This window comes from Arthrobacter sp. NPDC056493 (assembly GCF_042795115.1).
GTDB lineage: Bacteria > Actinomycetota > Actinomycetes > Actinomycetales > Micrococcaceae > Arthrobacter.
Window position 1 is genome coordinate 1 of the sequence record NZ_JBHTSL010000050.1, and the last position, 42,336, is coordinate 42,336.

General features: G+C 66.3%; 35 protein-coding genes and 1 tRNA gene. 24 read left to right on the forward strand and 12 right to left on the reverse strand.

Translation table 11 applies throughout. The annotated features are described in order from the left end of the window. Nucleotides 1-82: 82 nt before the first annotated feature. Nucleotides 83-1,180 carry a tartrate dehydrogenase gene (locus ACFQ50_RS17970; protein ID WP_377997005.1) on the reverse strand — a complete coding sequence of 366 codons (1,098 nt, stop codon included), beginning with the start codon at nt 1,178-1,180 and terminating at the stop codon, nt 83-85. A gap of 116 nt (nt 1,181-1,296) precedes the next feature. Continuing rightward, complete coding sequence (locus ACFQ50_RS17975; protein ID WP_377997006.1) at nt 1,297-2,208, reverse strand: LysR family transcriptional regulator; 912 nt, start codon at nt 2,206-2,208, stop codon at nt 1,297-1,299. A 175-nt stretch (nt 2,209-2,383) separates the two neighbouring features. Between ACFQ50_RS17975 and ACFQ50_RS17980 the strand changes: the two genes are divergently transcribed. Next, nucleotides 2,384-2,839 (forward strand): SRPBCC family protein, encoded by a 456-nt coding sequence (locus ACFQ50_RS17980; protein WP_377997007.1) that lies wholly within the window; start codon nt 2,384-2,386, stop codon nt 2,837-2,839. 49 nt (nt 2,840-2,888) lie between these two features. Here the strand turns inward: ACFQ50_RS17980 and ACFQ50_RS17985 are convergent, their stop codons facing one another. The 7 genes from ACFQ50_RS17985 to ACFQ50_RS18015 all read right to left on the reverse strand — a co-directional run bounded on the left by ACFQ50_RS17985 (nt 2,889) and on the right by ACFQ50_RS18015 (nt 13,603). After that, the gene (locus tag ACFQ50_RS17985; RefSeq protein ID WP_377997008.1) at nt 2,889-6,035 is read right to left on the reverse strand and encodes an efflux RND transporter permease subunit; all 3,147 of its coding nucleotides are present in this window, start codon (nt 6,033-6,035) and stop codon (nt 2,889-2,891) included. A gap of 1 nt (nt 6,036) precedes the next feature. After that, nucleotides 6,037-6,492: a hypothetical protein gene (locus tag ACFQ50_RS17990; RefSeq protein ID WP_377997009.1), complete on the reverse strand. Its 456-nt coding sequence runs from the start codon at nt 6,490-6,492 to the stop codon at nt 6,037-6,039. A 15-nt stretch (nt 6,493-6,507) separates the two neighbouring features. Next, on the reverse strand, nt 6,508-9,663 hold the full coding sequence (locus tag ACFQ50_RS17995; RefSeq protein WP_377997010.1) for an efflux RND transporter permease subunit: 3,156 nt from the start codon (nt 9,661-9,663) through the stop codon (nt 6,508-6,510). 327 nt (nt 9,664-9,990) lie between these two features. After that, entirely contained in the window at nt 9,991-11,121 is a 1,131-nt protein-coding gene (locus ACFQ50_RS18000) for an aminotransferase class V-fold PLP-dependent enzyme (RefSeq protein WP_377997011.1), read from the reverse strand. Between the two features lie 18 nt (nt 11,122-11,139). After that, the gene (gene mctP / locus ACFQ50_RS18005; RefSeq protein ID WP_377997012.1) at nt 11,140-12,816 is read right to left on the reverse strand and encodes a monocarboxylate uptake permease MctP; all 1,677 of its coding nucleotides are present in this window, start codon (nt 12,814-12,816) and stop codon (nt 11,140-11,142) included. Continuing rightward, complete coding sequence (locus ACFQ50_RS18010; protein ID WP_377997013.1) at nt 12,813-13,184, reverse strand: DUF3311 domain-containing protein; 372 nt, start codon at nt 13,182-13,184, stop codon at nt 12,813-12,815. The genes mctP and ACFQ50_RS18010 overlap by 4 nt, the downstream gene beginning before the upstream one ends. 336 nt (nt 13,185-13,520) lie before the next feature. Next, a tRNA-Leu gene (locus tag ACFQ50_RS18015) sits at nt 13,521-13,603 on the reverse strand. Nucleotides 13,604-13,795: 192 nt separating this feature from the next. On the opposite strand from ACFQ50_RS18015, the gene ACFQ50_RS18020 reads away from it, so the two are divergent. Together ACFQ50_RS18020 and ACFQ50_RS18025 are read left to right on the forward strand one after the other, a co-directional pair. Continuing rightward, nucleotides 13,796-15,100, forward strand: coding sequence for a M20/M25/M40 family metallo-hydrolase (locus ACFQ50_RS18020; protein WP_377997014.1), 1,305 nt, complete (start codon nt 13,796-13,798; stop codon nt 15,098-15,100). Between the two features lie 8 nt (nt 15,101-15,108). Beyond that, a complete protein-coding gene (locus ACFQ50_RS18025) occupies nt 15,109-16,269 on the forward strand; it encodes an acyl-CoA dehydrogenase family protein (RefSeq protein WP_377997015.1) in 1,161 nt (386 codons plus the stop codon). Between the two features lie 62 nt (nt 16,270-16,331). Here the strand turns inward: ACFQ50_RS18025 and ACFQ50_RS18030 are convergent, their stop codons facing one another. After that, nucleotides 16,332-16,565 (reverse strand): DUF5703 family protein, encoded by a 234-nt coding sequence (locus ACFQ50_RS18030; RefSeq protein ID WP_102973612.1) that lies wholly within the window; start codon nt 16,563-16,565, stop codon nt 16,332-16,334. A 39-nt stretch (nt 16,566-16,604) separates the two neighbouring features. On the opposite strand from ACFQ50_RS18030, the gene ACFQ50_RS18035 reads away from it, so the two are divergent. Then, nucleotides 16,605-16,868 carry a hypothetical protein gene (locus tag ACFQ50_RS18035; RefSeq protein WP_377997016.1) on the forward strand — a complete coding sequence of 88 codons (264 nt, stop codon included), beginning with the start codon at nt 16,605-16,607 and terminating at the stop codon, nt 16,866-16,868. 72 nt (nt 16,869-16,940) lie between these two features. On the opposite strand, the gene ACFQ50_RS18040 is transcribed toward ACFQ50_RS18035, so the two are convergent. Beyond that, complete coding sequence (locus ACFQ50_RS18040) at nt 16,941-17,879, reverse strand: aldo/keto reductase (protein ID WP_377997017.1); 939 nt, start codon at nt 17,877-17,879, stop codon at nt 16,941-16,943. Between the two features lie 50 nt (nt 17,880-17,929). Here ACFQ50_RS18040 and ACFQ50_RS18045 point away from each other — a divergent pair, with 50 nt between their 5' ends. Further along, the gene (locus ACFQ50_RS18045) at nt 17,930-18,760 is read left to right on the forward strand and encodes an undecaprenyl-diphosphate phosphatase (protein WP_377997018.1); all 831 of its coding nucleotides are present in this window, start codon (nt 17,930-17,932) and stop codon (nt 18,758-18,760) included. A gap of 15 nt (nt 18,761-18,775) precedes the next feature. Beyond that, entirely contained in the window at nt 18,776-20,083 is a 1,308-nt protein-coding gene (gene mshC, locus ACFQ50_RS18050) for a cysteine--1-D-myo-inosityl 2-amino-2-deoxy-alpha-D-glucopyranoside ligase (RefSeq protein WP_377997019.1), read from the forward strand. Between the two features lie 96 nt (nt 20,084-20,179). Here the strand turns inward: mshC and ACFQ50_RS18055 are convergent, their stop codons facing one another. Continuing rightward, the gene (locus ACFQ50_RS18055) at nt 20,180-21,085 is read right to left on the reverse strand and encodes a PAC2 family protein (RefSeq protein ID WP_377997020.1); all 906 of its coding nucleotides are present in this window, start codon (nt 21,083-21,085) and stop codon (nt 20,180-20,182) included. A 163-nt stretch (nt 21,086-21,248) separates the two neighbouring features. On the opposite strand from ACFQ50_RS18055, the gene ACFQ50_RS18060 reads away from it, so the two are divergent. The 18 genes from ACFQ50_RS18060 to ACFQ50_RS18145 all read left to right on the forward strand — a co-directional run bounded on the left by ACFQ50_RS18060 (nt 21,249) and on the right by ACFQ50_RS18145 (nt 42,275). Beyond that, the gene (locus tag ACFQ50_RS18060) at nt 21,249-21,977 is read left to right on the forward strand and encodes an HAD family hydrolase (protein ID WP_377997021.1); all 729 of its coding nucleotides are present in this window, start codon (nt 21,249-21,251) and stop codon (nt 21,975-21,977) included. A gap of 12 nt (nt 21,978-21,989) precedes the next feature. Beyond that, a complete protein-coding gene (locus tag ACFQ50_RS18065) occupies nt 21,990-23,156 on the forward strand; it encodes a site-2 protease family protein (RefSeq protein ID WP_377997022.1) in 1,167 nt (388 codons plus the stop codon). 130 nt (nt 23,157-23,286) lie between these two features. Beyond that, nucleotides 23,287-24,354, forward strand: a complete 1,068-nt coding sequence (locus ACFQ50_RS18070; protein WP_377997023.1) for a tRNA (adenine-N1)-methyltransferase — start codon at nt 23,287-23,289, stop codon at nt 24,352-24,354. Nucleotides 24,355-24,435: 81 nt separating this feature from the next. Next, nucleotides 24,436-26,181, forward strand: a complete 1,746-nt coding sequence (gene arc / locus ACFQ50_RS18075) for a proteasome ATPase (protein ID WP_377997024.1) — start codon at nt 24,436-24,438, stop codon at nt 26,179-26,181. A 50-nt stretch (nt 26,182-26,231) separates the two neighbouring features. Beyond that, entirely contained in the window at nt 26,232-27,851 is a 1,620-nt protein-coding gene (gene dop, locus ACFQ50_RS18080; protein ID WP_377997034.1) for a depupylase/deamidase Dop, read from the forward strand. A gap of 85 nt (nt 27,852-27,936) precedes the next feature. Continuing rightward, nucleotides 27,937-28,137: a ubiquitin-like protein Pup gene (locus tag ACFQ50_RS18085; protein WP_331568735.1), complete on the forward strand. Its 201-nt coding sequence runs from the start codon at nt 27,937-27,939 to the stop codon at nt 28,135-28,137. 84 nt (nt 28,138-28,221) lie between these two features. Further along, entirely contained in the window at nt 28,222-29,043 is an 822-nt protein-coding gene (gene prcB, locus ACFQ50_RS18090; RefSeq protein WP_377997025.1) for a proteasome subunit beta, read from the forward strand. A gap of 1 nt (nt 29,044) precedes the next feature. Continuing rightward, on the forward strand, nt 29,045-29,752 hold the full coding sequence (gene prcA / locus ACFQ50_RS18095) for a proteasome subunit alpha (RefSeq protein WP_377997026.1): 708 nt from the start codon (nt 29,045-29,047) through the stop codon (nt 29,750-29,752). A 1-nt stretch (nt 29,753) separates the two neighbouring features. Next, entirely contained in the window at nt 29,754-31,118 is a 1,365-nt protein-coding gene (gene pafA / locus ACFQ50_RS18100) for a Pup--protein ligase (RefSeq protein WP_377997027.1), read from the forward strand. Between the two features lie 113 nt (nt 31,119-31,231). Then, the gene (locus ACFQ50_RS18105; RefSeq protein WP_377997028.1) at nt 31,232-32,161 is read left to right on the forward strand and encodes an FKBP-type peptidyl-prolyl cis-trans isomerase; all 930 of its coding nucleotides are present in this window, start codon (nt 31,232-31,234) and stop codon (nt 32,159-32,161) included. A gap of 51 nt (nt 32,162-32,212) precedes the next feature. Then, a complete protein-coding gene (locus ACFQ50_RS18110) occupies nt 32,213-32,608 on the forward strand; it encodes an FKBP-type peptidyl-prolyl cis-trans isomerase (RefSeq protein ID WP_307102959.1) in 396 nt (131 codons plus the stop codon). 202 nt (nt 32,609-32,810) lie between these two features. Continuing rightward, nucleotides 32,811-34,844 (forward strand): helix-turn-helix transcriptional regulator, encoded by a 2,034-nt coding sequence (locus ACFQ50_RS18115; protein ID WP_377997029.1) that lies wholly within the window; start codon nt 32,811-32,813, stop codon nt 34,842-34,844. A gap of 26 nt (nt 34,845-34,870) precedes the next feature. Then, a complete protein-coding gene (locus ACFQ50_RS18120; protein ID WP_377997030.1) occupies nt 34,871-35,239 on the forward strand; it encodes a hypothetical protein in 369 nt (122 codons plus the stop codon). A gap of 35 nt (nt 35,240-35,274) precedes the next feature. Continuing rightward, complete coding sequence (tatA, locus tag ACFQ50_RS18125) at nt 35,275-35,544, forward strand: Sec-independent protein translocase subunit TatA (protein WP_377951068.1); 270 nt, start codon at nt 35,275-35,277, stop codon at nt 35,542-35,544. A 48-nt stretch (nt 35,545-35,592) separates the two neighbouring features. Next, on the forward strand, nt 35,593-36,387 hold the full coding sequence (gene tatC / locus ACFQ50_RS18130) for a twin-arginine translocase subunit TatC (RefSeq protein WP_377997035.1): 795 nt from the start codon (nt 35,593-35,595) through the stop codon (nt 36,385-36,387). A gap of 24 nt (nt 36,388-36,411) precedes the next feature. Next, a complete protein-coding gene (locus tag ACFQ50_RS18135) occupies nt 36,412-39,306 on the forward strand; it encodes a DEAD/DEAH box helicase (RefSeq protein WP_377997031.1) in 2,895 nt (964 codons plus the stop codon). A 78-nt stretch (nt 39,307-39,384) separates the two neighbouring features. Continuing rightward, a complete protein-coding gene (locus ACFQ50_RS18140; protein ID WP_377997032.1) occupies nt 39,385-41,046 on the forward strand; it encodes an amidohydrolase in 1,662 nt (553 codons plus the stop codon). A 491-nt stretch (nt 41,047-41,537) separates the two neighbouring features. Next, nucleotides 41,538-42,275, forward strand: a complete 738-nt coding sequence (locus tag ACFQ50_RS18145; RefSeq protein ID WP_377997033.1) for a polyprenol monophosphomannose synthase — start codon at nt 41,538-41,540, stop codon at nt 42,273-42,275. Nucleotides 42,276-42,336: the final 61 nt, after the last annotated feature.

Here is a 42,336-nt window from a genome sequence, read left to right on the forward strand (position 1 = left end):
GGGAAGGGACCTCCGCGACGACGGCGGCCGGCCGGCCGCCGTCGTACGTCAGCATTGGTGCGGGGTCTGGGACCTCCGCGTCTTAGACGGCGGCGGGCGCGAGGGTCAGCGCCTTGATGATCGCTTCGGTGACGTCCTCCGTGTTGGCTTCGCCGCCGACGTCCCGGGTCAGGTGGCCGGAGCCGGTGGCCGCTTCGATGGCGGCCTCAACGCGGCGGGCTTCCCCGTGCAGGCCGAAGTGGTCCAGCATCAGGGCGGCGCTGGCGATGGCGCCGATCGGGTTGCTGATGCCCTGGCCGGCGATATCCGGAGCGGAACCGTGGACCGGTTCGAACATGGACGGGAAGCGCCGTTCCGGGTTCAGGTTGGCGCTGGCGGCAAGGCCCAGGCTGCCGGCCAGTGCTGAGCCGAGGTCGGAGAGGATGTCGGCGTTCAGGTTGGACGCCACCACCACGGACAGGTCCTCGGGCTTGAGGATGAACTTGGCGCTCATGGCATCGACCAGGACGCTTTCGGTGGCCACGTCCGGGTAGTCCAGTGCCACGCGGTTGAAGACTTCGTCCCACAGGACCATGCCGTACTGCTGGGCGTTGGACTTGGTGACGGACGAGACCTTCTTCACGGTGCGGGTCCGGGCGAGATCGAAGGCGAAGCGCATGATGCGCTCGCAGCCCTTTTCGGTGAACAGCGCGGTCTGCAGGGCCACCTCGTTGCCGGGGCCGCGGCCGCTGAGGTTGCGGCCGCCCAGGCCGGCGTATTCGCCTTCGCTGTTCTCACGGACCACAACCCAGTCGAGTTCGGTGTTGTCTGCCTTGCGCAGCGGGGACTGGACGCCGGGCAGGAATTTCACGGGGCGAATGTTGGCCCACTGGTCGAAGTTCTGGGTGATGTTCAGGCGCAGGCCCCACAGGCTAATGTGGTCAGGGACGTTTTCCCAGCCGACGGCGCCGAAGTAGATGGCGTCGAAGTCCTTGAGGGCTTCCAGGCCCTTGGGGTCCATCATCTGGCCGGTCTTCTCGTAGTAGCCGCAGCCCCAGGGGAACTCGGTCCAGTCGAAGGCGAACTTGCCGCTGGAGTTTTCAGCCAGCGCGTCCAGGACGCGGCGGCCGGCCGAAACGACTTCCTTGCCGACGCCGTCTGCCGGGATCGAAGCGATGCTGAATGTCTGGGTGGCGCTCATTGCGTTCCTCCTCGTTGAGTGTGTTGGCAGGGTCACACTGCCTTTCCTCTTCAAGTAGAGGCCACGCGGGCTGTACGCGTCCAAGACCAAGATTCGATCCGGTAAATAGGTTCTGCCTATGAGTTGTTGGTGTCCACGTGCTCCCGGGCAACGTGGCGTTCCGCAACCTCCAGGAACGCGCAGGCAGCGGGCGTCAGGCCTTCCTTCCTGCTCAGGATGGCCACGTCCAGGTGGGAGACGGGTTCGATCTGCAGGGTCCGAAGCCCTGCCTTGTGCGCAGTGGGCGCCCACGACGATGGCATGACGGCGTGTCCGACGCCGGCCAGCACCAGGGGCAGGATGGAGGTGCGGTGCGCGACTTCGATGACGATTTCGGCTTTGACGCCGTGGGCCAGGGCGTCGTCCACGAGCCAGCGCATCAGTGATCCGCGCTGGCTGGCGATCAGCCGGTGGCCGCCCAGATCCTCCCGCTGGATGGTGCTCCCGGCGGGGAATGTGTCCGCCTGGGGGTTGACGATGAGGATCAGCGGCTGGCGTTCCAGGTCAAGGACATTGACTCCCGGGACCCTAATGGGGTTGGAGGAGCCGGCCAGGCCAATCTCGGTGCTCCCGCTGCGGACAGATTCGATGACCTCCTCCGGGGTGAAGGCGGCACTGACGTTGAGGCGGACCTCCGGATGCAGCCTGGTGAAGGCGGCGGTCATGGACGTCAGCGGCTCGATGCCGGGGGAGGGCATGGTGATGATGTCCAGGAGGCCGCTGCGCAGACCCCGGAGTGCCTGCACGGCGGACTGCGCGGCGTCCAGGTCGCGCATCACCAGCCGGGCAGGGCCCACGAGTTCCTTCCCGGCCTCGCTGAGGACTGCCCGGCGCCCGATCCGGTGGAACAGCGGCACGCCCAGTTCCTTCTCGAGGCTGGCAATGGTCTGGGACAGTGATGGCTGTGCGATCAGCAGGTGCTCGGCCGCCCGGTTGAACCCGTCGTGGTCAACCACCGCCAGGAAATACTTGAGCTTCCGGGTGTCCACGCTGGCTCCTTTCCCGGTCCGCTTTGCTGTCTGCCCCGGACCTGGCCCCTGCGATGGCCCCTGCCGTGAAGCGGCCTGCCGAGGCCCTGATAGCTTACGCCTATCAGCGCCGCGGAACATGGTCCTGGAACCTGGCACCAACACAGCCCGGTGAAACTGCTGGCATACTCTGAGCATGGCCGTCACCTTCGAAAGCACCACACGCACAACCGTCGGGATGACAGAGCTGTTTGACCTCTCCCGAAGCATCGACGCGCACAAGGACTCGATGGCCCGTTCCCGGGAGGAAGCTGTTGCAGGCATCACCTCCGGGTTGATCACCCTGGGGCAGGAGGTGACCTGGCGCGCCTGGCACTTCGGGCTGCCGATACAGATGACGAGCCGGATCACCGAGATGGACGCACCGCACTACTTCGTTGATGAACAAGTCCGGGGGCCGTTCCGCCGGTTCCGGCACGTCCATGAGTTCAGCGAGGACCCGGCCGGAACCATCATGGTGGACCGGATCGACTTCGCTGCGCCGTTCGGCCCCCTGGGACGGCTGGCGGAGAAGCTCTTCCTGGCGCGCTACCTCCGCCGGCTCATCGAGACGCGCAACCTGCACCTGACGGCAGCAGCACGGGCTGAGTGATCTTCCCGGCTGGCAGGCGCACGGCGTCTGCCCGCCGGGACGGGGTCTACTAAACGGCCACTTCCTGACCGGCGAGCGCCTGTTCTGCCGCCTTCCGGGACTTCCTCGACCGGGCGAACCGAAGGTAGAGCGACGGCACGATGAACAGGTTGAGCAGCGTGGACGTCAGGAGTCCGCCGAGGATGACGACGGCCATCGGGTATTCGATCTCATGGCCGGGCACGTCCCCCATGACGACCAGCGGCACCAGGGCGAGCCCGGTGGCGAGGGTGGTCATGAGGATTGGGGAGAGCCGTTCACCGGCGCCCCGCAGCACGAGCGAACCGCTGAACGGAACCCCCTCAGCCCTTTCCAGGTGCTGGCAGTGGCTGATGAGCAGGATGCCGTTCCGGGCCGCAATCCCCATGACCGTCAGGAACCCCACGAGCGAACCCAGCGACAGGACCCCGCCGGTGAAGTACGCGGCCAGGACTCCGCCCACGAGTGCGATGGGCAGGGTCAGGAGGGCCAGGATGGCCAGCCGCCAACTGCGGAAGGACGCCTGCAGGAGTACGAGGATCAGGACCAGCGCCGCAACAGCGAAGATGGTGAGGCGCTCCGTGGCTGCCTGCCGCTCTGTGTATTCGCCCAGGAGCTGGACGCTGTAGCCGGCGGGCAGCTTCAGGGACTCCAGCCGTTCCTGCACCTGTGAAACCACGCGGCCAAGGTCGGCCCCGCGATCGATGAAGGACCCGACCTCGACCCTGCGGGACCCGTTGGTCCGGTCGATGAGGTTCGGAGTGGGCTGGACACTGACTGAGGCGACGTCGGCAAGGCGCACCCGCTGCCCGCTGGGCGTGTCAATGGGCAGGTTCTGGACGGTAGTGACGCTGGTCCGCGTCTCCGGTGTGCTCCACACCTGGACGTCGTACGCCCGCCCGTCACGGAAGACGTCGCCCACCTCTTCGCCGGCCATCAGCGTCGCTGCGGCGCGCCGTACGTCCCCGGGCTTAAGGCCGTACTTCTCCGCCTCCGCAAGATTCACTTTGACGGTGATCTGCGGGACGTCGACTTCCAGGGAAATATGTGGCTCGTCGGTTCCATTGACATCGGTGAGGAGTTGTTTGACCCGCTGCGCCTGTTCGCGCAGCACATTCAGATCGTCGCCGTATATCCGCACAAGGATAGGTTCGCTGGCACCCGTCAGGACCTCTTCGATCCTCTCCTTCAGGTACGTCTGCACGTCGCGGTGCAGGCCCGGGTATCCGTCGACGACTTCCTGGACTGCTGCAACCGTCTGCTCATAGTTGGCATGGCGGTCAATGCTGATCCAGTGCTCACCGGCATTGACTCCGACTATTTCGTCCGCCTGGAAGGCCTGGCCAATGTGCGTTCCGCAATTGAGCACGCCGGGCACCTTGAGGAACGCGGCGCAGCCCCGTTGGGCGATGCGGTATTCCTCTGCCGCCGATGTGCCGGGTTCCGATACCCAGTGCATCAGGAAGTCGCGTTCCTTGAACGTGGGGAACAGGGACTGCCCCAGCAACGGGGCGATCGCCAGACCAACCAGCGCAAGGGCCCCGAAGCCGGCGTAGCCATAGCGCGGCCGGTTCATGATGCGGGACAGGACCGCGTGGTACCCGCGTTTAAGCACCCGGACCAGCGGCGGGTCCAGTTGCTCCAGCTTCGCCCGGGCCAACAGGATCAGGGCAAGGGCAGGCGTCACCGTCAGCGCCACGAGCATTGAGGCCAGCACCGCGAGCGTGTACGCCACAGCAAGCGGCCTGAAGAACACTCCCGTGAGCCCGTTGACGAAAAAGACGGGAAGGGCGGCCACCACGATGATGATCGTGGCGTAGACAATGGGGCTTCGCATTTCCAGCGAGGCCTTCAGGACGACGGACGCCGTCGATTCACCGCCGCCGCGGCTGCGGTGCTGCCGCAACCGGCGCATGATGTTTTCGACGTCGATGATCGCGTCGTCAACGACGACCCCCACCGCGATGACCAGCCCGGCCAGAATCATGGTGTTGACCGAACTGCCGGTGAGGTACAGCACCATGATGGCGGTGAGGAGGGAAAGCGGAATGGCGATCAGGCTGATGAGTGCTGTCCGCCACTGGAAGAGGAACGCGCTCAGGATCATGACCACCAGCAGGCAACCCAGCAGGAGGGCAAGGCTGAGGTTGGAAATGGCCTCCTCGATGAAGCTCGCCGGCCGGAAGATGGTGGTGTCGAAGGTGACGCCGCTCAGGCCCGGCTGGAGTTGGTGCAGGGCTTCCTCGACGCCCCGGGTCACCTCGAGCGTATTGCCCCACGGGAGCTTCTCGACAATGAGCATCAGTCCGTGGCCGTTGTTGATGACGGCGTCGCCGATCAGCGGCTGATGGTCCTCGACCACGCGCGCGACGTCGCCCAGGTGGAGGGCGGTGCCGTGGTCTTCACGGATTGTCACCTTGGCCAGATCTGCGGGGCTGGTGATCGGTTGGACGTGCCGGACGCTCATCCGCTGGTTCGGGCTGTCGATAAAGCCGCCCGTGCCAATGAATTTCCCGGGGGAGTACTGGAGCAGGCCGGCGTCAACAGCCCCGGCCGTCACCTCCATCACCTGGTTCAGCGAGACATTCTTGGCCTTGAGCTTCTCAGGCTGAACCTGGACCTGCAGCATCTGGAGCCTCTCGCCCCAGATCGCGACGTTGGCCACGCCTGGAACCCGGAGCAACCGGGCCCGAATAGTCCAGTAGGACAGCATGGACATCTCGATCATGGACCGATTCGCGGATGTCATGCCGATCTTCATGACGCGGCTGGTGGAGGACAGCGGCTGCAGCATTACCGGGGGCGCAGCCCAGGTGGGCAATGCCGCAGTCACGGCGGCCATCCGCTCCGATACCTGCTGACGCGCGTTGAGCAGGTCCGTGCCCTGTTTGAAGATCAGGATGATCGAGGACAGCTGGGGCACTGATTTTGACCTCAGCTCGTCCAGTCCGGGCATTCCGGACAGGGACGCCTCGATTGGCACGGAGACGAGTTCCTCCACTTCCTGGGCCGTTAAACCCAGGCACGCAGTCTGGATCTCGACCTGCGGGGGCGCGAATTCCGGAAAGACATCCAGGGATGCCTTGCTGAGCTGGACCGATCCCAGCAACATGACCACGCAGGCGAGGGCGACGACAATCGTCCTGAACCTGAGGCTGATTCCGACAATCCAGCGCATGTCAGCTCGCTACGTCCAGTTCAGCGCCGAAGAGCTCTTCGGCCCCTGTGGTGACCACGGTCGTGCCCGGCTTCGGACCGTTGGTCAGCGTAGCCGTGGTGTCGTCGATCCGCTCCACCGTGATGGGCTGGCGGACGTAGACGCGCGGGGCGGCAATAGTATAGACCCACGTCTTTCCTTCGCTGTCGTAGAGGATCGCCAGGTAGGGAACCACGAGTTTCCCGCTCTTGGGATCCCGGGACGTCGTCGAGGTCTGGAGGCCGATGTTCGCGGCGGCGTGTTCGTTCAGCGTGATGCGCTTCAGGTCGCTCCCTGGAACCTCTTCAAGGCTGGCTGCGACGTCGCCTGCTGCCACCGGCTCGGCTGCGAGCTGGCTGCAGGCTGGCAATGCCTGTGTCAGAAGACCCAGGACGGTAAGAACCATCAGGCCGCGCATCCGCGGCGAGGTCGTTGTCATGATGCATCCCGGCTTTCAGGCGCCCATCGGGGCTTCAGTAGCTTCGGCTTGTGTCGTTGCTGTTTGTGATCCTGCCTGGCCGCGTTCGAAGCGGATCAGGATTGCCGGGAGCACGAACAGGACGAAGAGGGTGGTTGTCAGCAGACCGCCCCAGACAATGACGGCGACCGGCTGAATGATCTCCGTGCCCGTCACTCCGCCGAGCAGAACCAGCGGAAGGAGGGCGATGGCGGTGATCACGGTGGACCCGAGGGCCGGCTTCAGCCTGTCGCGTGCGGCCCGGATCACGAGGGCGGGCCCCCCGGCTTCGCTTTCCCCGGCGCGCAGGTTCCTGACCTCGGCGGCGAGCAGCAGGCAGTTCCGGACCGCGATGCCCAAGACTGCCGAGAAGGCGACAAACGCCGCCAGATAATTAGCTCCTCCGTCTGCCAGGGCGGTGAGGACGCCGCCCGACAAAGAGGCGAGCAACCCGAGGAACACAGCGGCTGCGATCCGCCAACCGCCCAGTGCTGTTTGCAGGAGCACCAGGATGCCGAAGGCAGCTACCCCGGTCAGCAGCCACAGCCACTGGATGCTCGATTGCTGCTGCGCGTACTGGGTGAGGACCTCAGCGTGGTAAGCCACCGGGAACTGGATCTGCTGCAGGCCCTTTTCGATGTCCTGCTGCACCTCAGCCAATCCACGTCCCTGAATGTCAGCTTTCACATCCACGCGCCGCGAGGTGTCGTCGTGCAGAATGACGGCGTCGTTGGGAACGATGCTGACGTCGGCCACGTCGCCGAGGCGCACATGGCCGCCTTTGGGAGTGTCGATCAGGAGTTCACGGACACTGGTGAGGCTGTTCCTGGTGGACGGCTGTCCCTTGACGACCACGGAGAAGACCTTCTGCTGTTCGTAGACGTTGCCCACTTCGATGCCCTGCAGCAAAGCGGCCGCAGCACGACGGACTTCGCCCGGGATGACTCCGGCTTTCTGGGCTCTCTCCAGGTCAACCTTGACTTGGACGGTGGGCTGTTCGACGGGGGCATCCACACGGGGATTCACGATCCCGGCCGTGTGGGCCAGGACCTGACGCACTTCCTCGGCCTTCGCGCGGAGCGTGGCCGTGTCAATGCCGTAGACCCGCACGCCAAAGCCGGCATCGGCAGCAGCCCGGATCTGGTCGATCTTCTGCTGCGGGTAGGTCGAAACTGTTGCACGCAGCCCCGGGTATCCGGCCACGACTCTCTGCACATCATCCACGGTGCTGGCGTATGAGGTGTCCTTGGACACGCTCACCCACAGCTCGCCGGAACTTACGTCTCCCACCCGGTCGGAGGTAACCGCACGGCCAACCTCGGAGGCGACACTGGAAACGCCGGACACCGCGCGCAGTTCATCGGCAGCCGCATTGGTGATCCTGACCATTTCCTGGTCGGACGTGCCGGGTGCGGCGCTCCACTGGACCACCAGCGTGTCGTCCGCCAGAACGGGCACCACAGGGCTGCCAGGCACAAGCTGCGGAGCCAGCGCCAGTGCTGCGAGTGCCATGACTGCCGTCGCGGCGAAGACGGCTACCGGCCTGCCCCGGTTGCCGGAAAGGGCCCGGCCGTACCGGATCCGGAGGCGTTGCATTGCCTGGCCCTCACGCCCGCGGGACGTGGAAGCCGGAGGCAGGAAGTACACCAGGGCCGCGGTCGCTGTCAGCGCCACGACCATGGCAACCGCCAGCGCGAGCAGGTAGCTGAGCACCAGGGGTCCGAACATTGCACCGTTTTCGCCGGGCACAAAGAGCAAGGGGAGCACGCTCAGCGCCATGATCAGCAGGGAGTAGAAGAGGGACGTGCGGACTGGCCGCAGTGCCCCGGCAACAAGGGCGCTCCTGGCATCCCCTGCGCCTGTCTCCCGCGCAGTACGGTATGCCCGGACGGTGCAGTTCAGGTCTTCCATGACGTCGCCGATGATGACGGCGAGGGCAAGGACCATGCCGGTGAAGACCATGGTGTTCAGTCCGGCACCGAGCACCGAGAGCAACACGGCTGCCGCAATGAGCGACAGCGAAATGCTGATCAGGCTGATGAGGGCACTCCGCCAGGACCGGAAAACCACTCCGATCGCCGCTGCGACCAGCAGCAGCGTGACGAGCAAGGCCACGGCCAGGGTTCCCGTTTCCTGCTCTACAAACGACTCCTGCCGGTACACGGTGGTGTCAACAGCTACGCCGGGCAACCCTGCCTGAAGCTCGCGTATGGTTTCGTCGAGCCCACGCGTAACATCCGCGGTGTTTGTTTCCGGGAACTTCTCAATCACGACCAACAGCTCGGCGTCCTGGCCGGGCTGTGCGTCTCCGATCAACGGCTGATGATCCGTCTGGACCTGGGCGACATCCCCCAGGAGCAGTTTGCTGGACGTGCCCTGGAGGCTGACTTTGCCCAGGTCCTCGGGGGTGGTGATGGGAAGAACGTGCTGGACTCCAAGCCGCTGATGTCCCGTCTCCAGGAAGCCGCCCGTGCCCGGCGTTGAGGCCTCAAGGTAGCTCAGCGGCGACACCCAGACGGAGTTGCCGGTGGTCCTGATGACCTGGTCCAGCGTCACGCCCTTGGCTTCCAGCTGCTTGGGGTCCACGAGCACCTGCAGCTGCTGGTCGCGCTGGCCCCAGATGGAAATGTTCGCCACACCGGGAACCGCCAAAAGTGCTGGCTTCATGGTCCACCGCGCCAGCACGGACATGTCGATGGGGGACATGTCCTTCGACGTGAGCCTGACCATCATCACCCGGCTCGTGGAGGACAGCGGCTGCATGAGCACGGGCGCTGCGGACACGTTGGGCAGCGCCCTCGCCTGGGTCAGGCGCTCGGCGACGAGCTGGCGTGCCCGGAACATGTCCGTCCCCGGCTGGAAGACCAGCTGGATCGAGGACAGGCCGGGAAGCGACTTGGAACGGATCGCCTCCACCCACGCCACGCCGTTCAGCAGGTCTGCCTCCATGGGGGACGTGACGAGCTGTTCGACTTCGGCAGCGGAGAGCCCCAGGGCCTCGGTCTGTATTTCGACCTGCGGCGGCGCGAACTCGGGGAAGGCGTCAACCGGCATGCTGGGCAGTGCGGTGAAGCCGTACCCGAGGATGCCGGCAGCCACTACCAGGACAAGGATCCTGAACTGCAGAACCCAGCCCAAAACCGCGCGCATCATGGCCTGTTCACCGCCAAAGCCATCCCCGCTGATTTCACGGGCAACGGGAAGCTGAGGGTCAAACCCAGGCTGGCAGCGGGGCCAGGCCGACGGCGGTGTCGGTGTTTGCCGGGCAGTCCGGCGGTTTTTTGCCTTTCAGGAAGCCTTTGTTGGGGGTTCACGATCAGATCTACTCTGAGGTGACCGGGGACGGAAGTCTTTACTGCAGAATAAATGTTCACGGCGCGGCTCCATTGCTACTGCCTTCGCGCCCCCCAAACGTCTAGCAGAATGATGGTCCTCGCGAGGGGCCACGTCAATGGCATCGGAGCCGTTTTTCCGGCAGGCTCAGTGGCCGGCAATGAGCTCTGCGACCCGGACCAGCTCTTCCTGGAGATTGTAGAAATGGGTCGCCAGCCGGATCCTTCCGGCCCGGATGGACACAATCACGTTCGCATGGCGCAGGCGGGCCATGACGGCGTCCGGATCGTTCACCGGAACGGAGATGATGGTGGATCGGTGCGCTTCGGGGAAGGACCGGAAGCTGACGCCCTCCGCCTCCAGCGCGTTCCGCAGGTCAAGGGCAAGTTGTACGTTGCGTTCGAGGACAGCGCCAATCCCGAACTGGTGCAGGACAGCAAGCGCCGCCTGATCGGCCAGCGCCGGAAACCACGCCAGGGACGCGTCCAGCTTCGACGCCGTCGGCGACAGGTCCATGTCCGGGCCAAGGAAGCTTTCGAGCGGCAGCCGGGCAGCCTTCCAGCCCGGCACGATGGGGTGAAGGCGGTCAATCAGCCCGGGGCGGACGTACAGGTAGCCCATGCCCCGCGACCCGAGCAGAAACTTGTGGCTGGCAGTGGCCAGGAAGTCCACGCCGTCGCGCACCACGTCCAGGGGCACGGCACCAGCCGCCTGGCACGCATCAACGAAAAACCACGCGCCAGAGCGGGCTGCAGTGCGGCCGATTGAGGCCAGATCCGCCCGGAATCCGGTGACAGGATGCACGGCGCTGACGGCGATGAGGCGGGTTCCGCCGTCGGCCGCCTGGCTGAGGGCCCCGGCCGTCACCACATCCCCCTCCGCGGCGACGGCACGCACATCGTAGCCTCGTTCCCGGAGCAGGAGCCAGGCATAGTAGTTCGACGCGAATTCATTCTCGGCCACAACGATGTTCTCGCCGCTTCGGGCGGGTGGCAGATTTGCCGCCACAATCCCGGCGGCAGTGCTGACGGCGGGGACGATGGCGATGTCTGCCGCTGTGGCCCCGATGATCGCCGCGAACATGCCGCGGGCGTCCTCGCCGGCCTGCTCTGCTTCCATCCAGTCGAACCGCCCGGTGGACCAGCGCTCGAGGGCGAGTTCGTAGGCCTCCCTGGCGGGCGTGCAGCCGACGCACATGGTGGCAGTGTTGAGGTAGATGGTGTCTTTGAGCCCGGGGAAAAGCCCGCGGATGTCACTGACGTTCAATGCGTGGATCACCGTGCCACCTCGATTCAGCTACGCCACCGGCGACGCACCGCCGGGTTCCACGAAACGCTGGGTCCGTTCGATCTCGGCAACCTTGGGATCGGTTTCATCAGCGCCATAGTCCGACCGGCGCGTCTTGTCTTCTCCCTGGGGCACCTTCAGCGCGCGGAGCACCAGGGTAAGTACGACGGCGACAAGCAGGTTGAGCACGAACGCTGACACGGCGATGTACACGGTGAAGCCGGTCCCGGGGACCGGAGCAATGGAGCCGCCGAAGTGTGCGTGCGTGACGGGATTGATGACGTTGTACGCCGAGGCGGTGCCGAAGGCTATGCCCACAACCCACCCAGCCAGCAGCGCCCATCGGTCAAACCAACGCGTGTAGAGGCCCCCGACGACGGCGGGGAACGTTTGCAGAATCCAAATGCCGCCGAGCAGCTGCATGTTGATGGCCGCGGACTGGTCCATGGCGATGACGAAAACAAGCGCACCGACCTTCACCACAAGCGAGACAATCTTGGATACCTTCGCCTCAGTTTTGGGGTCGACCTCAGGCCGGAGGAAGTCCCGGTAGATGTTTCGGGTGAACATGTTCGCCGCGGCAATGGACATGATCGCGGCGGGTACCAGCGCCCCGATGGCGATAGCTGCCAGGGCCACCCCCGCGAACCACGCGGGGAAGTGGTCCAGGAACAGCTGCGGCACCACGAGCTGGGGATTAACCGACCCGTTCAGGTCGATCGGCCTGGTGCCGGCCTTGATGGCCACAAAACCCAGCAGCGCGAGGAAGCCGAGCATGAGGGAGTACAGCGGCAGAATAGCGGCGTTGCGCCGGATCGTGTTGCGGCCCTTGGACGCGAGTACGCCGGTGATGGAGTGCGGGTACATGAACAGCGCCATGGCCGACCCGAGCGCCAGTGTCCAGTACGCCGAGTAGTTCGCGCCGGACGGGATGAACACCCCGTTGGGTTTCCCCGTTGCTTCGTTCACGGTGTCCAGCTTCGTCTTCGCCGCCCCGAAGATCGCGTCCCACCCGCCAAACTTGATCGGCAGGTAGATGACAGCGACGATCACCGCCAGATAGATGAGCAGGTCCTTGACGACGGCGATCATCGCCGGCGCCCGCAGCCCCGACGTGTAGGTGTATGCGGCCAGCACGATGAACGCCAGAATGAGCGGCAGGTCCGTCAGCAGCACGTTCTCGGAGCTGCCCAGGCCGAGCACAGTGAGGACGGCCTTGATGCCCACGAGCTGGAGGGCGATGTAAGGCATGGTTGCCACAATGCCGGTGACCGCGACGGCGAGGGACAGCCAGCGGCTCCCGTATCGGCCGCCCACGAAGTCCGCGGACGTGACGTAGCCGTGCCGGTGGGACACCGACCAGAGCCGGCTCATGATGATGAAGATGATCGGGTAGAGGACGATCGTGTAGGGGACCGCGAAGAAACCGCTGACGGCGCCCGTGGCCCACATCGCGGCAGGAACCGCAACAAACGTGTACGCGGTGTAGAGGTCGCCGCCCAGCAGGAACCACGTGATCCATGTCCCGAAGCCGCGTCCGCCCAGACCCCATTCGTCGAGGCTGTGCAGTCCCTCAGTCTCTGCCGTCCGGCGCCACCGGGCGGCCAGGAAGCCCATGACGGCGACAACCACAAAAAGCAGCACCACGATGATGAGGGCGACCCAGTTGATCTCTCGCCCGTTCATGGCCGCTCATCCCCGTCCATTTCGTCGCCGTCGAGGTCGGTAACGCCCGCGCGGGCCGCTGCCCGCCGTCGTCGGTCCTCCGTGTTCACGAGCCAGTACGCCACACCGCTCAAGGCAGCGGAAATGGGAACCCAGAGCAGCTGGTACCAGTAAAAGAACGGCAGGCCCCCCAGTGCCGGCGCATTGAAGGAGTAGGTCTGCGGCATGAGCGGGAACAGGATCGCCGCCGAAAGCAATATGCCGGCGATAACGTACCGCCCGCGCCGCGCGGGGCCGCGGGTTGCAGTGTTGCGGGTTGGCAGTCCGGCGCCCGGGGGAGCTCCTTGGACGCGGCGCTGCTTCGGGTCAGGACGATCTTGATGGGACACCCGACGACCTCCTTGTCAGCCCGTCTCCCGGACTCCGGTTCCCCGGGGCGCGGTGAGGCGGAGGTTACAAATGTTGCCCTCCAGTTCCTTTGTACGCCGGTCAGCGGCGCTCGGGAAGAGCGCCGACGGTGCCGTAACAGTCAGTAACGCGGCTGTCTTTCTTGGTCATCATCAACGCGTTCCCCGGCCTGAGCTCCTTGCGCCTGCACAGGCGCCCTGCCGCAATCCGCGTCGCCGGACCCAAGTGCGGGGTTACCCTGGGGGCTACGTTTACGGGGTTTGCAGAGAAACGAAAAAACCCCGGGAATCCATTGGATTCCCGGGGTTTTCCGTTTGTGCGCGGAGGGGGACTTGAACCCCCACCCCCTTTCGAGGACTAGCACCTCAAGCTAGCGCGTCTGCCATTCCGCCACCCGCGCAGGTGGATTCCGGAGGACTCTCTCCGCCTTTCAGCGGTTCGCTTCTCTCCGAAGCAGCGAGAAAAACTCTAACACGAACTTTCCGGAAAGATGGAATCGAGTCGACTGGGTAGGCTGATCCCGGGTGTTCCGGCAGCCAAAAGCCGCCCAAAGCCGCATGTTTCCGCCTTTCCCCGCTACAAGGAGTGATCAATGACACACGTTCGGCCAGAGGATGAAGTCGTCACCATCTGCCAGGAGCTCATCCGCATCGACTCATCCAATTACGGGGACGGCTCCGGGCCCGGCGAACGCGCAGCGGCCGAATACACCGCGGGCCTGATCACCGAGGTGGGGATGGACGTGGAAATCTTCGAATCCGAGCCAGGCCGCGCCAGCGTGGTGACCCGCATGGCCGGGGAGGACCCCTCCGCAAGCGCCCTGGTGGTCCACGGCCACCTGGACGTGGTGCCCGCCCTCCGTGAGCAGTGGTCTGTGGACCCGTTCAGCGGTGAGCTCAAGGATGGATTGATCTGGGGGCGCGGCGCGGTGGACATGAAGGACATGGATGCGATGATCCTGTCCGTGCTGCGCAACTTCGCCCGCACCGGGCGCAAGCCGAAGCGGGACATAGTCTTCGCATTCTTCGCCGACGAGGAGGCCGGTGGCGTACACGGCGCCCAGTACGCGGTGAAGCACCGGCCTGAGCTGTTCGAGCGTGCAACCGAGGCCATCTCGGAAGTGGGCGGCTTCTCGACCACCATTGGCGGCCAGCGCGCCTACCTGCTGCAGACGGCGGAAAAGGGCATCTCCTGGCTGCGGCTCGTGGCGCATGGCCGCGCCGGCCACGGCTCTCAGATCAACACCGACAATGCCATCACCCGGCTCGCCGGCGCCGTGACCCGCATCGGCGAGTACCAGTGGCCCATCGAGCTGACCGCCACCACGCGCCAGTTCCTGGACGGCGTGACGGAACTGACCGGCGTCGAATTCGATCCCGACAACCCGGAGCTGCTGCTGAAGGAGCTGGGCACGGTGGCCCGCTTCGTAGGGGCGACGCTGCAGAACACGTCCAACCCGACGCTCCTGGGCGGCGGCTACAAGCACAACGTCATCCCCGAGTCCGCCGAGGCACTGGTGGACTGCCGTACCCTCCCGGGCCAGCAGGACCAGGTTCTGGAGATCGTCCGGGAGCTGGCTGGCAGCGGCGTTGACGTCAGCTACGTGCACAACGACGTCTCCCTCGAGGTGCCGTTCGCCGGCAACCTGGTCGACTCGATGATTGATGCCCTCCACTCTGAAGACCCGGGCGCGAAGGTTCTCCCGTACACCCTGTCCGGCGGCACCGACAACAAGTCGCTCTCCAAGCTCGGCATTACCGGCTACGGCTTCGCGCCCCTGCAGCTGCCGGACGACCTGGACTTCACCGGCATGTTCCACGGTGTTGACGAGCGGGTCCCGGCGGATTCGCTGAAGTTCGGCGCCCGCGTCCTGAACACGCTGCTCACCAACTACTGAGGATTGCGGTGGAACCGGAACAGCTGCTGCCTGACAGCCTGCTCGAACGGATCCGGGGACGGGCTGCGGAGTACGACAAACAGAACCGCTTTTTCACCGAGGATCTTGAGGAACTCGCCGCCGCCGGGTACCTCAAGCTCTTCGTGCCGGAGTCCGACGGCGGGGCGGGCCTTGGCCTGGAGGCTGCGGTCCGTTGCCAGCGGCGGCTGGCGACTGCGGCCCCCGCCACCGCGCTGGCCGTCAACATGCACCTCGTCTGGACAGGGGTGGCGCGGGTCCTCGCCGAGCGCGGCGACTCCTCCCTGGACTTCGTGCTGCAGGAGGCAGCGGCTGGGGAGCTCTTCGCCTTCGGCAATTCAGAGGCCGGCAACGACTCCGTTCTTTTCGATTCGCTGACCGAGGCCAGGCCGCTGACGGACGGCGGGTACTCATTCACGGGCACCAAGATCTTCACGAGCCTCTCGCCGGCCTGGACGCGCCTGGGCATCTTCGGCAAGGACCCTGCCGCACGGGACGGCGAAGGTGAGCTGGTACACGGGTTCATCGGCCGGGACACAGCCGGCTACCGGATCCTGGAGGACTGGAACACGCTGGGCATGCGCGCCAGCCAGTCCAACACCACCATCCTGGACGGTGCAGTTGTCCCGCCGGGCCGCATCTTCCGGAAGCTGCCGGTGGGTCCCAACGCGGATCCGCTGATCTTCGCGATCTTCGCGTGCTTCGAGACCCTGCTCGCGGGTGTCTATGCGGGCATCGGGGAGCGGGCCCTGGTGCTGTCAGTGGAAGCTGCCAGGCGCAGGACATCATTCAAGAACGGCGGCCGGAGCCTGGCCCAGGATCCCGATATCCGCTGGAAGGTGGCCGAGGCCGCCCTGGCCATGGACGCCCTGTACCCCCAGCTTTCGGTGGTGGCCGGGGACGTGGACCGGCTGGCGGACCACGGCAGCCAGTGGTTTCCCAAGCTCGTTGGCGTCAAGGTCCGGGCCACGGAAACTGCGCGGACAGTGGTGGACCTTGCCATCCGGGTCTCCGGCGGCTCCAGCTACTTCCGGGGTTCGGAACTGGAGCGGCTGTACCGTGATGTCCTGGCCGGCATGTTCCACCCGTCCGACGACGAATCGGCGCACAACACCGTGGCCAACGCCTGGCTGGGCCCGCTCGAAGACTAGCCGCGCAGCAGCACAAAGCGGGCGCACACCATCGCGGTGCGCGCCCCGAGGGCCGGAGCGGCCTAGACGGTTCGCTGCACCTGCGTGACCCGGCGGCGAAGCCAGAAACGCCTGCCGCCGCCCACGTACAGCCTGCTGCGCTCGAGTTCCCACTTGCCGTACTCGGAGTGTTCCACGAGCCGGCGCCGGGCTTCGGGCAGGGAATCCTCAGGACCGACGGTCAATACGAGGTACTCGTATTGACGGGCATAGTCCCGTTCCCGCAGGACCGAGCTGGTCAGAAAATGTTCCTTCATTGCTCTCCATTTTCGTCCTTTTCCCGCTAACGTGAAGGCATGAGCATCGATCCGCGTGTCGCGCTTCAGTCTTTGACTGCCGCTTTGGAAGAGCACCTTGCAGCCGCCTCGGCCCGGCGCGGGGATGGTGACCCCTCAGTGGAGGCGGCATTCTTTGCAGTTGCCGATGCTTTCGAAGTCTATGAGGATGCCCTCTACGAGGCCTACAACGAAGTGACGCCGCTCCAGGTGTTCGATGACGAGGAAGACGAAGACGAAGACAGCGAAGTCGACGACGAGGATCTCGAAATCGTCGAAGAGTAGCCCGACGCGATTAGACCCGACGCGATTAGACCCGGCCCGATAAGATCCGGCGCGGTCGGAGCGAGGGCCCGGCTAGGCCAGGCTGCTGGAGACGTCCTCGAGGGCTCGTGCTATTTCCGCCGGCAGCGGCGTGAGCTGGGCGTCCAGGATTTCCTTGAGCTGGACCGGCGTGCGTGCGCCCACGATGGCGGTGGCCACTCCGTGCCGGGACAGCAGCCAGCTGAGCGCAACATCCAGGGAAGATCGCCCCAGGCCGCGGGCCGCCATGGCAACAGCCTCGACCACCTGCGACGCGGGCTGCTCAAGGTAGGGCTCCACGTACGTGGCCAGCCGCGTGCCCGCCGCCCTGGAATCGGCGGGCACATGACCGCGGTACTTGCCGGTAAGGACGCCGCGGCCCAGCGGCGCCCACGCCATCAGCCCCAAGCCCGCATCTTCGATGGCCGGCACCAGCTCCGCTTCGGGCTTGCGCCGCAGCAGCGAATACTCGGACTGGTTGGCCACGAGCGGGAACCCGGCGATCGCGGCGGCCTTGGCGGTCTGCCAGCCGTTGAAGTTGGAGATGCCCGCGTAGCGTGCCCTTCCGCTGCGGACGGCGAAGTCAAGGGCGGACAACGTTTCCTCGAGCGGGACGTTGGGGTCCCACGCCTGGGCGAGCCAGAGGTCAACGTAGTCGGTGCCGAGCCGCGCCAGGCTTGCGTCGAGGCCGGACAGCATCGCGTTCCGCGACGCGTCCACCCGCTGCCGCCCGTCCGACGGCGACACGCCCGCTTTGGTGCAGATGACCACTTCCGTGCGGGAGACGACGTCACCCAGCATGGCCCCGAGCATGGCTTCGGCCTGGCCGTCCGCGTAGGAGGCCGCAGTGTCCACGAGGGTTCCGCCCGCGTCCACGAAGGTGCGCAGCAGTTCCGAGGCATCCTGCTCGTCCGTTTCACGGGACCAGGACATGGTGCCCAGGGACAGGGACGAGGCGCGGAGCCCGCTGTTGCCGATGTAACGCTGCTGCATAGCAGCTAGCTTACGGGGAAACCACCCGCATCATGACGTAGGGTCTTACCGTGAACTGGATTGAAGCGGCCCTGCTGGGTCTTGTGCAGGGCCTGACCGAATTCCTCCCTATTTCATCAAGCGCCCACCTCCGGATTGTGGGCTCGTTCCTGCCGACTGAGGACCCCGGGGCGGCCTTCACGGCCATCACCCAGCTGGGCACCGAGACGGCCGTGATCGTTTACTTCTGGCGTGACATCGTGCGGATCATGAAGGCCTGGTTCGGATCGCTGTCAGGCCGCGTCTCCCGCCAGGACCCCGACGCCCGGATGGGCTGGCTGGTGATCCTTGGCAGCCTGCCCATCATCGTCCTGGGCCTGCTGTTCCAGGACCAGATCGAGTCCGTCCTGCGGAGCCTCTGGATCGTGGCCACCATGCTCATCGTCTTCGGCCTCATCCTGGCGGTTGCCGACGCCGTCGCCAAGCAGGACCGCGACCTCTCCCGGCTCACCTACAAGCACGGCATCCTGTACGGCTTCGCCCAGGCCATGGCCCTGATTCCCGGGGTTTCGCGCTCCGGCGGCACCATCACCGCGGGTCTCCTCATGGGCTACACACGCGAAGCCGCAGCCCGGTACTCATTCCTCCTCGCCATCCCTGCGGTTTTCGGCAGCGGCCTGTACCAGCTGTTCAAGGTGGTCAGCAAGGAGGGTGTGACCGGCCCGTACGGCCTGGGGGAGACGGCCCTGGCAACGGTGATCGCATTCGTTGTGGGCTACTTCATCATCGGCTGGTTCCTGAAGTTCATCTCAACGCGCAGCTACCGGCTGTTTGTCTGGTACCGCATCTTCCTGGGCCTCGCCCTGTACCTGCTGCTCGGTTTCAATGTCATCAGCGCCTAGCACTAGGCTTGGTCTGTGAAGTCCTGGATCTCCCGCCCCGTGCCTGTCCTGCCGGGGGAAATGCCCGCGCTCCGCTTGTTTGACACAACCTCAGGCCGTGCCGTGACGCTTAACGCCGATGGCGAAAAGTCGATGTATGTCTGCGGGATCACCCCGTATGACGCGACCCACATGGGTCACGCCGCCAGCTACGTCGCGTTCGACCTTCTGAACCGCGCCTGGCGCGACGGCGGCCAGCAGGTTGCGTACGTCCAGAACGTCACCGACGTCGACGACCCGCTGCTGGAGCGCGCAGAGGCTACCGGCGTCGACTGGCGCGAGCTGGCTGAGAGCCAGATCGAGCTTTTCCGCACTGACATGGAAGCCCTCAACGTCATTGCCCCCGACCATTACGTGGGCGCCGTCGAAGCCATGCCGCTGATTGTCCCTGCGATTGAGCGGCTCCTGCACCAGGGACTGGCTTACCGCGTCAGCGGCACCCCGGGCGAGCCCGACGGCGACGTCTACTACGACGTCGAGGCTGCCAGCAAACACGCCGTCGGCGTGGACGCCTGGACGCTCGGCGCAGTCTCCGGACTGCCGGAAGCCGAGATGCTGGAACTGTTTGCCGAACGGGGCGGCGACCCCGGCCGGGCAGGAAAGCGCCAGGCCCTCGACCCGCTGCTGTGGCGCGTGGCCCGCGACGGCGAGCCCAGCTGGCCCGGCGGCGAGCTGGGGGAGGGCCGCCCCGGCTGGCACATCGAGTGCACCGTCATCGCGCAGAGGTATCTCCCCGCTCCCTTCACCGTGCAGGGCGGCGGCTCGGACCTGGTCTTCCCGCACCATGAGATGGGTGCCGGGCACGCCTACTCGCTGTCCGGTGTTCCGCTCGCCGAGCATTTCGCGCACGCCGGCATGGTGGGCCTCGACGGCGAAAAGATGTCCAAGTCCAAGGGCAACCTGGTCCTCGTCTCCAAGCTGCGCGCTGCTGGCGAAGAACCCGCGGCCATCCGGCTGGCCATCCTGGCGCACCACTACCGGTCCGACTGGTCCTGGACGGCGGACGGCTTCGAAGAGGCTAAGGCACGCCTGGAACGCTGGCGCTCAGCGCTGGCCGCCGCGCCGGCCGGGACCGCCTCGGAACTGGTCGGGCAGATCCGCGAGGCGCTGGCCAACGATCTGGACGCCCCGTCAGCCCTGACCGCCGTTGACCGGTGGGCAGACGCTGCCCTTAACAGGGAAGCCCTTAACAACGCCGCCGTTAACAACACAGGCAGCGCGTCTGAAGCAGACCGGGCTTTGGTGCGCGACGCCGTCAACGCACTTCTCGGCGTCGAACTTTAATAGTCCGTTTCGACGGTTCCCTGCCAGTTAGACGTTCCGCAACGTCTGGCGGGCAGGGAACCGTCGAAACGGCGGGAGCCGCGGGCGTACTAAGCCCTAGGGCTTGTCTTTGCCCCGCCGCTTCAGGTAGCGCTCAAACTCGCGCGCTATGGATTCGCCGCTGGCCTCGGGCAGGTCAGCGGTGTCCTTCGCCTCCTCCAGTTGCCGGACGTACGCGGCAATTTCGGGATCCTCGGTGGCCAGTTCGTTGACGCCGCGCTCCCACGCCTCGGCCTCCTCGGCCAGCTCATGGGTGTCCAGCGGAACCTGGACCAGCTCCTCGATGCGGTGCAGCAGCGCCAGCTGTGCCTTGGGGGACGGCGCCTGGGCCACGTAGTGCGGCACCGCCGCCCAGAGGGAGACGGTGGGGATGCCGGCGAGCAGGGACACCTCCGACAAAACACCGACGATGCCCACGGGGCCTTCATACTGCGAGGCTTCGAGGTTGAGCCGCTCCCGCAGCGCGCCATCGTCAGTGGAGGTGCTGACCGGAATGGGGCGGCTGTGCGGCACATCCGCCAGCAGCGCTCCCACCAGGACCACGTAGTCCACGTGAAGCGCCTCAGCGTGGACCAGCAGTTCCGCAGTGTACGCGCGCCACTTATAGGACGGTTCGGTGCCCTGGATGAAAATCACATCCACGTTGGTGCCGGGGGCACTGGCCTTGTAAATGCGCGTGGACGGCCACTTGATCTTGCGTTCACCGGAGGCAGTGCGGCGGACGGTGGGCCGGGTGAACTGGAAGTCGTAGTACTCGTCGGCGTCGATCGACGCGACCTTCTTTCCGCCCCAGAGCTTATTCAGGTAACGGAGCGCATCACTGGCGGCTTCCCCCGCGTCATTCCATCCCTCGAACGCAGCCAGCATCACAGTAATGCGCTGACCTTCGGGAACAGGCTGCAGCAGCTGCTCCGTCTCAGGCGCGGTGCCCGGTTCGTTGGTGTCTCCGTCGAAGCTGTTCATCCCTTCACCCTACGTCCACAAGCATTGCTGTTGCATAGAACGAACCGCCGCAGATACCGACAAACCCCTCACCCCCGCCGTGCGGGGTAGCGGATATTCGCCGACGGCGTACGCCCGGGGTCCGCGGCGGGGCGCCGCCGGGCGGCCCGGTACAGTGGAAAGCATGGAATCTGCCGCCGCTCACCCCTCGCTCAAAGCCGTTTTATGGGACATGGACGGCACCATCGTTGACACAGAACCGTATTGGATCGAGGCCGAACACAACCTTGTTGAAGCGCACGGGGGGACGTGGTCGCACGAGCAGGCCATGCAGCTCGTGGGGCAGTCCCTGGTTCACTCGGCAGGCATCCTCCAGCGGGCCGGCGTGCGCCTGGAGAAGCGGGAAATCATTGACACCCTGATGGGCCAGGTCATCGCGAGGGTCCGGGAGAGCGTGCCGTGGCGTCCGGGGGCCCGGGAGCTGCTGGACGAACTTTTCCACGCCGGTGTGCGTTGTGCCCTTGTGACCATGTCAGAGGCACCGCTGGCCCGCGAGATTGTGGCGAGCCTTCCCCGGCCCTACTTCGAGTTCGTCGTTACCGGCGACGCCGTAACCAACGGCAAGCCGCACCCTGAGGCCTACCTGAAGGCAATGGACCTGCTGCGACAGCAGGATCCGCAGCTCACCGCTGACCACTGCATAGCCCTTGAGGACTCAGCCCCCGGTGCTGCTGCGGCCGTGGCATCTGGCGCCGTGACGGTTGCCGTTCCGCACCTGGTGCCGCTGCCTGACGACGCCCGGAGGACCACCTGGGATACGCTCGCGGACCGCTCGGTGTCCGAACTCGAGGAGCTGGTCAGGCTCCGCCTTGGTTCGCGCGAACCCGCGGCAGCTTTCGAGAACGTCAACTAAGGAGACTGGAACGTGTCTGATCCCGCGGGATCCGGTCAGCAGCCCCCGAACGTACAGCCGCCCAGCCGCCGGGAGGGCATCCCGCTCGGCAGGATCGCCGGCATTCCCATCATCCTGGCCTACTCCTGGTTCATCATCGCCGGCTTCACGGTGATCGTGTACGGACCGGTGCTGCAGCATGGCACGCCCTCACTGGGCATCGGGGCGTACTGGGTGGCCTTCGCCTACGCGCTGCTGCTCCTGCTGTCGGTGCTCGTCCATGAGCTCGCGCACGCGCTGACGGCCAAGATCTATGGCTGGCCCAGCGAGAAAATTGTGCTCAACCTTTGGGGCGGCCACACCCAGTTCGAAAGCTTCACCGCCACCCCCGGACGGTCAGTGCTCGTGGCCATGGCCGGTCCCGCCGCCAACTTTGTGCTCGCCGGGGCGGCCTGGCTGGTGATCTCCTCGGGCGGAATGTCCGGCGTGGCGGACACCCTCCTGAACATCTTCTTCTGGGCCAACCTCGTGATCGGCATCTTCAACGTGCTGCCCGGGCTGCCGCTGGACGGCGGCCGCCTGGTGGAATCCGCGGTCTGGAAGGCCACCGGAAGCCACGCCAAGGGCACCGTCGCGGCGGGCTGGGGCGGCCGCATCATCGTCATCGCCCTCGGCCTCTGGTTCGTTGTCCGTCCACTGCTCGGCGGGGACGTCCCGGACACCAGCATGCTGCTCATCACCATCCTGGTCGGCGGTTTCCTATGGATGGGCGCGTCAGCGTCAATCCAGCAGGGCCGCCTGCGCAGCCGGCTCCACCTGGTGAGCGCCGCCGCCCTGGCCGAACCCGCCGTCGGCCTTCCCGAAACCGGGAGCGTCAGCGACGTCCTGCACGTGTCGGCAGGCGGGCGGACCGCCGTCGTGCTCTGCGCCCCGGATGGCAGGCCCCACAGCGTGGTGGACCCCGCGGCCCTGGCCGCGGTTCCCGCAGCGGTCGCCGGCACCACCCCCGCCGGTGCGGTGGCCCACGCGCTCGGCGCCGGCGCCTACGTGCCGGAATGGTCCAAGGGCCAGGAACTGCTGCAATACCTGGCGCAGCTCGAAGGACACGACTACGCGGTGGTTGACCACAACGGCCGGGTCACCGGACTGCTGCGCCAGTCCACCGTGGTGACGGCCATAACAGGCAAGGCCCCCCGCTAAAACACGCGCCGGCACGGCCGGAACCGGTAGAGTTACGTGCCGGTCGTGAAATCGGCAGCGGACGCACGGCGCCCCGCCGGGCCGTCACGGTGCACGCCAAGAAAGCTTTCACAGGAGCGAGGACACAGTCATGAGCAGCGAATCTGCCGCCAACGGAACCAGCACGGGCCTTTCCTCCGGCACTGCAGCCGGGACCGCGGACCAGCCGGTCGGTGCTGCCCGGCGGCGCGGCCCCTTCCGCGAGGGCGAACGGGTCCAGCTGACGGACGAGCGCGGGCGCATGAACACCATCAGCCTCGAGGCCGGCGGAGCCTTCCACACCCACCGCGGCTTCCTCAACCACGATGAAATCATCGGCAAGGTGGACGGCTCGGTGGTGGTCAACAACGTCGGCCAGCAGTACCAGACGCTCCGCCCCCTGCTCTCCGACTTCGTCCTGTCCATGCCCCGCGGCGCTGCCGTGGTCTACCCCAAGGACGCCGGCCAGATCATCACCATGGCTGACATCTTCCCGGGAGCGCGCGTGGTGGAAGCGGGCGTGGGCTCAGGCGCACTCTCCATCTCGCTGCTGCGTGCAGTAGGGGACCAGGGCTACCTTCACTCCTTCGAACGCCGCGAGGAATTCGCGGCCATCGCCCGCGGCAACGTGGAGACGATCTTCGGCGGCCCGCACCCGGCCTGGCAGATCTCCCTCGGGGACTTCCAGGAGGAAGTGGTCCGCGCCGAAGAGCCCGGCTCCGTGGACCGCGTGGTCCTGGACATGCTGGCACCCTGGGAATGCCTCGATGCCGTGGCCACCGTCCTGGCACCTGGCGGCGTATGGATCAACTACGTCGCCACCGTCACCCAGCTCTCACGCACTGCTGAGGCCATCCGCGCCGACGGCCGCTTCACCGAACCGGACGCCTGGGAATCCATGGTTCGCGGCTGGCACCTTGAAGGACTCGCCGTGCGCCCCGACCACAGGATGGTCGCCCACACCGGATTCCTGCTGGTCACGCGGCGGCTCGCTGACGGCGTCACCGGCATCTCCGTCAAGCGGCGCCCCTCCAAGACCGAATTCGCCGAAGAGGACGTCAACGCCTGGACGCCCGGCGCTGTGGGCGAACGCCTGGTCTCGGACAAGAAGCTCCGCCGGGCCGCGCGGGACGCGATAGCCGGCACCAATGTGAAGGACGACCCGGAGATCACAAACTAGTCCGTATTTCGGATGTCGTCGGCTCTACCAGCCAACTTGGGGCTATGGTCTTAAGAGAAGCGCAGGAAGGGGCTGATGATCATGGAGACGCCAAACAATGACTCCGTGCCAACGCCGGCTGAACAGGCCGGCGCCAACGAACTGTCTGTCGCGGACCGGCAGGTCAATATCCTCAGGGACAAACTGAGGCATATCGACCGCCAACTGGCAGCTGCCACGCAGAACAACACCAAACTCGTGGCGATGCTGGAAACAGCCAAGGCCGAAATACTCCGGCTGAAGAACGCCCTGGACCAGGAGGGGCAGCCTCCGTACAGCTTCGGCACCATCCTCCAGCTGAACCCGCGGCGCCAGGCCGCCGGCAGCGGCCAGGCAGCCACCGAGGAATCGGTGGACATCTTCAACGCCGGGCGCAAAATGCGGGTTGGCATCAGCCCCCTGGTCAACATCAACCAGCTGGCCGCCGGCCAGGAGGTCCTCCTTAACGAGGCTCTCCTGGTGGTGGCCGGGCTCGGCTACGAGCGCGCGGGCGAACTCGTCACGCTCAAGGAACTGCTCGGCCCGGACCGTGCCCTGGTGCTGGGACGTGCCGATGAGGAGCGCGTCATCCGGCTCGCCGGCCCGCTCCTAAGCGAGAAGCTGCGGGTGGGCGACGCCCTCTCCATCGATTCCCGCACCGGGTACGCCCTCGAAAAGGTGCCGCGGTCCGAGGTCGAGAACCTTGTCCTGGAGGAAGTCCCGGACATTACCTACGAGGACATCGGCGGCCTGGGCCCGCAGATCGAACAGATCAGGGACGCCATCGAGCTGCCGTTCCTGCACCCGGACCTGTACCGGGAGCACGGACTCAAGGCGCCCAAGGGCATCCTGCTTTACGGCCCTCCGGGCTGCGGCAAGACCCTCATCGCCAAGGCGGTCGCAAACTCCCTGGCCGCGCGCGCCGCGGAACGCAGCGGAAACATCGACCTGAAGAGCTACTTCCTCAACATCAAGGGCCCCGAGCTCCTTGACAAGTACGTCGGCGAAACCGAACGCCACATCCGGCTGATCTTCTCCCGTGCCCGCGAAAAGGCCTCGGACGGCAGCCCCGTAGTGGTCTTCTTCGACGAGATGGACTCGCTCTTCCGCACCCGGGGCACGGGCATCTCCTCCGACGTCGAAACCACGATCGTGCCGCAGCTGCTGAGCGAGATCGACGGCGTGGAGCGGCTCGACAACGTGATTGTCATCGGCGCCTCCAACCGCGAGGACATGATCGATCCCGCCATCCTGCGCCCCGGCCGCCTGGACGTGAAGGTCAAGATCCAGCGCCCCGACGCCGAAGCCGCGGCGGACATCTTCAAGAAGTACATCACCCCGGACCTGCCGTTCCACGAGGACGACCTCGTGGAACACGACGGCGATGTCCACGAGACGGTGGACGCCATGATCCAGCGGACCGTGGAAGCCATGTACTCCACCGAGAAGTCCAACGAGTACCTTGAGGTCACCTACGCCAACGGCGACACCGAGATGCTGTACTTCAAGGACTTCAACTCCGGAGCCGTGGTCCAGAACGTCGTGGACCGGGCCAAGAAGTACGCCATCAAGGACCTCCTGACCACCCAGCAGAAGGGCCTGCGCATCGACCACCTGCTGCGGGCCGTCGTCGATGAGTTCCGCGAACACGAGGACATGCCCAACACCACCAACCCGGATGACTGGGCACGCATCTCCGGCAAGAAGGGTGAGCGCATCACGTACATCCGTACCATCGTGCAGGGCAAGGCCGGCCAGGAGCCCGGCAAGTCTATCGAGACCATGCCCAACACGGGCCAGTACCTGTGACGGCCGGCTCCGAATCAGCGCTGGGAGGTGGCCTGCCGGCCGGCGGCGCCATGCGGGTCATGGGGTCCGAAACCGAATACGGGATTCACGCGCCGGCCGCGCCGGGCGCCAATGCCACCATGATGTCCGCCCGGGTGGTCCAGGCGTACGCCCAGGTCACCCGGCTCCGGGCCGCCGGCGGCGCCGAAACCCGCTGGGACTACACGGACGAGGAACCGCTGCACGACGCCCGGGGCTGGACGCTTGAACGCGGCCAGGCCCACCCGAGCCAGCTGACGGACCAGCCGCCGGTCCTGGACGCCGAGGCCGTGGCGCTTGCCTACGGCCGGGAAGAGCTTGAGCTCGACGGCGAGGACGAGTCGGGCTCGCTGCTGATGAACATGGTGCTCGGCAACGGGGCACGGCTCTACGTGGACCACGCCCACCCCGAGTACTCGAGCCCGGAGGTCACCAACCCCGCGGCGGCGGTTGCCTGGGACGCGGCCGGGGACCTAGTAGGCCTGGCTGCGGTCCGCAGGCTCGCCAGCGACACGGAACTGCCCGCCGTCAACCTCTACAAGAACAACACCGACAACAAGTCCGTGTCCTACGGGTCGCACGAGAACTACCTCATGCCGCGGTCCGTGCCGTTCGGCGACATCGTTCGGGGGCTGACCCCGTTCTTCGTGTCGCGGCAGGTCATCTGCGGTTCGGGGCGGGTGGGCCAGGGCCAGGACAGCTCCCGGTCCGGCTACCAGATCAGCCAGCGGGCGGACTTCTTCGAGGCGGAGGTGGGACTTGAGACCACCATCCGGCGTCCCATCATCAACACCCGCGACGAGCCGCACGCGACGGCGGACAAGTACCGGCGGCTGCACGTCATCATCGGCGACGCCAACCTGAGCCAGGTGTCGAACTACCTGAAGTTCGGGACCACCGCCATGGTGCTGAGCCTGATCGAGGCGGGCCTCGCACCGCGGATCGAGGTCCACGAACCGGTGGCCGCGCTGCAGGCCATCAGCCACGACACCACCCTGGCCGCCAAGGTCAGGCTGCTGGACGGCCGCCGGGTGACGGCCCTGGATCTGCAGTGGATGTACCACGAGGCCGCCGCCAAGCTGGCACAGGACACCGGGGTAGGGGACGCCGTTGACGGCGACGGCCACACCCACGCCGTGCTGGAGCGGTGGGCCACCACCCTGACCCAGCTGGACAGCGACCGGGCCGCCGCCGCAACCTCGGTGGAGTGGCTGGCCAAGCTGTCCATCCTGGAGGGCTACCGCCAGCGCGACGGGCTCCAGTGGAATGACGCCCGGCTCGGCCTGGTGGATCTGCAGTGGGCCGACCTCCGGCCCGAAAAGGGGCTCTACTACCGGCTGCTGTCCCGGAACCGGATGCAGCGGATCGTGGACGACGCCGACATCGCCGCCGCGGTGACGGCACCGCCGTCGGACACCCGGGCGTACTTCCGCGGACGCTGCGTCAGCAGCTTCAGCAAGGACGTTGTGGGGGCCAGTTGGGACTCGGTGATCTTCGACGTGCCGGGCTACGGACGGCTGCAGCGCGTCCCCACCAGGGAGCCGCTGCGCGGCACCAAGGCACTGACCGGAGGGCTGTTTGAGAGGCACCGTGACGCCGGACCTTTCCTTGCCGAACTCCTCGGATCGGCACCGGCTCCGCCACCGGCATAATGCACCCCGCAAAGCCCCTTTGCGTGGCAATATGGGCATACAAGATGTCCTCCCGGAAATGGGGGACTGGATAAAGGAGAAGGACATGGCAGGCCAGGAGCAGCAGCAGCCGCAGCCACGCGACACCGAGGTCGAGGAAGAGGTCCCCGTACCGCCGGCGCCCGCAGATGGTCAGGCATCCGCCTCGACGCAGGGTGTTGACGATCTCCTTGACGAGATCGACGGCGTCCTGGAGTCCAACGCGGAGGAATTCGTCCGGGCATTCGTGCAAAAGGGCGGCCAGTAGACCGGCAGCGACACCACCCGCACCGGGCACGGAGGCCAGAGGTACCGGACAGCCGCTGAATTATCACGTTGAAGGAGTGCACCAGTGCAGGAGACAACAGCCAACAAGGTAGCCGCCCACGCGACGTCGTCGTTCACTGAGCATCTCCAACGCGACCGTCCGGAACTGCTTCCCCAATACGCGCCATTGGCTACGGGCATGTCCGCCGGCCAGCCGCCCGCCGTGCCCCACGCCACCACCATTGTGGCCATGACCTACGCCGGCGGCATCGTCATGGCCGGTGACCGCCGGGCCACCATGGGCAACATCATCGCCAGCCGGCACATCGAAAAAGTCTTTCCCGCCGACCAGTACTCAGTAGTCGGCATCGCCGGCACTGCAGGCATCGCGATTGACCTGACCCGCCTGTTCCAGGTGGAGCTGGAACACTACGAGAAGATCGAGGGAACCCCGCTGAGCCTGGAGGGCAAGGCGAACCGTCTCGGCGCCATGATCCGGGGCAACCTGCCGATGGCACTGCAGGGCCTGGCCGTGGTGCCGCTGTTCGCAGGCTTTGACGCTGCCGCCGGAGCGGGGCGGCTCTTCTCCTACGATGTGACCGGCGGCCGCTACGAGGAACAGGAACACCATGCCGTAGGCTCCGGGTCAATGTTCGCCCGCGGCGCACTGAAGAAGCTTTGGCGGCCCAACCTGCCCGAGGACGAAGCCATAGCCGTGGCCGTCGAATCCCTCTATGACGCAGCCGACGACGACTCCGCCACCGGCGGCCCCGACCCCGTGCGGCAGCTGTGGCCCGTGGTGTACGCCGTCAACCGGGCAGGAGCCCGGCGGGTCTCCGAACGGGAACTCGCCGCCATGGCCGGAAACATCATCGAGTCCAGGGCAGCTGCCCGGCGGGAGGCCTGATATGACACAGCAGTTCTATGTCTCTCCCGAACAGCTGATGAAGGACCGTGCGGATTTCGCACGGAAAGGCATCGCCCGCGGCCGGTCCGTGATTGTGGTCAGCTGCGAGGACGGGATCGCGCTGGTGGCGGAGAACCCGTCACCGTCGCTGCACAAGATCGGCGAAATCTACGACAAGATCGCCTTCGCCGCCGTCGGGAAGTACAACGAATTCGAGAGCCTCCGCCAGGCCGGGGTGCGCTACGCCGACGTCCGCGGCTACTCGTACGACCGCGAGGACGTCACGGCCAGGGGACTGGCAAGCGTGTACGCCCAGAGCCTGGGCGCCGTCTTCACCGCGGAGCAGAAGCCGTTCGAGGTGGAATTGGCTGTGGCCGAAGTCGGGGCCAGCCAGGACCTCGACCACCTCTACCGCCTCACGTTCGACGGCTCGATCGCGGACGAGCATAACTTCATTGTGATGGGCGGCCAGGCGGACAAGGTGTCCGGGGCGATCGAAGGCGGCTGGCAGCGCGACCTGTCGTTCGCGGCGGCGATCCGGCTCGCCGCCAGGGGACTCGTGACCGACAACGAGGCAGCCGACCTGCCCGCCAAGGCCTTGGAAGTGGCGGTGCTGGACCGCAGTTCGGAAAGCAACAGGGGGACGCGGAGGGCTTTCCGCAGATTGTCCGACCAGGACGTTGTGGAACTGCTGGCTGAGGAGAGCTGACATGGACAAGAGGATCTTCGGCATTGAAACCGAATTCGGGATTTCCTATTCGAGCCCGGACTCCCGGCCCCTCGCCCCGGAGGAAGTAGCCCGCTACCTGTTCCGCAAGGTGGTCAGCTGGGGACGGTCCTCCAACGTGTTCCTCACCAACGGGTCCCGCCTGTACCTCGACGTGGGCTCGCACCCGGAATACGCCACGGCGGAATGCGACGACCTCGCCCAGCTGATCGCCCACGACCGCGCCGGGGAGCTCATCCTCGATGACCTCGTGGACGAGGCCCAGTCCCGGCTCGCGGCCGAGGGCTTCAACGGCACGGTGTACCTGTTCAAGAACAACACCGACTCCGCCGGCAACTCCTACGGCAGCCACGAGAACTATCTCATTCCCCGCCGCGGCGAATTCACCCGGCTGGCAGAGATCCTCATTCCGTTCCTCGTTACACGCCAGCTCATCGCCGGCGCGGGCAAGATCCTGAAGACGCCGCACGGGGCTACCTACGCGTTTTCACAGCGGGCGGACCACATCTGGGAAGGCGTGTCCTCGGCCACCACCCGTTCCCGGCCCATCATCAACACCCGCGACGAGCCGCATGCCGATGCCGAGTTCTACCGCCGGCTGCATGTGATCGTCGGCGACTCGAACATGTCCGAGACCACGGCGTTACTCAAGGTGGGCACCGTAGACCTCATCCTGCGGATGATCGAGGCAGGCGTGATCATGCGGGACATGCGGATGGAGAACCCCATCCGCAGCATCCGGGAGATCTCCCATGACCTGAGCGGCCGCGCACTGGTCCGGCTCGCCAACGGCCGCCAGCTCACCGCGCTGGAGATCCAGCAGGAGTACCTGACCAAAGTCACTGCCTTCGTCGAGGAAAACGGCGCCCACAATCCGCACGTCCCGCTGATCCTGGACCTGTGGGGGCGGACGCTGCGCGCCATCGAAAGCGGCGACGCCAGCACCATCGACACCGAGATTGACTGGGCCATCAAGAAGAAGCTGATGGACAGCTACCGCAGGCGCCACGGCCTGGGCCTGGACGCCCCGCGGATCGCGCAGCTGGACCTCACCTACCACGACATCTCCCGCTCCCGCGGCCTGTACTACCTGCTCCAGTCCCGTGGCGCTGTCCGCCGCGTCACCGACGAGACCGCCATCAAGGACGCCGTGGACGCGCCGCCGCAGACCACCCGGGCCAAACTGCGGGGCGACTTCGTCCGCAAGGCGCAGGAATTGGGCCGTGACTACACGGTGGACTGGGTCCATCTCAAGCTCAACGACCGCGCCCACCAGACCATTCTGTGCAAAGACCCGTTCCGCAACGTTGACGAGCGGGTTGATGCCCTGCTGGACTCTATGGGCTGATACCCAGCTTTTCGCGTTACTCTGGAAGAGGCCGTTCTGCGGCCCTGACTGCCTTGCCGTGTGCAGCACCGCCACCGGCAGGGCATCCATCTTGCCCCGACGAAAGTTCTTACGTGCGCCGACTACTAGCAATCCTTCTTCCCGCGCTGCTTCTGCTGACCGCCTGTGGTGGCCAGGAGCCGGCAGCCCCGGAACCGACCAGCCAGTCCGCGGGTGAGACCGCCAAGCTCGACTCGCTCAAGCTGACGGACAAGGGGGACAAGAAAGCCCCGGGCGTCGAGTTCACCAAGCCCCTCGAGGTTACCGAACCCACCGTCAAGGTTGTCACCGAAGGCAGCGGCGACCGTGTGAAGGCCAACCAGATCGCCGAGATCTCGGTTCTGAGAATAAATGCCAAGGACGGCTCCACCATCGACGACGGCTTCGCCAAGGACCCACAGTCCTTCGAGCTGAGCGATGAAGTCAAAACCAGCAGTCCCATAATTTACAACGCATTCGTGGGCGCCAAGGTGGGCTCCCAGCTCGCCCTGGTCGCTCCGGGGCAAGCCGCCACCCAAGGTGCCGCCGCCCAGCCGTCCCAGCTCCTGATCATCAAGGTGCTTTCGGCCAAGGATGCACCCAAGGCCCTGGACAAGCCCGAAGGCGATCCCGTCACTCCGCCGGCAGGCCTGCCGACCGTCACCGAGAAGGACGGCATCCCGGAGATCTCGGTGAAGGGCGTTGCAGCCCCCAAGAAGCTCATTGCCCAGGACCTGATTAAGGGCAAGGGTGCCGCCGTCAAGGCGACCAACACCCTGACCGTCAACTACGTCGGCGTGGCCCTTGCCAGCGGCAAGAAGTTCGACTCCAGCTTTGACCGCAAGGAGCCGGCATCGTTCGCGCTGAACCAGGTCATCAAGGGCTGGACCCAGGGCCTGACGGGCAAGACCGTCGGATCGCGCGTCCTGCTCGTAATCCCCAAGGACCTCGCTTATGGCGACTCCGGCCAGGGTGACGCCAAGGGCGACCTCGTGTTCGTCGTCGACATCCTCGGCGCCAAGTAACAACCCCTGATTCGCACAAAAGCAGAGTTTCCACCAGCAGAAGGAGCAACCATGTCATTTGGCCAGCGCAAGCTCGACCGCGAAAAGCCGGAAATCGACTTCCCCGAAGGCCCGGTGCCCACGGAACTCGTTATCACGGACATCATTGAGGGCGACGGCCCCGAGGCCAAGGCCGGCGACACCGTGTCCACGCACTACGTCGGCGTGGCCTGGTCCACCGGCGAAGAGTTCGACGCCTCCTGGGGCCGCGGCGCACCGCTGGACTTCCGGGTCGGCGTCGGCCAGGTCATCCAGGGCTGGGACCAGGGGCTGCTCGGCATGAAGGTGGGCGGACGCCGCCGCCTGGAGATCCCCTCGGAGCTGGCCTACGGCTCACGCGGTGCCGGTGGGGCCATCGGCCCGAACGAGGCACTCATCTTCGTCGTGGACCTGGTGGGCGTCCGCTAGTCCCCACCGGCTCCCTGCCCTCGCAAGTCCGCACCGGCTCCCTGCCCTCGCAAGCTCGGGCTGGGGCCCTCGCCGGCGTGGGCCCACCACCGGCTGCCCCGGCCACTAAAACTGCGCAAGCGCGGTAACAATCGGAAGCATTTTCCGGATTGTTGCCGCGCTTTCGCGTTTTTGCCGGAACGGCTTTAGTAACGTAACGAGGGTGTCCGCCCAACGTACTGAACGCCTGCTGAACCTCCTGATCGCACTGCTGAACTCGCGGTACGGCCTGCGCCGCAGTGAGCTGCGGGAAAAGATCTACGCGGGCGGTGCGGCCAGCGACGCGGCCTTCGGCCGGATGTTCGAACGTGACAAGAACGACCTTCGCGACTTCGGTTTCGACGTCGAGACGGTCACGGACCTGGGCTGGAGTTCGGACGATCCCGGCACCACCCGGTACCGGATCGGCAAGGAATCCAACCGCCTGCCGGACGTGGAGCTGAGCCCGGACGAGTGGACAGTCCTGCTGCTGGCTTCCCAGCTCTGGGAGCAGGCGGCACTGGGCACGGCCGCGGGCAACGCACTCCGCAAGCTCCAGGCGGCGGGCGGCCTGGCCGACGTCGAACTTCCCGCCGGCGTGCAGCCGCGCATCAAGCCCGCCGGCCAGGCGTTTGAGGACCTCGTGGCCGCCATGCACGCCGAGCACGCCGTCCGCTTCCACTACCTCGCCGGCAGCACGGGCCGGGAAGAGGAACGCACCGTTGAACCGTGGGGCCTGGGCAGCCGCTTCGGCCAGTGGTACCTCGTCGGGTTCGACCGGAGCCGCGGCGCCAAACGCTTCTTCCGGCTGTCACGCTTCACGTCGGCCGTCACCATTCTGGACAGGGAGCCCTTCACGCCGCCCGCCGGCTTCAACGTCCGTGCCGAGCTGAACAGCCTGCCGGAGCTTCCGCTCAGCACCGCCGTCGTGGACGTCCGCAGCGGCAAGCTGCTGGGGCTGCGCAAGCGCGCCGCCGGGGCCGCTACGGCCGACCCTACGTCCGCCGGCTCGGATCCGGCCACGGACTCGGAAGAAGACACGGCCGCGGAGGCCGACGCCGGCTGGGACCGGCTCACCGTTCCCTACCGTGACGCCGAGGTGCTCGGGGAGGAACTCGCCTCCTACGGGCCGAACGTCAGGGTGGTGGGCCCCGCGGAGCTTTCCGCTGCCGTGCAGCGCCGCCTGGCTTCTGCCGCCGCCTTCGTTGACGCTCCGGTGCCGCGCTATTCGTTTGCGCATGCAGGGACGGGAAAGCGGACCCGGAAACGTACCTCGGAGGACCAGCTCAAGCGGATGCTGCAGCTGGTGCCGTTCCTGGTCCGCAACCAGGGCCTGCCCATCGAGGAGGTCGCCGACCGGTTCGGGGTGACCCGGCAGGAGCTGGAGGGCGATCTGCTGATCCTGATCTGTTCCGGCCTCCCGCAGGGGTACCCGGACGAGCTGCTGGACATCCAGTGGGAGGAAGGCCACGTTTTCATCAGCCAGTCCATGGAGCTGAACCGGCCGGTCCGTTTCACCGTGGACGAGGCCTGCGCCCTGCTCACGGGCCTCGAGACCCTGAACGGCCTCCCGGAACTGGCTGAGGGAAGTGCCCTGGACTCGGTGACGCTCAAGCTGATGGCTGCTGCGGGGGAGGAGGGGCTCCGTGCCGCTGCCCTGTCCGGGCCGGAGGTGGGACCTGCCAACTCGGCCAACCTCGAGGTCATCCGCGACGCGATTGAATCCGGGTCCCAGCTGCACCTCGTCTACCTTTCCGCGCAGAAGGACACCTATTCGGAGCGGGACGTGGATCCGCTCCGCCTCTATTCCATGGACAACACGTGGTACTTCGAGGCCTACTGCCATTCGGCGGCCGGGCTCCGGAATTTCCGGCTGGACCGGATCGAGGACCTCACCCCGACCGGCAAGCCGGTCTCGTCCGCAATAAAGCCCGACGGCGGGTTCCCGGCAAAGCTGTTCACCGCCAACGACGACGACACTCTGGTCACCGTCCAGCTCACCGCCCGCGGTGCCGGGCTCGCGGACGACTACTATGCCGAGCGGACGGCACCGCTGCCCGACGGCGGCCTGGTGGCGGATATCCGGTTCGGCAATACGGCATGGCTGCCCATGTTTGTTGCCCAGCACGGCGGAACGGCACGGATCCTGGAACCTGAGGGGCTGGCCCGTGCCTCGCGGGACTGGATCGAGGCGGCCCTGGCGCTGTACAACGGCTAGCCAATACGCCAGCTAGACTACTCAGCATGCCTTGGTGGTCCTGGATCCTTATTTGGGTGGCACTTGTGTCGCTGTCCCTGTTGTTCTTCGTGCTCATGGGTGTCCGCCTGTTCCGCCAGTTCATGGCGACGGTCAAGGAGCTCGGTGAAGCGGGGGACAAGCTCACCAGCCTTCCGGTTTCCGCTGCAGCGTTCGCAGGCGCCCATGAGGCGGCGACTCATTCCGCCGTCGTCGGGGTTGCACCGGGAACGGCCCCTTTTGCCTCGCCGCACCAGATGCGCCATGATTACCACGCATCCAAAGAGGCCCGCAGGGAGGCCCGGCGTCAGCGCCGGGTCCGCCGGAAGGCCGAACGGGGCCAGCCCCAGTCGCTGCGCGACATCGAATTCAGATAAACGTAGGATGTTACTAAACGAAAGGAACACCCACCATGAGGCTTGAAGGCTGGCATCTCATCATCATCATCGTCCTGGCTTTGGTGCTCTTCGCTGCACCGAAGCTCCCCGGCATGGCCCGGAGCCTCGGCCAGTCGATGCGCATTTTCAAGTCGGAGGTCCGCGAGATGAAGAAGGACGGCGCCCCGGAAGCCAAGGACGGCTCCGATCCTGTTGAAGGCACCGTCGTCAACCACCCGCGTTCCGCCACGACGGAAAACCGTCCTGCCGACGGAAACGACGTTCCGCCCCCCAACCGCGCCTAAGATTACGTGGCACTAACCATGAGTCGTCGCTCCAATCCTGAGGGACGGATGGCTCTGCTGGACCATCTGCGCGAACTCAGGAACAGGCTGTTCAAGTCCGCTATTGCCGTTGTGCTCGCCACCGTTGCGGGTTTCATGGTCTACCAGCCCATGCTCACTGCCCTGATCAAGCCGATCCGGGACCTGAACAACAATGCGGGCCGCCAGGCGTCCCTCAACTTCGACGGCGTGGCGAGCTCGTTCGACCTCATGATCCAGGTGTCCGTCTTCCTGGGCGTCATCCTGGCCAGTCCGGTGTGGCTGTACCAGCTCTGGGCCTTCATCGTGCCAGGCCTGCACAAGAAGGAGCGCCGGCTGGCATTGTCCTTCGTGGCGGCCGCCGTACCGCTCTTTGTCGGCGGCGTCACGATGGCCTGGCTCGTCCTGCCCAACGCCGTCCGGGTCCTCACAGAATTCACCCCGTCCGGCGGGTCCAACTTCATCAGCGCCCAGGTCTACCTGTCCTTTGTCTTGCGGCTGCTGCTGGCCTTCGGCATCGCCTTCCTGCTCCCGGTGGTCCTGGTCGGGCTGAACCTCGCCGGGCTCCTGCGGGGGGACCAGCTCCTCAAGAGCTGGCGCGTCACGGTGTTCCTCGTCTGCCTGTTTGCCGCCATGGCGGCCCCCGGCGCTGACGCCATGAGCATGTTCTACCTCGCCACTCCCATGCTGGTGCTCTTCTTTGCGGCCATCGGCCTGTGCGTGCTGAACGACCGCCGCCGTGCGCGCCGGGCAGAGAAGCGGGCCGCTGAGACCGAGGCCACAGCCGATATCGCGACTCCGGGCAGTGAGCTGAAGAATCTCTAGCTACGCCCCCATTAGGCTTGAGGCATGTCCACCACCACTCCGTCGCCCTCCGAACGGTACCGCGCCAGCGCCGAACGGGCCGTGGAAGCAAAGACCCACCTGGGCGCATTCGCCCGCACACTGAGCTTTGAACTGGATGACTTCCAGCGCCAGGCGTGCAAATCCCTCCAGGAGGGCCGCGGGGTCCTGGTGGCCGCGCCCACCGGCGCCGGTAAGACCATCGTGGGCGAGTTCGCCGTGTACCTGGCGCTTCAGCGCGGGCTGAAGGCCTTCTACACCACGCCCATCAAGGCGCTCAGCAACCAGAAATTCACCGAGTTGACGGAGAAGTACGGCGAGCAGAACGTCGGACTCCTGACCGGCGACACCAGCATCAACGGCGACGCGCCCGTGGTGGTCATGACCACCGAGGTCCTGCGCAACATGCTCTACGCCGACTCCGACACCCTGTTCGACCTGGGTTTTGTGGTCATGGACGAGGTCCACTACCTGGCCGACCGCTTCCGCGGTGCAGTCTGGGAGGAAGTCATCATCCACCTGCCCAGCGAGGTGCAGGTCGCGTCCCTCAGCGCCACAGTCTCCAACGCAGAGGAGTTCGGCGCCTGGCTGGACACCGTGCGCGGCGACACGGATGTCATCGTCTCCGAACACCGTCCCGTCCCGCTCTGGCAGCACGTCATGGTGGGCAGGGACATCGTGGATCTGTTCGCGGGCGAGACCACCTTCGACGAAATCGCCCCGGCCGGCAACTCCGCCACGGCCTCGGCGGTGCCATCTGCGCCTTCGCCGGTGGACGCCGTCCAGCGGGGCTTCGAGGTCAACCCGGAGCTGCTGACGCTCTCCAGGTCAGAAAGCCAGCTCAATTTCCAGGGCCGCTTCGGCCACGGCGGCCGGAGCCAGCGGCGGCAGCAGCGCCAGCGCTACGGCGACAGGCCACAGCAGGAAACCCGCACCGCGGTGCGGCGGGCAAGCAGGCCGCAGGTCATTGCCAGCCTGGACCGGCAGGACCTGCTGCCCGCCATCACTTTCATCTTCTCCCGGGCCGGCTGTGACGCCGCCGTCGCCCAGTGCGTGGCGTCCGGGCTATGGCTCACCACTGAGCGGGAGCAGCACATCATCGCCCAGCGGGTGGACGAGGCGGGCCAGGACATCCCGTCCGACGACCTCGAAGTACTGGGCTTCTGGACCTGGCGCGACGGGCTCCTGCGCGGCATCGCTGCCCACCACGCCGGCATGCTTCCCACGTTCAAGGAAGTGGTTGAAAAGCTTTTTGCCGACGGCCTGGTGAAGGCGGTCTTCGCCACCGAGACGCTGGCCCTCGGCGTCAACATGCCGGCCCGTTCCGTGGTGCTGGAGAAGCTGGACAAGTTCAACGGCGAAGCCCACGTGGATATCACGGCGGGGGAGTACACCCAGCTCACCGGCAGGGCGGGCCGGCGCGGCATCGACGTCGAAGGCCATGCCGTGGTCCTGTGGCAGCCGGGCACGGATCCGGCTGCGGTGGCCGGCCTGGCCTCCCGCCGGACATATCCGCTGAATTCGAGCTTCCAGCCAACCTACAACATGAGCATCAACCTGCTCGCCCAGTTCGGCCGGCCCAGGGCCCGGGAAATCCTGGAGTCCTCCTTCGCCCAGTTCCAGGCTGACCGGTCCGTGGTGGGGCTGGCCCGGCAGGTCCGCGGCCGCGAGGAATCGCTGGCCGGCTACGCCACGTCGATGACGTGCCATCTGGGCGACTTCACCGAGTACGCCCGGCTGCGGCGGGAACTTTCCGACGCCGAGAATTTCAGTTCGCGCAGCAAGTCACGGGCCCGCAAGTCGCTCAACGAAGACTCCCTGAGCCGTCTCCTGCCGGGCGACGTTGTGGATGTCCCGGCAGGCAGGGCCCCTGGTTTTGCCGTGGTGCTGAGCTCAGACCACAGCTCCCGCGAACCCCGGCCTGCGGTCCTGACGCTGGAAAGCCAGCTGCGCCGGATAGGCGTCGACGACCTTGAGGGGCCCATTGCGCCGCTGACCCGGATCAGGATCCCCAAGTCCTTCAACGCCAAGGTCCCCAAGTCGCGGCGGGACCTGGCTTCGTCCGTCCGGAACGCACTGCGGGAGAACCGGCCGCCGGCGCGGGGAAGCAGCCGCAACAACGACTTCGGGCTGGGCTCTGCCTCGCAAAACCAGGAGAAGAAAATCGCCGACCTGCGGCGTGACCTGCGAGCCCACCCCTGCCACGGCTGCAGCGAACGCGAGGACCACGCCCGGTGGTCCGAACGCTGGTGGAAGCTCCGCAAGGAAACCGATGGTCTGGTCCGCCAGATCCAGGGCCGCACCAACACCATTGCCAAGACCTTCGACCGGGTCTGCGATGTCCTTTCGGCCTATGGCTACCTTGAATCCACGGAGGACGGGCAGCACCGCATCAGCACCGACGGCCAGCGGCTGCGCCGGATCTACGGCGAGAAGGATCTGCTGATTTCGCAGGCCCTGCGGCAAGGCGCCTTCGATGACCTGGATGCGGTGGAGGTGGCGTCGTTCGCCAGCGTGCTGGTGTACCAGGCCAAACGGGAGGACCGCGGCCTGCGGCCCCGCATGCCCAGCGTTTCGCTGGAGACCGCCGTGGATATCGTGGTCCGCGAGTGGTCGGCACTGGAGGACGTGGAGGAACAGAACAAGCTCCCGCTCACCGGCGAGCCTGAGCTGGGTCTGGTCTGGCCCATGTACAAGTGGGCCCGCGGCCGGCATCTGCAGGAGGTGCTCAGCGGTTCCGATCTTGCGGCTGGCGACTTTGTCCGCTGGGTGAAGCAGGTGATCGACCTGCTGCACCAGCTGGCCAAGATTCCCGGCCTGGACCCCCGGCTGGCCCGGCTCTGCGCCGAAGCCATCAGGCTGATCAGGCGGGGCGTCGTCGCCTACTCCACCGTGGGCTGACCGCCTGTCGTCCACGCCCCTCCGCATTGAACATGTCAGTACCCAATACCCCGTTTGAAATCTCCAAGGAGCGCCTCCATGGCCGATGCCCCCGCCCGCCCGCAGGAAGGAACCCGACCGTCAAAGGTCACGCTGTACCGCAACGGTTCCGTCTACACCGCGGCTGATCCCTTCGCCACGGCCATGCTCGTGGACGGCGACACGATCGCGTGGGTTGGCTCGGAACAGGCTGCCACCTCGATCGCCGACAGCTCCATGGACGTCATCGACCTTCGCGGCGCCCTCGTGGCCCCGGGTTTTGTTGATTCCCACGCCCACCTGACCGAGACCGGCATCGCCTTGGACTCGCTGCAGCTGGGCGGTGTCCGGTCGGCGCGCGAGCTGCTGGACGCCGTCGCGGCCTCGGGCGGAGGCGGCCCGGTGCTGGGGCACGGCTGGGATGAGTCGCTCTGGGACGATCCCACGCTCCCGGACGCCGGAGAGCTGGAGCGGGCAGCCGCCGGCCGTCCGGTATATCTTTCCCGGGTTGATGTGCATTCAGCCCTCGTATCGCCGTCACTCGTGGCCAGTGCCGGGCTGGCGGAGCTGGACGGCTACGCGCCTGGCGGCCATGTCAGGCGCCAGGCTCACACTGCTGCCCGGCAGGCCACCCGCCGGCTGCCGGCCGGAGCGCTCAAGGAATACCAGAGGCGTGCGCTGGATGAGGCTGCGGCCAACGGATATGTGGCGCTGGCCGAAATGGGCGCCCCGAAAATCAGCAGCGTCGACGACCTCCGGCTGGCCGCCGGATGGAATGACGCGGCAGGCTCCCGCCCCGCGCCGGAGGTGTTGCCGTACTGGGGGCAATTGACGCCGACGGCCGCCGATGCCGAGGCGCTGCTCGCAGAGCTAGGGGTCCGCGTCCGCGGATTTGCCGGGGACCTGAACATTGACGGATCGATCGGCTCGCGCACGGCGTCCCTGCGGGAACCCTATGCGGATGCCCCGGGGGAAACCGGCACTGCCTATCTTTCCGTAGCCGAGGCAGCCGCGCATCTGGCAGCGTGCTCCGAGCTGGGCATCCAGGGCGGATTCCACGTCATTGGCGACGCCGGCCTCGATGCGGCCCTGCAGGCCCTCGAGGAAGCGGCCGCTGAGGTGGGGGAGCAGCGGGTCCGGGCCGCCGGGCACCGCTTGGAGCACGTAGAAATGGCCGACGCCGAGGCCATCGCCCGCTTGGCGAAGTACTCAGTGACGGTCAGCGCGCAGCCTGCGTTCGACGCCGCGTGGGGCGGCCCGGGCCGGCTGTACGAGCAGCGCCTCGGTTCCCGCAGCCGGGGCATGAACCCGTTTGCCTCGTTCTATTCGGCCGGCGTGCCCATCTGTTTCGGCAGCGACAGCCCGGTGACGCCGCTCCGTCCCTGGTCCAGCGTGCGGGCGTGCCTAGAGCACCACAATATTGACCAGCGGATCTCTGCCCGCGCAGCATTCCTCGGACACACGCGGGCCGGCTGGCGCGCCGCCCGCTACGAAAACCCCATGGCGGGCCAGCTGGTACCGGGCGCACCCGCAACCTTCGCCGTCTGGGAGGTGGATGAGCTCATGGTCCAGGTGGCCGACAACAGGGTCCAGTCCTGGAGCACGGACCCCCGAGCCCGCACGCCGCTGCTGCCCGCGCTGGACACCGGCAATGATCCCCGGTGCCTGCAGACCGTGAGGAACGGGCTGGAGCTGTTCTCCGCAGATGCCCTCCGGGCCTGACCTTCAACAGGCTTAATTCGGCGACACATAGCGCCCGGCCATGCCGGGATTAAGTGCGAAAACACGCCCCTGACCTGCGACGATACGTGAACGGGCAGGTCAGGGGGCTGTTGACAGCCCCCAGCCAGTCCGTAGCATTGAGCTTCCGGGGGCGGGTCCAAAGCGCAGCAGAAAACAGTTCCTCCATCCGCTTATCGCGGCATCAGGAACTGGCCCGTGGCGCGTGGACCCGCCCGTGGCGGAGCCGGATCCCGGCCACCGCTTGCCGCCAGCCAGGCGCGAACGGAAATGTGCGGCCCCGGCACCGCCTCTGCCGCCGGGCAACACAGCCCGACCCGGCACTGGGGTCCGCGCCGCCTGCTGCGCGGAGAGGAAGCTGCGCGGACGCAAGCGCTCCGCGGGCCCCGTATAATAGGGAGTTGCGCTTTGCGAGCCGGCGTTCTCGTCAGGCTCCCGCGTGCTGACCGCTCCCATCCAGGAAAGGCCTCCCTGTGCGTGTCCTCACCATCATCCCCACATACAACGAGCTGGAGTCGCTTCCCAAGACTCTGGGACGCCTCCGCGCCGCCGTGCCGGCTTCAGACGTCCTCGTTGTGGACGACAACAGCCCTGACGGCACCGGGCAGCTGGCGGACAGCATTGCTGCCGGGGACAGCCAGGTCCACGTCCTGCACCGGAAGGGCAAGGAAGGCCTGGGTGCCGCCTACATCGCGGGCTTCAGGTGGGGCCTGGACGCGGGCTACGACGTCCTGGTGGAAATGGACGCCGACGGATCGCACCAGCCCGAGCAGCTGCCCTCCCTCCTGGAGGCCGTGGACCAGGGCGCAGACCTCGCCATGGGTTCCCGCTGGGTGAAGGGCGGAAGCGTCGTGAACTGGCCACTGTACCGGCAGGCGATTTCCCGGACCGGAAGCACGTACGCGCGCATCATGCTCGGCCTCAAGATCAAGGACGTGACCGGCGGTTATCGCGCGTTCCGGCGGACGACGCTGGAGAAGCTGAACCTGGACCAGGTCGATTCCGTGGGTTACGGCTTCCAGGTGGACCTTGCATGGCGCGTCGCGAAGATGGGGCTGAACATCGTGGAGCGGCCCATCACCTTCGTGGAGCGCGAACTAGGGGCTTCCAAGATGAGCGGCAACATCGTGGTGGAGGCCATGATTAACGTGACGAAGTGGGGCCTCACCGCCCGCTGGAAGAAGCTGACCGGCAGGAGCTCCCGCGTCTAGCGGGACATAAAGCCGAAAACACGAAAGGCCGGTTCCGCTGCATCCATGGATGCAGCGGAAC

Coding starts and splice junctions, on each gene's coding strand:
- ACFQ50_RS18140 (WP_377997032.1), top strand. CDS start 39,385: ATGGCCGATGCCCCCGCCCGCCCGCAGGAAGGAACCCGACCGTCAAAG.
- ACFQ50_RS17970 (WP_377997005.1), bottom strand. CDS start 1,180: ATGAGCGCCACCCAGACATTCAGCATCGCTTCGATCCCGGCAGACGGC.
- ACFQ50_RS18085 (WP_331568735.1), top strand. CDS start 27,937: ATGGCAGGCCAGGAGCAGCAGCAGCCGCAGCCACGCGACACCGAGGTC.
- ACFQ50_RS18020 (WP_377997014.1), top strand. CDS start 13,796: ATGACACACGTTCGGCCAGAGGATGAAGTCGTCACCATCTGCCAGGAG.
- ACFQ50_RS17985 (WP_377997008.1), bottom strand. CDS start 6,035: ATGCGCTGGATTGTCGGAATCAGCCTCAGGTTCAGGACGATTGTCGTC.
- ACFQ50_RS18035 (WP_377997016.1), top strand. CDS start 16,605: ATGAGCATCGATCCGCGTGTCGCGCTTCAGTCTTTGACTGCCGCTTTG.
- ACFQ50_RS17995 (WP_377997010.1), bottom strand. CDS start 9,663: ATGATGCGCGCGGTTTTGGGCTGGGTTCTGCAGTTCAGGATCCTTGTC.
- ACFQ50_RS18120 (WP_377997030.1), top strand. CDS start 34,871: ATGCCTTGGTGGTCCTGGATCCTTATTTGGGTGGCACTTGTGTCGCTG.
- ACFQ50_RS18070 (WP_377997023.1), top strand. CDS start 23,287: ATGAGCAGCGAATCTGCCGCCAACGGAACCAGCACGGGCCTTTCCTCC.
- ACFQ50_RS18110 (WP_307102959.1), top strand. CDS start 32,213: ATGTCATTTGGCCAGCGCAAGCTCGACCGCGAAAAGCCGGAAATCGAC.
- tatC (WP_377997035.1), top strand. CDS start 35,593: ATGGCTCTGCTGGACCATCTGCGCGAACTCAGGAACAGGCTGTTCAAG.
- pafA (WP_377997027.1), top strand. CDS start 29,754: ATGGACAAGAGGATCTTCGGCATTGAAACCGAATTCGGGATTTCCTAT.
- ACFQ50_RS18030 (WP_102973612.1), bottom strand. CDS start 16,565: ATGAAGGAACATTTTCTGACCAGCTCGGTCCTGCGGGAACGGGACTAT.
- arc (WP_377997024.1), top strand. CDS start 24,436: ATGGAGACGCCAAACAATGACTCCGTGCCAACGCCGGCTGAACAGGCC.
- prcA (WP_377997026.1), top strand. CDS start 29,045: ATGACACAGCAGTTCTATGTCTCTCCCGAACAGCTGATGAAGGACCGT.
- ACFQ50_RS18055 (WP_377997020.1), bottom strand. CDS start 21,085: ATGAACAGCTTCGACGGAGACACCAACGAACCGGGCACCGCGCCTGAG.
- ACFQ50_RS17990 (WP_377997009.1), bottom strand. CDS start 6,492: ATGACAACGACCTCGCCGCGGATGCGCGGCCTGATGGTTCTTACCGTC.
- ACFQ50_RS18040 (WP_377997017.1), bottom strand. CDS start 17,879: ATGCAGCAGCGTTACATCGGCAACAGCGGGCTCCGCGCCTCGTCCCTG.
- ACFQ50_RS18060 (WP_377997021.1), top strand. CDS start 21,249: ATGGAATCTGCCGCCGCTCACCCCTCGCTCAAAGCCGTTTTATGGGAC.
- dop (WP_377997034.1), top strand. CDS start 26,232: ATGCGGGTCATGGGGTCCGAAACCGAATACGGGATTCACGCGCCGGCC.
- mctP (WP_377997012.1), bottom strand. CDS start 12,816: ATGAACGGGCGAGAGATCAACTGGGTCGCCCTCATCATCGTGGTGCTG.
- tatA (WP_377951068.1), top strand. CDS start 35,275: ATGAGGCTTGAAGGCTGGCATCTCATCATCATCATCGTCCTGGCTTTG.
- ACFQ50_RS18135 (WP_377997031.1), top strand. CDS start 36,412: ATGTCCACCACCACTCCGTCGCCCTCCGAACGGTACCGCGCCAGCGCC.
- ACFQ50_RS17980 (WP_377997007.1), top strand. CDS start 2,384: ATGGCCGTCACCTTCGAAAGCACCACACGCACAACCGTCGGGATGACA.